The organism is Terriglobia bacterium (genome assembly GCA_032252755.1).
Taxonomy (GTDB): domain Bacteria; phylum Acidobacteriota; class Terriglobia; order Terriglobales; family Acidobacteriaceae; genus JAVUPY01.
In genome coordinates, this window is sequence record JAVUPY010000059.1 from 1 (window position 1) to 56,908 (window position 56,908).

General features: G+C 57.7%; 58 protein-coding genes (1 of these 58 cut by a window edge). 13 read left to right on the forward strand and 45 right to left on the reverse strand.

Annotation, left to right across the window (positions count from 1 at the left end; genetic code table 11):
- From ROO76_13680 to ROO76_13710, 7 genes are all read right to left on the reverse strand, one after another.
- A partial coding sequence (locus tag ROO76_13680; protein ID MDT8069211.1) for a GTP-binding protein occupies positions 1–137 on the reverse strand: 137 nt, incomplete at its 3' end.
- A gap of 59 nt (positions 138–196) precedes the next feature.
- Positions 197–2,290: an elongation factor G gene (fusA, locus tag ROO76_13685; GenBank protein ID MDT8069212.1), complete on the reverse strand. Its 2,094-nt coding sequence runs from the start codon at positions 2,288–2,290 to the stop codon at positions 197–199.
- 74 nt (positions 2,291–2,364) lie between these two features.
- Positions 2,365–2,835, reverse strand: coding sequence for a 30S ribosomal protein S7 (rpsG, locus tag ROO76_13690; GenBank protein ID MDT8069213.1), 471 nt, complete (start codon positions 2,833–2,835; stop codon positions 2,365–2,367).
- A 135-nt stretch (positions 2,836–2,970) separates the two neighbouring features.
- Positions 2,971–3,345, reverse strand: a complete 375-nt coding sequence (gene rpsL, locus ROO76_13695; GenBank protein MDT8069214.1) for a 30S ribosomal protein S12 — start codon at positions 3,343–3,345, stop codon at positions 2,971–2,973.
- A gap of 557 nt (positions 3,346–3,902) precedes the next feature.
- Positions 3,903–4,664: a molybdopterin-dependent oxidoreductase gene (locus ROO76_13700; GenBank protein MDT8069215.1), complete on the reverse strand. Its 762-nt coding sequence runs from the start codon at positions 4,662–4,664 to the stop codon at positions 3,903–3,905.
- On the reverse strand, positions 4,661–5,440 hold the full coding sequence (locus tag ROO76_13705; protein ID MDT8069216.1) for a cytochrome b/b6 domain-containing protein: 780 nt from the start codon (positions 5,438–5,440) through the stop codon (positions 4,661–4,663). The genes ROO76_13700 and ROO76_13705 overlap by 4 nt, the downstream gene beginning before the upstream one ends.
- A 565-nt stretch (positions 5,441–6,005) precedes the next feature.
- Entirely contained in the window at positions 6,006–6,350 is a 345-nt protein-coding gene (locus ROO76_13710; protein ID MDT8069217.1) for a hypothetical protein, read from the reverse strand.
- A gap of 609 nt (positions 6,351–6,959) precedes the next feature.
- On the opposite strand from ROO76_13710, the gene ROO76_13715 reads away from it, so the two are divergent.
- The gene (locus ROO76_13715; protein ID MDT8069218.1) at positions 6,960–7,766 is read left to right on the forward strand and encodes a hypothetical protein; all 807 of its coding nucleotides are present in this window, start codon (positions 6,960–6,962) and stop codon (positions 7,764–7,766) included.
- A gap of 87 nt (positions 7,767–7,853) precedes the next feature.
- A complete protein-coding gene (locus tag ROO76_13720; protein MDT8069219.1) occupies positions 7,854–9,902 on the forward strand; it encodes a hypothetical protein in 2,049 nt (682 codons plus the stop codon).
- Positions 9,903–9,984: 82 nt separating this feature from the next.
- On the opposite strand, the gene nusB is transcribed toward ROO76_13720, so the two are convergent.
- The 6 genes from nusB to ROO76_13750 all read right to left on the reverse strand — a co-directional run bounded on the left by nusB (position 9,985) and on the right by ROO76_13750 (position 14,922).
- Positions 9,985–10,401: a transcription antitermination factor NusB gene (gene nusB / locus ROO76_13725; protein MDT8069220.1), complete on the reverse strand. Its 417-nt coding sequence runs from the start codon at positions 10,399–10,401 to the stop codon at positions 9,985–9,987.
- Between the two features lie 8 nt (positions 10,402–10,409).
- A complete protein-coding gene (gene ribH / locus ROO76_13730; GenBank protein ID MDT8069221.1) occupies positions 10,410–10,877 on the reverse strand; it encodes a 6,7-dimethyl-8-ribityllumazine synthase in 468 nt (155 codons plus the stop codon).
- A gap of 615 nt (positions 10,878–11,492) precedes the next feature.
- Complete coding sequence (locus ROO76_13735; GenBank protein MDT8069222.1) at positions 11,493–12,296, reverse strand: enoyl-CoA hydratase-related protein; 804 nt, start codon at positions 12,294–12,296, stop codon at positions 11,493–11,495.
- Positions 12,297–12,322: 26 nt separating this feature from the next.
- Positions 12,323–12,748 (reverse strand): hypothetical protein, encoded by a 426-nt coding sequence (locus ROO76_13740; GenBank protein MDT8069223.1) that lies wholly within the window; start codon positions 12,746–12,748, stop codon positions 12,323–12,325.
- 55 nt (positions 12,749–12,803) lie between these two features.
- Complete coding sequence (locus tag ROO76_13745; protein MDT8069224.1) at positions 12,804–13,703, reverse strand: 3-hydroxyacyl-CoA dehydrogenase family protein; 900 nt, start codon at positions 13,701–13,703, stop codon at positions 12,804–12,806.
- Between the two features lie 16 nt (positions 13,704–13,719).
- Positions 13,720–14,922, reverse strand: coding sequence for an acetyl-CoA C-acetyltransferase (locus ROO76_13750; protein ID MDT8069225.1), 1,203 nt, complete (start codon positions 14,920–14,922; stop codon positions 13,720–13,722).
- Between the two features lie 180 nt (positions 14,923–15,102).
- Here ROO76_13750 and ROO76_13755 point away from each other — a divergent pair, with 180 nt between their 5' ends.
- Complete coding sequence (locus ROO76_13755) at positions 15,103–15,375, forward strand: hypothetical protein (protein MDT8069226.1); 273 nt, start codon at positions 15,103–15,105, stop codon at positions 15,373–15,375.
- A gap of 67 nt (positions 15,376–15,442) precedes the next feature.
- On the opposite strand, the gene ROO76_13760 is transcribed toward ROO76_13755, so the two are convergent.
- The 8 genes from ROO76_13760 to ROO76_13795 form a co-directional block, all read right to left on the reverse strand.
- Positions 15,443–16,030 carry a hypothetical protein gene (locus ROO76_13760; GenBank protein MDT8069227.1) on the reverse strand — a complete coding sequence of 196 codons (588 nt, stop codon included), beginning with the start codon at positions 16,028–16,030 and terminating at the stop codon, positions 15,443–15,445.
- Between the two features lie 255 nt (positions 16,031–16,285).
- Positions 16,286–17,152 (reverse strand): ABC transporter permease, encoded by an 867-nt coding sequence (locus ROO76_13765; protein MDT8069228.1) that lies wholly within the window; start codon positions 17,150–17,152, stop codon positions 16,286–16,288.
- Positions 17,153–17,268: 116 nt separating this feature from the next.
- Positions 17,269–18,192, reverse strand: coding sequence for an ABC transporter permease (locus ROO76_13770; protein MDT8069229.1), 924 nt, complete (start codon positions 18,190–18,192; stop codon positions 17,269–17,271).
- 421 nt (positions 18,193–18,613) lie between these two features.
- Positions 18,614–19,357, reverse strand: a complete 744-nt coding sequence (locus ROO76_13775) for a sulfite exporter TauE/SafE family protein (protein ID MDT8069230.1) — start codon at positions 19,355–19,357, stop codon at positions 18,614–18,616.
- 145 nt (positions 19,358–19,502) lie between these two features.
- Positions 19,503–19,892, reverse strand: coding sequence for a DUF202 domain-containing protein (locus tag ROO76_13780; GenBank protein ID MDT8069231.1), 390 nt, complete (start codon positions 19,890–19,892; stop codon positions 19,503–19,505).
- A 227-nt stretch (positions 19,893–20,119) separates the two neighbouring features.
- Entirely contained in the window at positions 20,120–20,971 is an 852-nt protein-coding gene (locus ROO76_13785) for an SAM-dependent chlorinase/fluorinase (protein ID MDT8069232.1), read from the reverse strand.
- 217 nt (positions 20,972–21,188) lie between these two features.
- Positions 21,189–22,115 carry a DUF4097 family beta strand repeat-containing protein gene (locus ROO76_13790; GenBank protein MDT8069233.1) on the reverse strand — a complete coding sequence of 309 codons (927 nt, stop codon included), beginning with the start codon at positions 22,113–22,115 and terminating at the stop codon, positions 21,189–21,191.
- A 246-nt stretch (positions 22,116–22,361) separates the two neighbouring features.
- Positions 22,362–23,570, reverse strand: a complete 1,209-nt coding sequence (locus tag ROO76_13795) for an efflux RND transporter periplasmic adaptor subunit (protein MDT8069234.1) — start codon at positions 23,568–23,570, stop codon at positions 22,362–22,364.
- 253 nt (positions 23,571–23,823) lie between these two features.
- Between ROO76_13795 and ROO76_13800 the strand changes: the two genes are divergently transcribed.
- Positions 23,824–25,173 (forward strand): hemolysin family protein, encoded by a 1,350-nt coding sequence (locus ROO76_13800; GenBank protein ID MDT8069235.1) that lies wholly within the window; start codon positions 23,824–23,826, stop codon positions 25,171–25,173.
- A gap of 19 nt (positions 25,174–25,192) precedes the next feature.
- Here the strand turns inward: ROO76_13800 and ROO76_13805 are convergent, their stop codons facing one another.
- From ROO76_13805 to pilB, 6 genes are all read right to left on the reverse strand, one after another.
- Positions 25,193–25,429 carry a hypothetical protein gene (locus tag ROO76_13805; protein MDT8069236.1) on the reverse strand — a complete coding sequence of 79 codons (237 nt, stop codon included), beginning with the start codon at positions 25,427–25,429 and terminating at the stop codon, positions 25,193–25,195.
- 84 nt (positions 25,430–25,513) lie between these two features.
- Positions 25,514–26,899, reverse strand: coding sequence for a sigma-54 dependent transcriptional regulator (locus ROO76_13810; protein MDT8069237.1), 1,386 nt, complete (start codon positions 26,897–26,899; stop codon positions 25,514–25,516).
- Between the two features lie 12 nt (positions 26,900–26,911).
- Positions 26,912–28,588: an ATP-binding protein gene (locus tag ROO76_13815; GenBank protein ID MDT8069238.1), complete on the reverse strand. Its 1,677-nt coding sequence runs from the start codon at positions 28,586–28,588 to the stop codon at positions 26,912–26,914.
- A gap of 100 nt (positions 28,589–28,688) precedes the next feature.
- The gene (locus tag ROO76_13820; protein ID MDT8069239.1) at positions 28,689–29,900 is read right to left on the reverse strand and encodes a type II secretion system F family protein; all 1,212 of its coding nucleotides are present in this window, start codon (positions 29,898–29,900) and stop codon (positions 28,689–28,691) included.
- A 52-nt stretch (positions 29,901–29,952) separates the two neighbouring features.
- The gene (locus tag ROO76_13825) at positions 29,953–31,059 is read right to left on the reverse strand and encodes a type IV pilus twitching motility protein PilT (protein MDT8069240.1); all 1,107 of its coding nucleotides are present in this window, start codon (positions 31,057–31,059) and stop codon (positions 29,953–29,955) included.
- 24 nt (positions 31,060–31,083) lie between these two features.
- Positions 31,084–32,793 (reverse strand): type IV-A pilus assembly ATPase PilB, encoded by a 1,710-nt coding sequence (gene pilB / locus ROO76_13830; protein ID MDT8069241.1) that lies wholly within the window; start codon positions 32,791–32,793, stop codon positions 31,084–31,086.
- Positions 32,794–33,060: 267 nt separating this feature from the next.
- On the opposite strand from pilB, the gene ROO76_13835 reads away from it, so the two are divergent.
- From ROO76_13835 to ROO76_13850, 4 genes are all read left to right on the forward strand, one after another.
- A complete protein-coding gene (locus tag ROO76_13835; protein MDT8069242.1) occupies positions 33,061–33,906 on the forward strand; it encodes a hypothetical protein in 846 nt (281 codons plus the stop codon).
- A 211-nt stretch (positions 33,907–34,117) separates the two neighbouring features.
- Positions 34,118–36,283 (forward strand): ATP-binding protein, encoded by a 2,166-nt coding sequence (locus ROO76_13840; GenBank protein ID MDT8069243.1) that lies wholly within the window; start codon positions 34,118–34,120, stop codon positions 36,281–36,283.
- 37 nt (positions 36,284–36,320) lie between these two features.
- Positions 36,321–36,503, forward strand: coding sequence for an energy transducer TonB (locus ROO76_13845; protein ID MDT8069244.1), 183 nt, complete (start codon positions 36,321–36,323; stop codon positions 36,501–36,503).
- 69 nt (positions 36,504–36,572) lie between these two features.
- Positions 36,573–37,925: a sigma-54 dependent transcriptional regulator gene (locus ROO76_13850; GenBank protein ID MDT8069245.1), complete on the forward strand. Its 1,353-nt coding sequence runs from the start codon at positions 36,573–36,575 to the stop codon at positions 37,923–37,925.
- A gap of 73 nt (positions 37,926–37,998) precedes the next feature.
- Here the strand turns inward: ROO76_13850 and era are convergent, their stop codons facing one another.
- The 4 genes from era to ROO76_13870 all read right to left on the reverse strand — a co-directional run bounded on the left by era (position 37,999) and on the right by ROO76_13870 (position 41,911).
- Positions 37,999–38,937 (reverse strand): GTPase Era, encoded by a 939-nt coding sequence (gene era / locus ROO76_13855; protein ID MDT8069246.1) that lies wholly within the window; start codon positions 38,935–38,937, stop codon positions 37,999–38,001.
- A gap of 65 nt (positions 38,938–39,002) precedes the next feature.
- Positions 39,003–40,301 carry a hemolysin family protein gene (locus ROO76_13860; GenBank protein ID MDT8069247.1) on the reverse strand — a complete coding sequence of 433 codons (1,299 nt, stop codon included), beginning with the start codon at positions 40,299–40,301 and terminating at the stop codon, positions 39,003–39,005.
- Complete coding sequence (ybeY, locus tag ROO76_13865; GenBank protein ID MDT8069248.1) at positions 40,298–40,738, reverse strand: rRNA maturation RNase YbeY; 441 nt, start codon at positions 40,736–40,738, stop codon at positions 40,298–40,300. The genes ROO76_13860 and ybeY overlap by 4 nt, the downstream gene beginning before the upstream one ends.
- A gap of 87 nt (positions 40,739–40,825) precedes the next feature.
- The gene (locus tag ROO76_13870) at positions 40,826–41,911 is read right to left on the reverse strand and encodes a PhoH family protein (GenBank protein ID MDT8069249.1); all 1,086 of its coding nucleotides are present in this window, start codon (positions 41,909–41,911) and stop codon (positions 40,826–40,828) included.
- Positions 41,912–42,326: 415 nt separating this feature from the next.
- On the opposite strand from ROO76_13870, the gene rpsT reads away from it, so the two are divergent.
- Both rpsT and ROO76_13880 read left to right on the forward strand, forming a co-directional pair.
- Positions 42,327–42,599 (forward strand): 30S ribosomal protein S20, encoded by a 273-nt coding sequence (gene rpsT, locus ROO76_13875; protein MDT8069250.1) that lies wholly within the window; start codon positions 42,327–42,329, stop codon positions 42,597–42,599.
- Positions 42,600–42,833: 234 nt separating this feature from the next.
- Positions 42,834–43,907 carry a tetratricopeptide repeat protein gene (locus ROO76_13880; GenBank protein MDT8069251.1) on the forward strand — a complete coding sequence of 358 codons (1,074 nt, stop codon included), beginning with the start codon at positions 42,834–42,836 and terminating at the stop codon, positions 43,905–43,907.
- 33 nt (positions 43,908–43,940) lie between these two features.
- Here ROO76_13880 and holA read toward each other — a convergent pair whose 3' ends face one another.
- From holA to ROO76_13940, 12 genes are all read right to left on the reverse strand, one after another.
- On the reverse strand, positions 43,941–45,065 hold the full coding sequence (holA, locus tag ROO76_13885; protein MDT8069252.1) for a DNA polymerase III subunit delta: 1,125 nt from the start codon (positions 45,063–45,065) through the stop codon (positions 43,941–43,943).
- A 33-nt stretch (positions 45,066–45,098) separates the two neighbouring features.
- Positions 45,099–45,647, reverse strand: coding sequence for an LPS assembly lipoprotein LptE (lptE, locus tag ROO76_13890; GenBank protein ID MDT8069253.1), 549 nt, complete (start codon positions 45,645–45,647; stop codon positions 45,099–45,101).
- A gap of 23 nt (positions 45,648–45,670) precedes the next feature.
- A complete protein-coding gene (locus tag ROO76_13895) occupies positions 45,671–46,729 on the reverse strand; it encodes an Asd/ArgC dimerization domain-containing protein (GenBank protein MDT8069254.1) in 1,059 nt (352 codons plus the stop codon).
- A 65-nt stretch (positions 46,730–46,794) separates the two neighbouring features.
- Complete coding sequence (gene pssA / locus ROO76_13900; protein MDT8069255.1) at positions 46,795–47,655, reverse strand: CDP-diacylglycerol--serine O-phosphatidyltransferase; 861 nt, start codon at positions 47,653–47,655, stop codon at positions 46,795–46,797.
- On the reverse strand, positions 47,655–48,317 hold the full coding sequence (locus ROO76_13905; protein MDT8069256.1) for a phosphatidylserine decarboxylase: 663 nt from the start codon (positions 48,315–48,317) through the stop codon (positions 47,655–47,657). The genes pssA and ROO76_13905 overlap by 1 nt, the downstream gene beginning before the upstream one ends.
- Before the next feature lie 201 nt (positions 48,318–48,518).
- The gene (locus ROO76_13910; GenBank protein ID MDT8069257.1) at positions 48,519–48,746 is read right to left on the reverse strand and encodes a DUF465 domain-containing protein; all 228 of its coding nucleotides are present in this window, start codon (positions 48,744–48,746) and stop codon (positions 48,519–48,521) included.
- A 59-nt stretch (positions 48,747–48,805) separates the two neighbouring features.
- Entirely contained in the window at positions 48,806–49,234 is a 429-nt protein-coding gene (gene rimI, locus ROO76_13915) for a ribosomal protein S18-alanine N-acetyltransferase (protein ID MDT8069258.1), read from the reverse strand.
- Between the two features lie 183 nt (positions 49,235–49,417).
- Positions 49,418–50,122: a tRNA (adenosine(37)-N6)-threonylcarbamoyltransferase complex dimerization subunit type 1 TsaB gene (tsaB, locus tag ROO76_13920; GenBank protein MDT8069259.1), complete on the reverse strand. Its 705-nt coding sequence runs from the start codon at positions 50,120–50,122 to the stop codon at positions 49,418–49,420.
- Between the two features lie 76 nt (positions 50,123–50,198).
- Positions 50,199–51,146, reverse strand: coding sequence for a methylmalonyl Co-A mutase-associated GTPase MeaB (gene meaB / locus ROO76_13925; GenBank protein ID MDT8069260.1), 948 nt, complete (start codon positions 51,144–51,146; stop codon positions 50,199–50,201).
- A 152-nt stretch (positions 51,147–51,298) separates the two neighbouring features.
- Positions 51,299–52,576, reverse strand: coding sequence for an RNA polymerase sigma factor (locus tag ROO76_13930; GenBank protein MDT8069261.1), 1,278 nt, complete (start codon positions 52,574–52,576; stop codon positions 51,299–51,301).
- Between the two features lie 93 nt (positions 52,577–52,669).
- Positions 52,670–53,044 (reverse strand): YciI family protein, encoded by a 375-nt coding sequence (locus ROO76_13935; protein ID MDT8069262.1) that lies wholly within the window; start codon positions 53,042–53,044, stop codon positions 52,670–52,672.
- A gap of 34 nt (positions 53,045–53,078) precedes the next feature.
- A complete protein-coding gene (locus ROO76_13940) occupies positions 53,079–53,507 on the reverse strand; it encodes a YciI family protein (GenBank protein MDT8069263.1) in 429 nt (142 codons plus the stop codon).
- A gap of 757 nt (positions 53,508–54,264) precedes the next feature.
- Here ROO76_13940 and ROO76_13945 point away from each other — a divergent pair.
- The 3 genes from ROO76_13945 to ROO76_13955 are packed head-to-tail and all read left to right on the forward strand — an operon-like array spanning position 54,265 to position 56,162.
- Entirely contained in the window at positions 54,265–55,143 is an 879-nt protein-coding gene (locus tag ROO76_13945; GenBank protein MDT8069264.1) for a 5'-3' exonuclease H3TH domain-containing protein, read from the forward strand.
- Positions 55,140–55,382, forward strand: a complete 243-nt coding sequence (locus tag ROO76_13950; GenBank protein MDT8069265.1) for a hypothetical protein — start codon at positions 55,140–55,142, stop codon at positions 55,380–55,382. The genes ROO76_13945 and ROO76_13950 overlap by 4 nt, the downstream gene beginning before the upstream one ends.
- Before the next feature lie 48 nt (positions 55,383–55,430).
- Positions 55,431–56,162: a 3-oxoacyl-ACP reductase family protein gene (locus ROO76_13955; protein MDT8069266.1), complete on the forward strand. Its 732-nt coding sequence runs from the start codon at positions 55,431–55,433 to the stop codon at positions 56,160–56,162.
- Between the two features lie 9 nt (positions 56,163–56,171).
- On the opposite strand, the gene ROO76_13960 is transcribed toward ROO76_13955, so the two are convergent.
- A complete protein-coding gene (locus ROO76_13960; GenBank protein ID MDT8069267.1) occupies positions 56,172–56,552 on the reverse strand; it encodes a S4 domain-containing protein in 381 nt (126 codons plus the stop codon).
- 336 nt (positions 56,553–56,888) lie between these two features.
- Positions 56,889–56,908, reverse strand: the end of a protein-coding gene (locus ROO76_13965) for a hypothetical protein (GenBank protein ID MDT8069268.1). 658 nt of this gene lie beyond the right edge of the window; 20 of the gene's 678 nt are visible here — the last part of the coding sequence; its start codon lies beyond the right edge, outside the window — the gene reads right to left on this strand; its stop codon occupies positions 56,889–56,891.

Sequence of the window (56,908 nt, forward strand, 5' to 3'; positions counted from 1 at the left end):
CGGAACTTGATGTTCGGGTTGTGCTTGCCCAATACCTTCGTGATCGCCGCCGTCAACGTCGTCTTGCCATGATCGATGTGACCAATCGTGCCAACGTTTACGTGCGGCTTGCTGCGGTCAAATTTCTCTTTCGCCATTGCTCGAGCTCCGTCTTGTTATTTCTTCAGCACCCCGCCCGGTTCCGGACGGCGAAAATTTACTTTTTGCCCTGCACCTTCGCCACGATCTCCTCGGCCACAGACCGCGGAGCTTCTTCGTAGTGCGCAAAGTGCATGGAGTAGGTCGCGCGGCCCTGCGTGCTGGACCGCATATTGGTTGCGTAGCCGAACATCTCCGCGAGCGGCACCATCGCCTTGATCACCTGCGATCCGGCGCGATGCTCGATGCCCTCAATGCGGCCGCGGCGGCTGTTCAGGTCGCCGATGATCGTGCCCATGAATTCTTCGGGGACAACCACTTCGACCGACATCACCGGTTCCAGCAGCACCGGGCTGGCCCTGCGGGCTGCCTCCTTGAACGCCATCGATGCGGCGATCTTGAAGGCCATTTCGTTCGAGTCGACTTCGTGATAGCTGCCGTCGTACAGCGTCGCTTTCACGTCGACCATCTCGTAGCCGGCCAGGACTCCGCCTTCCATCGCTTCACGAATGCCCTGCTCCACCGGCTTGATGTATTCCCTCGGCACCGTTCCGCCAACAATGTCGTTGATGAACTCGTAGCCCTTACCGGCTTCGTTCGGCTCGATGCGGATCTTCACGTGTCCGTACTGGCCCGAACCACCGGTCTGCCGGATGTACTTCCCTTCCGCTTCCGAGTGCTTGCGAATCGTCTCGCGATACGCCACCTGCGGCTTGCCAACGTTCGCCTGGACGTTGAACTCGCGCATCATGCGATCGATGATGATTTCGAGGTGAAGCTCGCCCATTCCGGCGATGATCGTCTGGCCGCTGTCGGGGTCCGTGCTCACGCGGAACGTCGGGTCTTCCTGCGCCAGTTTGCCGAGCGCGACGCCCATCTTCTCCTGGTCGCTCTTCGTCTTCGGCTCTACGGCGACCGAAATCACCGGTGCCGGGAACTCGATCGACTCGAGAGTGATCGGGTGATCTTCGTTGCAGATCGTGTCGCCGGTCGTGACGTTGCGCAGTCCGACGCAGGCGCAGATGTCGCCGGCGTAGATTTCGCTGATCTCTTCGCGCTTGTTGGCGTGCATCTTCAGCAGGCGGCCGATACGTTCGGTCTTCTGCCTGCCTGAGTTCAGCACGCTGTCGCCGGTCTTCAGGTGCCCCGAGTAAACGCGAATGAACGTCAACTGGCCGACGAAAGGATCGGTCATGATCTTGAACGCAAGTGCCGCGAACGGTTCCTTGTCGTCCGAGTGACGAATCACTTCCTGGTCCGGCTTATCGGGGTTGATACCTGTCACCGGCGGAACATCCAGCGGTGAAGGGAGAAAATCGACAACTGCATCGAGGAGAGGCTGAACACCTTTATTCTTGAAGGCTGTGCCGCAGATGACCGGGAACAGCTTCAGGCCGATCACGCTCTTTCGCAGCGACTTCTTCAAATCGTCGGCGGCAATCTCTTCGCCCTCGATGAACTTATGCATCAGCTCATCGTTGTCATCGTTCTCGACGATCGTTTCCACCAGCAACTGGTGATACTGCTCAGCCTTCTTCTTCAGTTCGGCTGGAATATCTTCCACCGAATATTCCGCGCCCATGGTTTCGTCGTGCCAGAAAATTGCTTTCATCTGGAACAGATCGACGACGCCCTTGAACTTGTCTTCCTGGCCTATGGGGATCTGGATCGCGACGGGCTTGGCGTTGAGGCGCTTCTTGATGGTATCGATGGCGTGCTCGAAATCGGCGCCCATCTTGTCCATCTTGTTGATAAAACAGAAACGCGGAACACCGTATTTATCGGCCTGCCGCCACACGGTTTCAGACTGCGGTTCGACGCCATGCACGGCGTCGAACACCGCGCACGCGCCGTCCAGCACGCGCAGCGACCGTTCCACCTCGGCGGTGAAGTCGACGTGACCCGGCGTATCGATGATGTTGATGCGAATGTCGCGCCAAACGCAGGTAGTCGCGGCCGACGTAATCGTAATGCCGCGCTCCTGCTCCTGCGCCATCCAGTCCATCGTCGCCGTGCCTTCGTGCACTTCGCCAATGCGATGCGTGCGGCCGGTGTAGAACAGAATGCGCTCGGTAGTCGTAGTCTTACCGGCATCGATGTGCGCCATGATGCCGATATTCCTGCAACGCTCTAATGGGACCTGTCTTGGCAACTTCTTATCCGTTTCTTCTTCTGTTGTGCCCTACCCTTCTCGCGAAGCGAGAGGGTGGGGCTGTTCCTGACGGCTTACCACCGATAGTGCGCGAAAGCCTTGTTGGCTTCGGCCATGCGGTGCACGTCTTCCTTCTTCTTGATTGCCGCGCCCTTGCTGTTAGCAGCATCGAGCAGCTCATTCGTGAGCTTGTCGATCATGCCCTTTTCGGGACGCAGACGCGCATAGGTCAGAATCCAGCGAATCGCCAGCGAAGTCCGGCGATCGGGGTTCACTTCTACGGGAACCTGGTAGTTGGCACCGCCCACGCGGCGGGTCTTCACTTCCAGCAGCGGCTTTACGTTCTCCACCGCTTTCTTGAACAGTTTCAGAGCTTCGTCGCCGCCCTTCTGCTCCAGCTTCTGCATCGACTCGTAGAAGATTCCCTGCGCGGTGCTCTTCTTGCCGTCCCACATCATCGAGTTGACGAACTTGTTGACCAGCGTCGAGCTGTAGACCGGGTCCGGCAGCGGCTCCCGCTTCGATATATGACCTTTTCTCGGCATCTCTTGTCCTCACTCTTCCCGGCCGATCTCGGCCGGTACTCCCACGCGACGCCCTAATGCGCCGGCGGGCGGTTTGAAATTCGGTGCTTCGTGCCCTACCCTTCTCGCGCTTTTGGCGAGAGGGCGGGGCGTTTTTTACGCCTTCGGTCTCTTCGCGCCGTACTTCGACCGTCCCTGCTTGCGGTTGGCAACGCCAACCGAATCCAGGGTTCCCCGAATCACGTGATAGCGCACGCCCGGCAGGTCCTTCACACGGCCGCCACGAATCAGCACGATCGAGTGTTCCTGCAGGTTGTGGCCGACGCCCGGAATGTAGGTCGTCACTTCGATCCCGTTCGTCAAACGAACACGGGCGACCTTGCGCAACGCGGAGTTCGGCTTCTTCGGCGTCTGCGTATAAACGCGCGTGCAAACCCCGCGCTTCTGCGGGCAGGCCTGCAGAGCGGGGCTGGCGGTCTTATAACGCGGCGCCGTACGGCCTTTTCGCACCAACTGGTTAAACGTAGGCACTCTTGCTGCTCCTTTGGTGCCCTACCCTTCTCGCGCGTTTTTGGCGAGAGGGTGGGGCCTTTGCCATTCGCCGGACACGCACAAACGTCCGGCGCGGGCACATCTCGGGCCCGCATCATTACTTAATCCCTTTTCAGGGGCTGGCAGGACGCACAGTCATTCCGGGCGAACGATTCCTCCCGGAACCGGGTCTCAGGCCATACTTCCCCTCATGCACATTCGCATCCGGGGAGTTTCATCTCTTGAGTGACCTTACGACGGTGGCGCCTCGACCGAAGGCGGGCACTCCGTTTCGCAGTCTTTCGCCTGCATACCCTTCCACGAGAGGAAGGTAGCGCAAGCATGTTTCAGCGAGGGAACCCTTTTAACGGATACCGAAGTATCCTCGGGCACAACTTCTACAGCTCAGCTAAACCACTACAAGCAAAGCTAAATTGACTCGCAGAACCTACTTAATATAACAACTCGGCCCGGGAGCGTCAAATAGCAATTCACTCGCCGTATCGCCACGCCTTGAATCATAACCATTTTGTGGGATCAGGACGGGCAAACCGCCTCTAAATCCCCGCAAACCACGCATATCCAGCTTCCGGCGAGGCCGATCCCAGGCCTTTGCCGAACTTTTTGATATCGTCGGTCACCGTCATCTTGGTAATAAACTTCACGCTCTTGTAACCAAGCTGGCGCGGCAGCCTCAGTCGCAGTGGCCCGCCGCTCGGCACCGGCAAATCACTGCCATTCATGCCGTACGTGATGAAAGTCTGCGGGTGCATCGCATCGGCCATATCAATGCTTTCCCACCAGTCCGGCTGAATGGAGTAGTAAACGACATACTTGGCCTCAGGCCGCGTGCCCACCAGATCCAGCAAATGGGAGAGCGGAACCCCGTTCCACTCAGCAATGTAAGACCAGCCCTCTTCGCAAGCCAACTCGGTAATCTGATTTCGCGATGGATAACTCTTCAATTGCGCAACTGAGAACGCCTGGGGACGCTCGACCAGGCCATCGACAGAGAGCCTCCAGTCAGCGAATCCTCCCGCCTGTAGTCGCTGGAATTCGTCAGGCAGTTTATCGACCGGATCGGCAAACGGACGCTTGGAAATCTTATCGCGCGAGAATTCGCGAGCCATCGAGTGCCTCGTCAGCAACCGCATAGAAGCGTAAGTCAGGGTCTCTCCGGGACCATAAAGACCGCCATGGTCGGGAGGTACCAGGCCATATTTCTCAGCCAGCCGCGCAGCGACCCCTAGTCCGGACACACCAGCGACAGTAGCGACTCCACCTGCGATGAATCTCCTTCGCGAAACATTTTTCTTCATACATCCTCCCGAGGTGTCGTTGCTCGGCCCGTGATCATGGCGCGCACACGACTCCAGAAGCCGGCGCGCCAGACCATCACAACGTGAATCACCAGGAACATCGCCAGCGACAATGACAGGAGAAAGTGAAGTGTGCGCGCGGTTTGCCGCCCGCCCAGCAGCGTAACGCTTGTTGGGAACGCGGATACAAACGATGGCGACATCGCCAACCCCGTCCAAATGATCAGTGGGAACAAAACGAAGACGACGGCGATGTAGGCGATTCGCTGGAGCACGTTGTACGACCATGCTTCCGCCTCGCTCGGCCGCTCGAATCGCAGATGATGCACCACGACCTGCCGAATGCTCCCCCAGGAAAATTCGCCTTTCTTCGGGAGCAACTCTCTACGAAAGTGTCCGGCGAAAAAGCCAAACAGCAGGTAAACGAAGCCGGTCAGCACGATTCCCCACGCGCTCTGAAAGTGCAGCGCCCGGCTCCAGCCATTCTGATCCGGCAGAACGTAGGAATACCCGGTCGGCACGTGGCCTCTCGACGACGGTATGGGAATTCGAAACAGGGGCGTCGTCAGATCGTTGCCCGTCTCGCCCCAGTAGAACCGCGGGTGCGAGATAACAATCTCCATACCCGTCACAAGCAGAGCGAGGAAGCACAGTGCGGCGACCCAGTGCGTCACCCGCACCGTCAGCGTATGGCGAGCAACACCGGCAGCATCCGCCGCCTTCTTTTCCATGACGCGATTTGCGAGTGGCACCTGCGCTTGGCCGGTTGTCGACATGGTCGCCTCTCTATGGTCAAAACCGACACCGCAAGATACTCATGACCCGCCGCCAACGGCCGATCTTTCATTTCGAACCGAACGAGCATCTCGGGAAACTGTCGAACCCCCGGGCACCCCACGGCCCAGGCAGCGCGAGCATTGTACCCCAGCACCCCTCAATTTGTTCCGACCTCAAACGCAGTTTCTCTGCAACCGCGAACCGCCCACGTCGAAACCTATCCAGCAACCGCGGATTGTCCATGAGAAGGAGATATCTTGCCATCTGTCGACGGTGAGAAACGCTCAAAGAAAGTAGCCCAGCACGTGAGTCTGCGTGAGAACTCGATGTCCGAAGATCGGGTGGAACAAGTTTGCGATTCAGGCCGCGGAGCGGCCGTTCCATGTCTAGCCACGGGCTTTTAGCCCGTGGACAAGTGGACAAACGCCTCCAGTCGCGGAGCGACGACTAAGTTCTCACACAGACACGTGAGTGCGGGGTCAGCCATCCAGCCGTTTCCTCGAGTCGCGCGACGATAGACGCGGATAGATTACGAGATGCCGATATATCGCAAACAATCGCGGCCTACACGTTCAGAAGCGATTCATCACACCACACATCGGCGTAATCATCTGCAAGCACGAAGCGAGAACCCGGCGGCAGTCCGAGGAAGTCAATCACCTGGGGGAGCCGTTGCTCAAGGTGCGACGTATGCAGTGGCGCGAAGAAATCGGGAGACGATGAGTACTCTCCACTCCAGATGAACCAACCATTCGTTGCGTCCGTTGGTGGGTGTCGCAGACCGTTGATCGGCTTGCGCCCAAGCGTCTCAATCGCGAGTCCGACCTTTGATTCCGGGCTACATGCAACAAACTCGCGCCCATAACGCGCACACACGGCTCGTTGCTTCTCTTCAGTACTTGAGCTCATTGCTGCAAGCAGTATCGCAAATGAACTGTTGTTCTGCGATAGTTGGCGCGATCAGGCCACCCATCCCATAAATTAACTAAACTGATCCTCAGGCGACATCCATAAGCGACTTATCCCACCATCCCCAAATCACCTAATACTTTCCGCCACTTCCATTAATTCTTCCGCTCAATTCCCGTTTTGGGAAAACCTTGTCAAGAGACATTTTTTGTCATTTTCTCCGTAACTCCATCATTCCACTCGAAATATAGTTTTCAGAAAAATGTCACACTACCCCCCACCCAACCTGCTATCCTATAAGTAGAGTAGAAGAAACCAAGGCGTCCGCCATCGCGGGCGCCTTTTCCGTTTCAGGGAGAGATCTGGGTGCCCCATTCTTCGCGCACGCCTTTCGCGCGAAGGGTGGGGCCGTTCTGTAGTTGCGGATTGCGGATGGCGGATTGCGAAAGTAGTTGCTAGCTAATGGTCAATTGCTTTCCTCGCACCTCGTACCTCGCACCTACTCCCTTGATTACAAAGCACTTCCTTTTACTCGCCTGAAAACATTGAAGTTAATCTAATTTCTAGCCTAACCCGCTGATTCCAAAGAATCGGCAGGGGGGAGGGGTCATGCCATCAGTACCACTTTGCCAACACCTCAAGACCAACGGAAAATCCTGCGGCTCGCCCGCACTCAAGCATCGTCGCTTCTGCTACTTCCACGACGAGTCCCGCAAGCGCCGCCGAGCCTCCGCCAAGCGCGCCAAGGCGTTCGTCACCCGCTACAACGCCCTCAACATGCCCATCCTCGAGGACGCCAACGCCGTCCAGGTCGGACTCATGGAAACCATAGACGCGCTCATCGACGCCCGCATCACCGAGCGCCAGGCCGGACTCATCCTCTACGCTCTTCAAACCGCCAGCGCCAACCTCAAACACACGACGTTTGAAACCGACGCCCCCAAACCCGCCGAACCCTGGGCCGCCGAACTCCTCACCCTCCTCCGCGGCCTCCCCAAGGACGAAGACAAATCCGATGCCGCACCAGACACCTCGTCATCTCGACCGGAGCACGCGCTAGCGTGCGTAAACACCTTGTCATCTCGACCGGAGCACGCGCCAGCGTGCGTAGTGGAGAGACCTGCATCTCCCTCCGCGTCCTCTGCGTTAATCACTCCTTCCGATGGCACGATGGCCCGATCACCCGATGGCACGATCCCCCGCATTCACGCCGCAGCCCTCCAAAAAGTCGAACTCGTCATTCCGAGCGGAGCCGCGACTGGTCTTTCCGCGTCGCAGTCAATGCGGTCGCGGCGCAGTCGAGGGACCTGCATTTCTCCCGCACACATTTGCACGTCATTCTCCTTCGCGCCCTCTGCGTCAATCAGTTCTTTCAATGGCACGATGGCCCGATCACCCGATGGCACGATCCCTTAACTTGCTTAAAACTCCACCCAACCTCTACACTGATCCATTCCTTTCCTAGTTCAACCGCGCGGGGGGCACTCCGCGCGGGGAGGATACATGCGGCGGTTCTCATTCCTGATAGTTTTTGTTTTACCCCTGTTTGCCCTCATCTTTCCCTCCTGCGGCGGCGGCACGCCCAAAGGCAATGTCGTCGCTTCGGTGACCGTGCCCCTCAATACAATCTCCATGAACAGGGGCGATGTCGTTACTCTCTCTCCCTCGGCAGCCGATAAGAATGGCACCAGCGTCCTCGCCGATTTCACATATTCCTCCGCCAACACCGCCCTGGTCAGCGTCTCGCCGAATGGCGCCATGTGCGCTGGCACATGGGACAGCAAATACATCGTTTGCACCAAGGGCCAGAGCACTGGCAGCACCACCGTTACGATCAGTGCAAGCGGGGTCTCGACAACCGTCACAGTCTATGTGCATGCCACCGTGGACCGGGTTGAGGTTGATCCCATTGGCGCGGATTGCGTGTCTTCCGCAGGCACCCTGCAATTGACGGCAAAAGCCTATACCGACGATCCCACTGCCTGCACCGGCGGCCAGACCCCTTGTGAAGTCCCGTCTGACTCGCTCGGAAACTTCGTCTGGAGCGCGGATAACACGTCTGTCGTCACCTTCGACAACAACACCAATATCGGTCTTGCCACCGCCGCCACACCGGGCCTCACGAAGGTTCACGCCAGCATCGCTTCCAACACCAGCCCCGGCGTTAACTTCACCACCTGCCCCATCGTTTCCTTGAGCATCGCGACTACGAGCGGCGGGACCGCCCCGTTCAGCCTCGCCAAGGGCGGCACGCAGTCCCTGGTCGCCACCGCTATCGATTCCAAGAGCACCACTCTCACGAACATCCCCGTAACTTGGGTGTCGTCGCAGAGCTTCGCGCTTTCCATCGCCCCCGTGGCCTCTACGCCGCAGACCGCCACTGTCACCGCGAACAATCCGGGTACCGCGAGTTTCCTGGCTACTTGCACTCCGCCAAGCTGTAATGTCGGATTGAACCCGATCTACAGCAACTTGATGGTTGGGAGCCTGTCGGGTACATCGAATGACACCCTTTACGTCGCGAGCCGCGACTCGTTGCAACTGGTTCCCATCGATCTCGCCAATAACAATTCAGTCGGAACCGCAATCACCCTGGGCCAGAAGCCGAATTCGTTCGTTATGTCGCGCGACGGCAACTTCGGTGCGCTGGGATCCGATTCCAGCAGCGCCATGTCGCTTACCACTTCGTCGAACACCGTCACTAACCTGAATGTCGCCGGCACCATGTTGGGCTATTCGCCTGACAGTTCCCTCCTTGCGTTTCAGGCGCCTGACCTCGCCGGAGTCGAACTCCTCGGCTCCTCCAACCTTGTGCTTGCCGCGGAATTGCCGTACGACACCAGCAATACCAACGTGCGCGTCGGCTTCACCCCCGACTCTCACACCGTGTTCATGACCCAGGGCACCAGCCAGTTCGCATACTGGGATCAATCCACGCAGCCACAGACACTGACGCTCAGTGGACCTGCGAACGACGTCAACTTCATGGCGACGGGACACGCCGGCTACCTCGCTGGCGGCGCGCCGGGACAGATCACTGCTCGCGCAACCTGCGACCCCACCGCCCAGGTTGACAGTAAACCTGCGTCGAACCCGCAGTTCGTTCGCGCCATACCGGACGGCTCGGGAATGCTGGTGCTGGATCCGCCCAACATCATCGTGCTCTCGCCGGTCTCAGGCGATAACGCCTGCCCCAGCAACGTCCAGTCCAGCGAAAACTCCTACACCACTGGAGTCTCAAACCCAACCCAGTTCTTCGTCACGCCGGATAGCTCGAAAGCCTTCATCACCGACGGCAGCAAGACCGTGTACATCTTCAACCTGAGTTCGCACACGACCACACCGGTCACACTCAGTGGAGTCAACGCCACCTTCGAGGCCGCCATCACCCTCGACAGCCAGTTCGCCTACATCGGCGCTGATGACGGCAAAGTGCACAAGATCGATCTGACATCCGGCACCGACGTCGGCCAGATCGATCCGGGCCTCAAGCAGACCGACAACACCACCCGCGCTCTGCCACACTTCGTGGAATTAAAACACAAGAAATAAATCAGGCGGGTGAATAGCGAAAAAGGTAAGCCTCGACTGAAGTCGAGGCTTTTGCCTTTGTGATCCTTCGTGTTCTTCGTGGTTAAACCCGCTGTTCCAGTTCTTTCGCAACGCTGTCTAGCACTCCGTTGATGAACTGGACCGACTCCGGAGACGAGTAGCGCCGAGCAATTTCCAGCGCTTCGTTGATTACGACCGGACGCGGAGTTTTGGGGAAGCCAACAAATTCCGCCACACCCGCACGAAGAATGTTGCGGTCCACCGTGGCCATCCGATCCATCCGCCAGTGCTGCGCGTGCTTTTCAATCAGCGAATCGATCTCTTCGCGTCGCTCCATCGCTGTCCGGAACAAATCCTGCGCGAAACCTTTGACCGCATCGTCGAGGTCTTCCCGCTCTTCCCAGAATGTCTTCTCAACCTGCTCCGAAGATTGCCGCGCCATGTCGGATTGGAACAGCATCTGCAACGCCAGTTCCCGGGATTTCCGCCGCGTGCCCATTTTCACCTTCACTGTGCCGGCGCGCTCTTGGCCTGCTTGCGCGACTTCCTTCCCGTTTTCTTCTTCAACACCGCCATCTCGACCGCCGCCAGCGCCGCTTCCCAACCCTTGTTGCCGGCCTTCAGACCCGCACGATCGATTGCCTGCTCGAGCGTATCGCAGGTAAGCACGCCGAAACCGATCGGCACGCCTGTCTCCTGCGTCGCCTGCCCAATACCACGAGTGACCTCGTTGGCAATGACTTCGTAGTGCAGCGTATCCCCCCGCAGCAGACAGCCGAGTGTTACGACTGCATTGTACTTGCCGGTTTCGGCCAGCGTCCTTGCCGCACCGGGAATCTCGAATGCTCCCGGAACGCGAACGATCTCAATATGCTCGCGCTTCACTCCTGCCTGCTTCAGCGCGATCAGAGCCCCGGAAAGCAGCCGCTCGGTGATGAACGAGTTGAATCGCGAAACCACCAGCGCAAACTTCATTCCCGCGCCACTCACTTCGGCCTCGACGTTCTTGTGTCGCCAGTCCTCGTTGTACGAAAACACCGCAAGGTGCCCAAGAGCCAGCGGCAACTCGAGCGTGAACATCCGCGCACCCCAGTCGTGGTCCGCGATCTCCTCCGCAACCTTGAAGCTGTGCTCTTTCGCGTACTGGTACACGGTATCCGCATTATCGACTTCAATCACCAGGTCGGCATTCGGAAATCCTTCCCCCATGCCGATCTCAACGCCCGACTCCGGCGCCTCAAACTTGATGCCCTTGCTCCGCCGCCCATCCCAGGATTCACCAATCGCAAACCCGAGCGCCCGAAAATACCCATCGAGCACCTTGTAGTCCTCTTCGCGTTTGCAGAAAAACAATCTATGAAATGTCTTGATCATTACGAGTCACCGCCGGATGTGCCGCGCATCTGCCATTCGTGCCCCACATCTGCCGCAGTCAGCAGATGTGGGCTTGGGATGTGGGTTCAGGCAACTCAATCGTAACAGGTGGGGAAAGATCGAGCCATCAAATCGAGCCCTGCAGATCGTGCCATCGTGCGATCGAAAATCCGATCTTCAATGGCACGATGGCACGATCGCCCGATGGCACATTTCTTACTTTCCTTTGAACTGTGCGGCTCTCTTCTCAAGGAACGCCTTCGTTCCCTCGTTCTTGTCTTCCGTTGAGCAGCACAGCCCAAACAGCGACGCCTCCAGGAAGAGGCCTTCCTGCAGCGTCATCTCCATGCCTTTATTCACGGCCTCGATCACGTACTTGCAGGCGAGCGGACCGTTCGCCATGATCTTCGCCGCCAGTGCCTCCGCGCGCGGAATCAACTCGCCCAGCGGCACTACTTCATTCACCAATCCGATGCGGTAAGCCTCTTGTGCCGTGACCATGTCGCCACTCAACAGGATCTGCTGCGCGATGCCCTTACCGACAAGCCTCGGCAATCTCTGCGTTCCACCGTATCCGGGAATGATCCCCAGTTTCACTTCGGGCTGTCCGAACTTCGCGTTCTCGCTAGCCAGGCGCATTGTGCACGCCATCGCCAGTTCGCACCCGCCGCCCAGCGCGAAGCCGTTCACGCACGCAATCACCGGCTTCCCACAGTTCTCGATCAGGTCGTACACAGCCTGCCCTGCTCGCGCATACTCCGCGCCATCGACCGGACTCAGTGTCGCAAGTTCGTTGATATCGGCTCCGGCGACGAATGCTTTTTCGCCTTCACCGGTCAGAATCGCCAGTCGTATCTCGTCACTGTCCCGAACCTCGGTAAATGCCGACCGCAACTCCGCAATCGTCGCCCGGTTCAGCGCATTCAAAACCTTCGGCCGCGACACCGTCACATAAGCAATTCCGTTCTTCTTTTCCAGCTTAAGATTTTCAAACGTAGGAAGATTTGCCGTAGTAGCCATATTTCTCCATTAGCAATCAGGAAGGATCACACCGTTTTCTTAAACAAAACCGAGTCGTCCTGCTGAATCGTTTTCCACGACTCCGGACGGCTCAGTAGATGCAGTAATACGGTCACGAAGAAAAGCAGAGGGCCCACCCACGATCCCCAGCCAACGTCAGTCTGCTTGTATACGAGGGCCCAGTACGAAATTCCGAGGCAGAGAACATTTACCACCAGGCCGGCCCACCAACCCCAACGCTCGCGCCGCCACACTCCGATCAGCGGCGCAAGGAAGAAAAACGAAACGGCAATCGCTATGGTCCCGTGTCTCGCGACAGTCGAGGCCTCACCGAAATCCGCCGACCGTGGAGACCGCGACATCGCAAAGAGGTACATTCCCGACACAAAAAACATCAGAAAGATCAGGAACTGCATGAACTCGAGCGCTTTGAAAAGGTAGCGATTCGCCATTCACGGTCCTCCCGGCTTACAACCGGTCACAGCAACGCCTCGGGGATCACGCGTATTATGCGCTTTTTCCCTGCAAAGCGGCATCCTGCGGTACCGGCTTCTCAGGATTCGACCAGTCATAGAAGCCCTTGCCGCTCTTCTTGCCGTACCATCCTGCCATGACCATCCGCTTCAGCAGCGGCGGTGACGCAAATCGGCGCTCCTTGAACTCGTCGAACATTACGTGCGTGATGTAATACGTCGTGTCCAGTCCCACGAAGTCCAGCAACGTGAACGGCCCCATCGGATACCCGCAGCCCTTCATCATCGCCAGATCGATATCCGCAATCGACCCCACTCCCTCTTCGTAGGCCCGCACGGCATCCAGCATATAAGGCACCAGCAGCCGATTCACAATGAACCCGGTCTTATCACTCGTCCGCACCGGCGTCTTGCCTACCTTCGTGCCGAATTCATACGCCGCTTCGAACACCGCATTATCGGTCGCAATCGTACGCGCGACTTCCACGAGCGCCATCAGCGGCACCGGATTAAAGAAGTGCAGCCCGACGAACCGGTCCGGACGCTTCGTCGCCGTCATCACCTCGGTCACCGAAATCGATGATGTGTTCGTGGCGAAGATCGCATCCTTCTTTACGATGCCGTCCAGTTTCGCGAACATCTTCTTCTTCTCGTCGATGTTCTCGATGATGGCCTCGATGACAATGTCGCAGTCCGCCAGGTCCTCAATCTTCAGAGTTCCCTTCAACCGGCCGCGGATCGTCGCCGCAGGTTCTTTTAGCTTGCCCTTCTCTTCGAACTTCGCCAGCGACTTCTCGATCGAGCCGAACCCTTTATCCAGAAACCGCTGCTCGGCCTCGAGCACCGTGACGTGGAATCCCGCCGTCGCCGAAACCTGCGCAATACCCGACCCCATCAATCCACAACCCACCACGCCAACTTTCTTGATGTCCACGCTTCCTCCGTCGCAGTTATGATTTCGAATTCTCCACAATCAACGCAATTCCCTGCCCGCCGCCAATACAAGCGGTAGCCAGCCCAAACTTCCCATTCCGCCGCTTCAACTCATACAGCAGCGTCAGAACGATTCTCGTCCCCGTCGCTCCCAGCGGATGGCCCAGCGCAATCGCTCCACCGTTCACGTTTACTTTTTCGCGATCGAGCCCCAACTCTTTTTCCACTGCCAGGTACTGCGCTGCAAACGCTTCGTTGACTTCGATCAGGTCCATGTCCTCGAGTTTCAGTCCAGCTTTTTTCAGCGCTGTGCGTGAAGCAGGCACCGGACCCGACCCCATGATTCGCGGGTCGACCCCAGCGATGCCCCAGGCGATGATTCGCCCCAAAGGCTTTGCACCGTGCTTTTGAGCGTCTTCCACGGGCATCAGCACCACCGCCGCGCCGCCATCCACGATCCCGCTAGCGTTTCCCGCTGTAACCGTGCCGCTCTTACCAAAGGCCGGGCGCAGCTTTTTCAATTGCTCGATCGTCGTCTCCGGGCGCAAATGGTCATCCTTCTCGAACATCTCTCCCGTCGGTTCGCCGCGCTTGTTGCGCATGGGAACCGGCGTTATCTCCTCCGCCAACCTGCACGCCTTTTGCGCCTCGCCCGCAAGTTTCTGCGACCGCAGCGCGAACTCATCCATGTGCTCCCGCGTGATCCCCTGCTGGTCGGCGTACAACTCCGCCGTCTGCGCCATGTACAACCCGCACTGGCTGTCATGCAGTGCCACCATCAGCGAGTCTTCCAACTTGCCCTCGCCCAACCCGACGCCCCAGCGCATGCCGTGAATCGTGTGCGGCGCCTGAGACATCGATTCCATCCCGCCCGCCAGCACCGTTCGCGCTTCGCCCAACTGAATCATCTGCGCGCCCGTGACGATCGACTGGATTCCCGAGCCGCAGATGCGGTTCACCGTCAACGCCGGCGTCTCCACCGGCAACCCCGCCTTGAGAGCCACGTGACGCGCCCCATACAGCGCGTCGCCCGAGGTCTGCTGCGCGTTCCCGAAAACGGCGTGATCAATCTCCGCCGCGTCCACGCCCGCGCGCTTCATCGCTTCCACGCTAGCAATCGCTCCGAGTTCCTGCGCGGTGTAGTCGCGCAGGGCCCCACAATAGCGCCCCATTGGAGTGCGGGCGCCGGCAACAATGGCGATATCCGAAGGCTGCAACATAAAGACTCTACAAATCGATTCCGAACTGACGCAGGGTTGTGCCCTGCCCTTCTCGCGAAGCAAGAGGGTGGGGCAATCATCCCTAAACAAAACTAATGAGTGTATCAGTGCGGAAACTGTGGGTAAACTTGAGCAACTAGCAAACACAACCGCGAATCGGAATAGGAGAGTAGTAAGCGCATGAGCCGGCTCTTCGAATCATTCGAGTACTTAAACCGAGGGTGGGATGCCAGAGCATTGGAAAACATCTCGCTCCGAAAGGCATTCCTGTTTGTTGTAGTTTTTCTGTTTGTGCTGGGCATGGCATTCGGAATGACATTGTTTGCTGTCCTTCGCCTGCATCACTTCGATGTGCTACATACGCTTGCTAACCTCGTCTACCTCTTCATCGCTTATCGCTACGTACGACTTATCTATCGGCGTCTGGGGCAGGAGTCCGCGGCAACCGGCTAACTCGCATGTAATAACAGCCCCGGTCATCGCCGAGGCTGTCATCCGTCTCCCTGACTTTTGATCCCAATTAGTGCCTTACCTGCCGGTCGTGTTTCTGCCGGTAGATGTGGCGCGAAATCTTGTTCTGCTGGTGGTTCACTCGTGCCCGCTCGCCCGGCGTTAGAGTTCCACCGTTCGCGTACCGGTCGCGTGCGACTTCGCGGTTGATGTGCTTCTGCTGGTTCTCCATCCGAGCCGCTTCCGCCGGGGTCAACGAACCGCTCTTGATCCCTTGCCCGATGCGCTCCTGCTGTAGCCGCTGGCGCTGTCCAACTTCACTCTTCGGATTTACGTTCTGAAGCTGCGCGGCGTGCTTCTGGTTATAAATCTGTTTTGACAGGTGGCTCTGCTGTTTGCGAACGCGCGCCCGCTCTGCCGCCGTGAAGGTCCCGTCGGACTTCATGCGGTTCTCTTCGCGATTGATCCGGGTTTCTTTCTTCTCCAAATGTGTGGCTTCACCCGCCGTAAGCGAACCGTTCTCGATACCGTTCCCGATGCGCTGCTGCTGGTTATCTTTCCGCTGATTGATCACGGGCGAGGGGGCCTGCGCCATCGCGCCGATGGAAATCGCACTCAAAGCCACCGTGAAGATGGCACTCTTCCATACAAATTTCATATCGTCTCCGTCGTCTCCAGGTCCGTTGAACTGCCGGCCTGCCGCCGTTTCCCGGCGTGTCACCGCAAGCAAACACGAGTATCCAAGGAAAGTTGCTGGATGAGGAGGTTACTTTCGGGGAGGTTATTTTGGGCATTGGACGCAGACTGCAACTAACCCAGCATCACGCGTTCTTTAACCCCGGAAGCACGAAGAATTCTGATCAAGAACCTTCGTGTCTTAATGACTTCCTGGTTTTCTTCTTTTTTCCCAGCTTTACAGTCCTGTTTCTATTCGCGATCTGGGATCCAAATAATCCCTCAGCGCATCGCCAATGAAGTTGAACGACAGCACCGCGAGCATCACCGCGATAGCCGGAAAGATGACCAGGTGCGGCGCGCTGAAAAGGTACGAGCGGCCGTCGTTCAGCATCGACCCCCAACTCGCCGTCGGGGGCGGCACACCCAGCCCCAGGAAGCTCATGGTTGCCTCCGCGAGCACAGCTCCGGCCATGCCGATCGCGCCTTGCACGATTACCGGTTGCATGATGTTCGGCAGGATGTGTCGCGTAACGATGCGCCAATCGCTCGCCCCAAGTGCCCGCGCGGCCTCGACATACTCTTTTTCTCGGGCCGCCAACACCTGCGCGCGTACCAGTCGCGCATAGCCCACCCACCCACCAATAATCAGCGCGAGAATCAGGTTGATCAGACCCGGACCGAGGAATGCCACAAACGCGATCGCCAGCAGGATTCCCGGAAACGACAGGAATGCGTTCATCACGATGACATTAACGACCTTGTCGGTATAGCCGCCGTAATACCCTGCCAGCGATCCGATGATCGTTCCCAGCAGCAGCGACCCTGTTACTACGCTGACGCCGACCAGCATTGAAATACGCGCGCCGTATATCACCCGCGAAAGGATGTCCCGCCCCAACTCGTCTGTCCCGAACCAGTGATGTGCCGAGGGAGGCTGCAATCGCATCGGCAGATCGATATGCGCCGGATCCTGCGGCGCAATCCACGGCGCGAAAATCGCAAACACCACGAAGACGCACACCAGCACGAGCCCCGCCGTCGCCAGCGGATTGCGCCGCAGCACCTGCACCGTCGGCGCCTGCGCCACGCTCGTAGCCGTCATTGCCGGACTAGCCATTTTCAGGTTCTAGGTACGAGGTTCGAGGTACGAGAAAAAGCGATTGGAATCGAAAAAGCTCCGCCTTCGTACCTCGAACCTGGCACTTTGTACCTCGCACCTCACTGCCTTATCCTCGGATTCAGCACCGAGTACATCAAATCCGTCATAAAATTCACGGCCACATACGTCAGCCCGATAAACAGAATGCAGCCTTCTACCAGGAAGTAATCGCGACTGGAAATTGCCGAGATCGTCATCCGTCCAATACCCGGCCAACTGAAAATCGTTTCCGTGACGATTGCTCCCGCCAGTAGCGCACCGAACTGGAGGCCTAGCACGGTAACAATCGGAATCATGGCGTTGCGCAGCGCGTGCCTGTAGACGACCACGTTCTCCGAAAGTCCTTTAGCGCGCGCAGTGCGAATGTAATCCTGGCCGAGTTCTTCCAGCATTGAGGTGCGTACCATGCGCGTCAGGATAGCCGCCAGCGCCCCGCCCATCGTGATCGCGGGGAGAACGAGATGTTCCAGTGAACCGCTGCCCGAAACCGGCAGCCACCCCAACTTGATCGCGAAAAACAAGATAAGGATCGGCCCCAGAGCGAAGTTCGGGAACGAAAGGCCGAGCAGGCTGACAAAACTCAGTGTTCGATCTTCCCATGTATTCCGTCGCAGCGCGGAGCGTACTCCCGCCGGAATCGAAATCACAATCGCCACGAGCAGCGCCGCCAATGTCAGTTGGATGGTCGCCGGATAAGCCTGCAGGATGATCTTCGTTACGCTCTGGTTGAACCGTATCGACGTCCCGAGGTTCCCATGCAGAACGCCCACCCAGTAATGCACGTACTGCTGCCCCAGCGGAACATCCAGCCCGTACGCGTGCCGCGCCGCCTGTAAATCCGCCGCCGACACATTTTCCCCGAGCATCTGCAGGATGGGATCGCCGGGCACGAGATGAATGAGAAAGAACACCACACTCACGACCAGCCAGATGACCGGGATCATGTACAGCAGTCGGGATGCAATGCGGCGGAGGAGAAGCATTCAGCAGTCAGCGCTCGGCGTTGAAGGCCATTTCAGTTTGCCTGGAAAGGCACGGTCTCACCCATGGCGTCGAAAAAAGATCGATGCAGTGGCTTAGACCGTTGTTTCTCCCGACCTATCCGGCGATTTATAAGATGGACCTTCAGCATTCACGCTGTTGTCAGTTCTACATCAGTTCCGGGGAAAATCGGAGAGCTTGTTTTGATAACAGTTTGAAAGTACCGCCCACAAAGGATTCAAATTCAAAAATATCAGAGAGCTAATGCTTTCAGCATCTTAGCAATCGGGCGGTGAACATCTGGCGCGCGTCGTTGCGATTCGGGCCAGACGGGCTTTCCGAAAATGGACTGTTCTGGCACTCGTGCTTCGATAACACGGCGTAAACGCTCGAATCTTGTGCTATGGACGGCGTGCTGCGACCTCAGTGGTGGATCAGGAAGAATAGGCCGAGGAAGGTAAGCACCATGCCATACCACCGTTCCAACCGGGCGGCGCGGGTTCTGACTGCGAGGGCGGCACCGGCGTATGCAAACGGAATGCTCCCGAGGGCGACCAGTCCTGCAACGCTCCAGGAGATGTGTCCAAGGTACCAGTGGACGGCAGTACCGGGGATGGACAGGGCGGCGGAGACAAGTAGCGAACAGGCAAAAGCGGTTTTCAGAGGAAGTTTGAGGACGCGGTTGTAAAGCGGCGCAAGGAGCAATCCGCCGGAGTTGGCGAGCAGTCCGGAGATAAACCCGACGAAGATGGCGATGGTTGCAGTGGTGAACCGACGATGAGAAATGCCGTTATTCACGTCGGTTTTCAGGCGGAAGAAAAAAGAAATTCCGAAAACGAGGATGAGAATTGCGGTGAGAATGAGCAGAGGTTCTTCGCCGGTTTTCTGAGACAGAAATGCGCCGACGATTGTAGCGGGTACCCCGACGAGCACGCCCCAGGTGACGATTTCCCAATCGACAAATTGTCTGCGCATGTACGCGATGGCAGCGATCAGCGTGGAGGGAAGAGTCGCCGGAAGAGGCGAAGCGACAGCGGTGTAACCGGGCAGCCCGATCCACTTCAAGAGTGGAGTGGCGACGGCACTTCCGCCTTTACCGAAGAGTCCGCCAAGAAAACCGATGAGAACACCAACGGCGAAGGTGGCGCCGTGCTGTGGAATGAGCATTCGGGCTGGTCGATCCTTAAGCTTGCAGCAGAAGTAGAGTAACAGAAGGAAACGGGATATTTGATGCGCGAAGGTGGTTAGACGGTGCGGTCGCTAATTAAGTATCTCGTCTGAAGTAATCTGGATTCACATCCCTAGCTGGCGACTAACGCGGTTCTGCAAAGATCAGGTAAAAGACCAGTGCGACTCCGAACATGGTGGTGGCGACGGAGACGAGCAGGATCAGTTTGCCGGAGCTTGCGAAGGTGCCGTGCGTGAGTCTGTGCTCGATTCGTTTATAGCGTGCGAGCGCGGCGATCATCAGTATGACGCCGAGGAGAATGGCGCCGCAGCCGAACCAAAGTGACATTCCGGTTGTCTTGATGTCGCTGCCTTGGACGGCGCCGAACTGGCGGAGCGCAAGGCCGAAGCGTGCCAGGGCGAATCCGAAGACAATGACGCCAATGGCTGTGCGAACCCAGGCGAGAAACGTACGCTCGTTTGCGAGATGGTCACGAGCACTTTGTGTGGATTCTGCCGGTGGCGATGCGGACAAGGTACCTCTCTCTCCAGCAAAACGTTCGCGAATATACGAAACCGAGAATGAACGGAACGTTGCATGGAGGGGCCACGAAAGAGAGTCACACGATTGAGCTCTTGGGTTCGCGCGTAAACGTACGCCAGGGATTCGTTGGTGAATTTTCCCGGGCGGAAAAGGTCCTTCGACGCACATGTAATCGCTGCGCGATCACCTGCTGCGTTCAGGAGGACAGTCTTGAGTTGTTATTCGCCGTTAGCGGCCGGGACTGCAGCGCCGTTGGGTTCCCACTGCGGCTGTTCGAAGACGACGCCGACGTCGCTGCCCTTTGTGGCTTGCAGGAGTTGGGCGGCATAGGCACGGTTGGCGACGATTTCGAGGTAGCCCATGCTGCCCCAGACGGCGAAAATTTCTCCGGCGGCGCCTTCGGCGAAGGTGTTGCGCACGCGTTTCACCTCGCCGCGGCCGATCATGATTTTGAAGTCTGGTGGAAGCTCCTGCGTCAGTTGCGGCAGGTCTTCCTGGCGGATGTTGGTGACGAGGTTGCCGAACTTATCGACCTTGAGGATGACGCCTTTCAGGGTGCGGTCGTTGATTCGTTTGACCTTGGGCGACGCGAAGCGGACATAATCGGTGATTTCGTCGCCGAACTTGGCGGCTTCGACACCTTTGCTGAGCCAGCCGGCGGTGGCGGCGAAGACGTCGCGGCCATGGAAGGTGCGGCTGGTGGGCTGCAAGAAATAGTGCTCGGCGGTGATGTGGCGCACGGAGATGCGTTCTTCGCGCTCGTAGACGAGGGAGAGCACGCCGTTGTCAGGCGCGATGAACATGTGTTTTTCAGTGGTGACGAGAATGGGGCGGCGGGCGGTGCCGACGCCGGGATCGACGATGACCATGTGAATGGAGTTCGCCGGGAAGTAACGATACGCGTGCGCGATGGTCAACGCACCGTCAAGAACGTCAAACGACTGCACCGAGTTGCAGATGTCGTGGATCTGCGCGTGGGGGTTGATGGTGAGGATAACTCCACGCATCGTTCCCACGAAATGATCGCTGGTGCCGAAGTCGGTGGTGAAGGTGACAAGGCGTTGGGACAAAACTTTCTCCGGAGTTAGGGGATGAGGGGAAGGTATCGCGGGGAGAAAGGGGAGTCAAGTTACGAACGAACCGAAGAACTTGAAGAGCGGGAGAACCGGACTAATCGAGCCATCAGGTCATCGTGCCATCGAAAAACAAATGGCACTTCGCACCGTCGCAGGACAGGAAAGCCCCACCCTTCGCGCAAAACGCGCGCGAAGAATGGGGCACCCACTGTTATCGCAGCTCGATATTGCCGGAGCTGGTATGGAGTTCGACGAGCGGGCCGCCGCCGTTTACTTTGCCGCGCATGCGGTGTTTATCCGTAGTGCCGCCGTTCATGGTGATTTGGCGGTTGATGCGGAGGTCGCCCGAGCCAGTCTGGGCGGCGAGGTCGAAGCGCGCCGTCTGGGGCAGCTGAATTCGGACGTCCCCGGAGCCGGTTTCCATGTTCCAGTCAGATGTGACGTCGCCGTCAGCAGTAACGTTGCCGCTGCCAGTGTGAATGCGCAGGCCGCCCTTCACGTTGCGGGCGGTCACGTCGCCCGAGCCGGTGCCGAGACGGACGGTGCCGGGACCGGTCATCGCCAGCGTGATGTTGCCGCTTCCGGTCTGGCCACTCACGTTGCCGTCGATGCCTTCGAGGATGACGTCGCCGCTACCGGTGTTGGCGCGGACGTCGCCGTCATTCTGCGAGACCTTCACGTTGCCGGAGCCGGTGCTGACGGTGAGCATCGACTTGAGGCTCTCGATCATTACGTCGCCGGAGCCGGAACTAGCTTTGAGCGTGGTCTCGTGCGGCACCCAGACTTCAAAGTCGATGGAGATGTTGCGGCGAAGGTCAGGGTCGTCGATGCGGCCGATATGGACGATGTTGCCGGTCTGCTGGATGGGCGGATTGGCCTCGATGCGCTTTACGCGGTCCATCACGTCGCTGACGCCGAACAACCAGCTGTGGTTGGCGTGAATGTGTCCGACGACGCGGATAGAAGCATTGTCGCCCTGGTGGACGGAGATGTTGCCGGAGCCGGTGGAGACATCGACCTGAGGAATGCCGGTGACTTTGAGCGTACGCTCGAAACGGCCCTCTTCGCTGGCGAAGGCCAGAGTGGTGAGGAGGAAAAATGCGGCGAGCGCAGGGAGAAGGAGATGCTTGTTTCGCATGTCGAAAAACCTCAGGGGCTAAAGCCCCAACTTTCCGATGTTTTAATTGCAGGCCAAAAAGCCTGCGCCACCCAGATCTGCATCTGGAACCGGTACGGCTGAAGCCGTGCCTCTTCAACGCGAATCAGTGAGCGGCGCGACTGAAGTCGACCCTGATACAACCACAGCCGACTTAAGCGCGGCCTGATACGAACCCACATCTGCCAACCGCGGCAGATGTGGGGCACGGGGACCTTGCGACATTAACTACTGGAGAACCACCTGCTGGCCTTCTTTCAGGCCGGCGAGGATTTCGGTTTTCGCGCCGTTCGAGATTCCGACCTGGACCGCGACTTTATCTTTGCCGTCCTTGCCCTTCGGGTCGGGGACTTCGACGGAGGCTTTCTTGTCGCGGTCGTAGATGATCGCGCCTTCGGGGACCATCAGCACGTTCTTGTGCTCTTCGAGGATGATCTCGGCGTTGGCGGTCATTGCGGCCTTCAGTTCGCCGCCGGGATTGTTGATCGAGACGCGAACTTCGAACGTGGTTACGTTATCTTTCTCGACGCCCATGGGCGAGATCTTCGTGACCTTGCCGTAGAAGGTTTTGTCCTTGAAGGACTCGACCTTGATGCGCGCGGGCTGTCCGAGATAGACCTTGCCGATGTCGCTCTCGTCGACCTTGCCTTTTACGTAGACCTCGTTGGTGTCGCCGAGGGTCATGACGAGGGTGGCGGAGGAGCCGAGGACCAGAATGGAGCTGACAGCGTCACCGACCTCGACGTCACGTGAGAGGACGATTCCGTCGATGGGGGCGACGATGGTCGTGTAGCTCAACTGCTCGCGAAGCTGGGCGAGGTTGGCGCGCTGGCGCTGCACGTCGGCGGAGGCCTGCGCGACCTTGGCCTTATTCACGGCTAGCAAGGCTCGAGCAACGTTTTGTTTGTTGACGGCGAGGTCGTATGCCTTCTGAGCGTTGTCGAGATCGGCCTGGCTGACAACGCCGTCCTTTGCCATCTGCACCGCACGTTCATAGGCGCGCTTCAGCATCGGGATATCGGGGCCTTCGGCGTCAACCTGGGAACGCTTGAGTTCGGCTTGCGCGGCGGTCAGGTTGGCCTCCGAGGACTGCAGTTGGGCTTCGCTGGCGCGAACGTTCGCTTCGATCTCTTCACGGTCGAGTTCGGCGAGGATCTGGCCGGCTTTTACCTTGTCGCCGGCGTCGACGTAGAGCTTCTTGACGATGCCGCTGGCCTTGGACTTGATTTCGACCTTGGTGATGGGCTCGACTTTGCCGGTAGCGACGACGCTCTTGGCGAGGTCGCCCTTTTCAACCTTGGCGAGCTTGCTGGGCTCGATCTTGGTGCCGCCGCTCTTGGCGGCAACGAGAACTCCAGCCAGGACAACAACCAATACGAGTGCGCCGCCAATGATCCACCACTTACGCGTCTTCTTCTTTCCGTTTCCGTTCGCCACGGCTGTTCTCCTCAACTGAACCGGGCCTGCTGGGCCCTATCACTCTTTACGCAAGTACCTGTCGGCTGGTTCCGTTATTCGGTGGAAAATCTTGTGCGAGCATTTACGCACATTGCCTTAGACCGGGGGCGAGGGAAAAGGAAAGCAGGGCGCGTAGATGTAGGGCACGGGGGAAAAGACGGAAGGAATATGTGGGAATCGGGATTGCGGGATACGGAGTTGCGACATCCTGTAGAATTTTCGCAGCATGGTTATGTATGTGCTGCTCCGGCTGATTGCCGTCATTCTGCTGGTGGCGCTGAATGCGTTCTTTGTGGCGGCGGAATTTGCGCTGGTCAGCGTTCGTTCGACGCGGATTGAGCAGTTGATTGCGGCCAAGCGGATCGGCGCAAGAACGGTCCAGAGACTCCACAACAATCTGGATTCCGTTCTCAATGGGGTACAGTTCGGAATCACCATAGCCAGCCTGGCTCTTGGCTGGGTGGGTGAAGCTGCTCTGGCTCACGTGCTGGAACCGGGGCTGCAGGGTATTCCTTACGCTGGCCTTTATGCGCATGGAATCGCGATTTTCGTCGCCTTTGGATCGATAACCTACCTTCACGTCATCCTGGGAGAGGTTGTTCCCAAGTCCATAGCCCTCCAAAAAGCTGAAAGGGTTGCGCTGACGGTAGCGGGGCCGATGGACGTGTTCATGACTATCGCGAGCCCGGCGTTGGCGATCATGAACCGGTCATCGCATCTTGTGTTGCGGCTGTTTGGCACACGCGAGGTGCGAGAGGGCGGGGTACACTCGGCGGAAGAACTGAAACTGATTGTTACCGCAAGCGGCCGCACAGGCGCGATTCCAAAGCTGCAGGAAGACATGATGCTGCACGCGCTGGACATGGAAACCATAACGGTGCGGGAAATCATGGTGCCTCGGCCGGACATTTTTTCTCTGCCCGGCGACATGACCCTGGATGAGGCCTATCAGCGCGTCGTCGACGAACAGCATTCGCGGGTGCCGGTGTACGACCCGGAGCGAGGGCCGGAGCACATCATCGGCGTACTGTATGCGAAAGACCTGATGCGGTGGATGCAGCGGCAGGTCATTCAGCACGAGACGGGAATAACACCGACGACGAGCCTGCGGGTGCGGCACATCATGCGCGAGGTCCTGGTGGTCCCGGAGACGAAAACGTTGCCGGATGTGCTGGGTGAGTTCAAGCGGAGGAAGCGGCACCTGGCTGTGGTGGTCGATGAGTTCGGGTCGACGGCTGGTGTAGTGACCGTTGAAGATGTACTCGAACAACTGGTGGGCGAGATCGAGGACGAGTTCGATACGGCACCGGAGGTGTTGCGGCCGGGAGCGACGGCAATGGTTCTCGACGGAGCAACGAATATTCGGGACCTCGAAAGCCAACACCAGTTGCGACTGCCGCGCGACGAAGGGTTCGAGACTCTGGCGGGATTCGTGCTGTCACGTCTGCAAAGGATTCCGAATCCGGGAGACAAATTGGAATACGAGGGACGGCGATACACGGTGCTTGATATGCAGGGGCATCGGATTGGGAACGTGAAGATCGAGCAAGTAGAGAAGGAGCCCGTGGCGCTTAGCCAATAGCGACATCGCGGGTACCTTCTTACCAGGGATTCTTCGGCTTCACCCTCGCGTACTGTTCCATATCAGCAGTCCAGTGAAGGAACCGCAGCAGCGGAATCTTCTCGCGCCACAGGAAGGAAACGAACTCCAGGAATCCAACCTTATGCATTTTCACTCCCGTGTAGGTCTCCAGGCGCCAGCGCAGGTATGGACTCCGCCATGGCGCGAGGTGATGCCCGCGAGTAGCGTTCCACAGGAACCGGAAGGTGTAGCGCATGAGGAAAGTATAAGGTACGAGGTGCGAGGTACGAGGCGAATACTGCTCAGGCTGATCCTCGCACCTCGAACAGGTACCTAAAGCCTACAGATCGTACTTCTTCATCAAATGCCGGAAGCTGCGATAGCTGAGTCGCAGCACTTCCGCCGCCTTGGTCTGGACCCCGTTGGAACGCCGCAGAGCCGATTGCAGCAGAGAACGTTCGATATCAGCAATGTAGCGCTCCAGATCGATCCCGTCCGGCGGCAACGCAATACCCGGCGCGCCGCCATTACCCGCCGCTGCCGCTGCGGCCCTTGCCTTTGGGCGATCCCCGGGAAGTTCGACGTGGAGTACCTCGGTCTGCTCCATTGCAACCGCTCGTTCGATCGTGTTTTCCAGAACGCGGACATTGCCGGGCCAGTCATAACCCTTCAGGACCTGCATGGATTCGGGAGCGATTTCGCGGACTCGCTTGCCCATTTGTCCCGCATATTTTTTCAGGAAATGATTCGCCAGGAGCGTGATGTCATCTTCGCGCTCGCGCAGCGGAGGTACACGCAGCGGAATCACGCTGAGCCGATAGAAAAGGTCTTCCCGGAACGCGCCTTCGGCGACCAGATGATCAAGATCCTTGTTGCTGGCCGCAACCACGCGAACGTCAACCGGAGTCTCCTGCAAACCACCAACTGCGCGGACCGTTCGTTCCTGCAGTACTCGCAGTAGCTTGACCTGCATCGAGAGCGACATCTCGCTGATTTCGTCGAGGAAGATTGTGCCCTCATTCGCCATCTCGAACAGGCCGCGCTTGTTCTGATTCGCGCCCGTAAAAGCACCTTTTACGTAGCCGAACAGTTCACTCTCGAGCAGCGTTTCGGGGAAAGCGCCGCAATTGATGCTGACGAACGAATTGCCCGCTCGCGGCGAGCAGGCATGAACGGCGCGCGCAACAAGCTCTTTACCCGTTCCGCTCTCGCCGAGGATCAGGATCGTGCTGGTCGTGGATGAAACGGTTCGGATAGTGTCCTTTAGCTTCTCGATCGCGGGGCTTTCGCCGATGATGTTGTCGAGCGAATTGCGGGCCGAAGCGTCTCGCACAAGCGCCGCATTCTGCAGTCGCATCGACTGCCGTTCCAGAGCGAGTTGCACGGCGGCGCGAACGTCGCCCGGAAGGCCCGCGCCGGACTTCCGGACGTAATGGAACGCTCCGGCGTTCAGAGCCTGGATCGAAGTATCCGCGTCGTCAACGGCGGTGATCATGATGACGAGCGTGTCCGGCGAAACGCGTCGGGTATGATGCAGCACATCCATGCCGTTCACGTCGGGCATCCTAATGTCGGTGACGACGACGTCATAGAGCGCGTTATCGATTTTGCTGATGGCCTGTTGGCCGGAATTGACCGTTTCGACGTGATGCCCGTCGCCACGCAGCATGATCTCCAGCATGGTGCAGATCGAGCGCTCGTCGTCACAGACCAGAATGTTCCCCATAGACCCTTTTCCTTAGTTGCCCGCGCGTACGAGTCCGTCGGCCTTCGCGCGTGCTTCGATGGCGTTTTCAGCGCGGGAGAACCGCAACAGGATTTCGGTTCCCTTCCCTTGTCCGGACTTCACTTCGATATCCGCATCGTGCGCCTGCACGATCTGATACACAATCGCCAAACCTAAACCTGTTCCGCCCTCGAACTCCGACTGAAACGGCTCAAAGATCTTTTCCAGGTGACGGTGCGAAATGCCGATCCCGGTGTCTCTGAAACTGACGCGCCACCCGTCGCCATCTTCGCTTACGGTGACGGTCAGCACGCCGCCGCTCGGCATTGCGCGCAGCCCGTTATCAGCAATGTTCCAGAAGACTTGTTTCAGCTTGTCGATGTCGCCGTAAGCCCACGCGTGCTCGACGTTGAATACGCGCCTGATTTCGATTTCTTTGTTGTGGGTTTCCGGGCGCCAGGGCATCGGCACTGGTGGACGATTCTCCAGCAACGTCAAAGTGTCTTGCAGAAGTGCGACCAGATCGACAACCCGCATCTGGAATTTCTTCTCGCGCGAGTAATCGAGGAAATCGGTGATGATCGCGTTCAGGCGGTCGGACTCGCGAGTCACGATTTCGACAAGTTTGCGCTGATCATCACTGAGAGTAGCAATACCCGAAAGCACCTTAACGGAGCCAGCGATTGATGACAGTGGGTTGCGGATCTCATGCGCAATGCCGGCCGCGAGTCGCCCGACGGCGGCGAGACGGTCGCGCATGCGGATTTCCTGCTCGAGACGCCGGATCTCGGTCAGGTCATCGAAAGTGTAGACCTGCCCAACGAGACCGCGGCCAGCAAGCCGCAGACCGGCAACCGTGACGGCGAAAGTTTTCTCTTCACCACCGGTCGCAATGGCGCGGACCTCGCGTCGCCAGAAGCCGCTCGTCTCGCTGGGAAGTGGATCGATGAAGAGTTCCTGAACCTGCCGTCCCTGCACTGTCTCCGGATTCAAACCCAGCAACCCGCAACCGGCGGGATTGATCAGCTTGACGTGTCCTTCGAGGTCGGTTGTGATCACGCCGCCGCTGATGGAATTGACGATATTGGCCTGCAATACCTGGAGGTCTTCGAGGGCGTCCTGCTTGTTGCGGAGTTCAACCCCAACCTGTCGCAGTCGGTTGGAGAGCCGGCCAGCGAGATAGGCGACGACAACGTACGCAAACAGGTTGATAAAGATGACCGCTTGTAGCGACTTTAGATCAGGCTTACTGGCGGAGAACGAAGGGATGAGTTCGAAGAACGAAAGTTCGAGAATTGCGCCGAAGAATATAAACGACAAGGCGGCCGTCAGATACGCCCATGACTGCGAGAGCAGGATACTGGCGAGAATGATGACGAGGGGAAACAGAAAATTAAAAGAGGTATCGATGCCGCCGGTGACATAAACAACCGCTGTGGCGAAAGCGAGGTCCGTGAGAACCTGAGCGCGTGCCTGGGTGGCAACATTGCGCCCAGATCGCAGCCAAACCATGTAGATGGCTGAGGCTACATACCAGGCGATAATGACGGCGATGAAAAGGGACTTGCTGACGCTGGTAGCGGTAAGCGTCGTGATCGCCAGTTCAATGGCGAGAAGAAACGTAATGATAATGACGCGGACTTTTACCAGCCATTCCAGCCAAGTCCGCTCATTGAATGTCGTTGCCATCGCTACCACGTTTCAGAACCGAGCCTGGGAAAACTCAGCCTGTCAAGACCCACATCTGCGAAAGGCGCAGATGTGGGTCACCAAAGATTGCTGCAGCGCTCTAGCCGCCGGCCAGTTTCGAGATCATCGAGAACAGCGGCATGTACAACGAAATTACGATGCCGCCGACAGCGACGCCGAGGAAACCGATCATGATCGGTTCCAACAGGGTCAGCATGTCTTTCGTCGCTGCATCGACTTCGTCTTCGTAGAAGTCGGCGATCTTTTGCAGCATTGCATCCATCGCGCCGGTAGCTTCGCCGACACCGATCATCTGCGTCACCATGTTTGGGAACACGCCACTCTCTTTCAGCGGGTCGACGATAGTGCGGCCTTCTTCGATGGCCTTTCGCACCTTCATCAGGGCCTCTTCGACAACCGCGTTGCCAGATGTTCGAGCGGTAATCGAGAGTCCTTCGAGGATCGGAACACCCGAAGTAATCAGGGTACCGAGAGTACGCGTAAAGCGTGCGACGGCGATCTTTCTGAGAAGAATGCCGAATACCGGCATCTTCAGCATGATGCGGTCGATGGTGAGTTTGCCCTGCGGGCTTTTGCGAATCTGCTTGATGGCAAAGAAGAACCCGACAACGCTGCCCAGCATGAGCCACCAGAACCGTCCGATGAAGTTCGACAGGCCGATCACGATTTGGGTGGGTGTCGGGAGCGCGACGCCCAATCCGACGAAGAGGTTGGCGAAGATCGGTACCACGAACTTGAGCAACGCGCCCACGATCAACACAGCCAATGAAATGACAGAGACGGGGTAGATGAGCGCCGACTTGATGGCCGATCTCAGTTTCACGGCTTTTTCAACGTAGGAGGAGATGCGCTGCAGAATAGTGTCAAGAATACCGCCGGTTTCACCGGCTTCGATCATGTTGGTCGTAAGGTCATCGAAGACCTTGGGGTATTCCCGCATGGCGTTGGCGAGGGTTGCGCCACCTTCCACCTTCCCTCGCACACCGTTGAGGCACTTCTGAAAAGCCTGGTGCTCCTGGTTGGCGGCCAGAATTTCGAGGCACTGCACGAGAGGCAGTCCGGCATCGATCATGACCGAGAACTGGCGGAAGAAGATGGCCAGGTCTTTCGTCGGCACCTTGCCGGAGCCGAATGTCGGAAGCGCGAATTCCTTGCCTTTTTCCTTGATCGTGCTCGGGGTCACGCGTTCGCGCCGAAGGTTCGCTGCCAGAACCTGCTTATTCTGAGCGACGCGTTCGCCTGAAACCTTCTCTCCGGCAGAGTTCGTACCCGTGAATGTAAATACCGGCATTCTGAACCTCCCTCAAATGGGGCCTTACGGCGGACGCAGGCCGCCGTTCCGTCTACCTGCGGGTCGCCACCGCGGGACCGCGATTCAAGCCTTGTCCGCGGTTGATCATGTCCTGCAATTCGTCCGGCATGGATGAGCGCTGCATAGCTGTTTCCAGTGTGATCTGTTTCTGGAAATACAACGTTGCGAGCGACTGGTTGAATGTCTGCATCCCGTACTTGTCCTGGCCCGACTGCATCGCTGAATAGATCTGGTGAATCTTGTCTTCACGAATCAGGTTTCGGACTGCGGGATTCGGCACCAATATCTCCATACACATTGCCCGACCCTGACCACCGATCTTGGGCAGCAGGGCTTGACACATGATGCCTTCCAGCACCAGCGACAACTGGGCGCGAATCTGCGGCTGCTGGTGCGACGGAAAGACATCGATGATGCGATTGATGGTGGAGGCGGCGGAGTTCGTGTGCAAGGTACCGAAAGTGAGGTGACCCGTCTCGGCAATTCGGAGGGCGGATTCAATCGTCTCCAAATCGCGCATTTCGCCGATGAGGACCACGTCGGGGTCCTCGCGAAGTGCGGCGCGAAGGGCGTTGGAGAAGCCCTTGGTATCGGAGTGCACCTCGCGCTGGTTCACCAGGCAACTCTTGTGCTGGTGGACGAACTCGATGGGGTCCTCGATAGTGATGATGTGGTCATGCCGCTCGGAGTTGATCTTGTCGATCATTGCGGCGAGTGTCGTCGATTTACCGGAGCCCGTGGGGCCAGTGACCAGGATCAGGCCGCGCGGCTTGTCACAAAGCTTGGAAACGATCGGCGGCAGGTTCAACTGGTTGAACGACTTGATTTCAAAAGGAATCACGCGGAACACGGCGGCGCAGGCGCCGCGCTGATTGAAGACGTTGGCACGAAAACGCGCCAGGCCCTTCAACCCGAACGAGAAGTCCAGTTCAAGATCTTCCTCGAAGCGGTGCTTCTGAGCATCGGTCATCACCGAGTACGCCAACTGCTTGGTTTCCGCCGGGTTCAGTGGCGGCAGGTCCAATGGCTGGAGATGTCCATGCACGCGTACCTGCGGCGGAGAATTCGTGGTGATGTGGAGATCGCTTCCATTCATCTCCAGCATTCGTTTCAACAAGTCACTCAGCGTTACTGGCATGATTTCCTCGTACAGAAGTTCCGTTTAGTGAATCGTTTCTCTGGCTACTTCTTCGAGCGTGGTCACTCCAGCCGCAGCCTTGATGAGACCGGAGCGGCGCAGCGTAATCATCCCGTGCTCGATCGCCTTCTTCTTCAATTCCGTTGCCGACGCGCCCACAAGAATGAGTTCGCGGATGTCGTCGTCGACTTCCATAACTTCATACAAGCCCGCACGGCCCTTATATCCGGTGTTATTGCAATTGCTGCAACCGTGGCCCTTGAATACGTTGACCTGCTTGGATTCCTCGGGCGTAAAGCCGGCCTCGATCAGTGCCTGCGTGGGCAGGTCGACCTTGTCCTTGCATTCGGCGCAGATTCGGCGAACCAGGCGCTGCGCGACAATGAGGTGAACCGATGTCGCCACCAGGAACGGCTCGATGCCCATGTTCATCAGCCGGCTTATCGTCTCCGGCGCGCCGTTGGTATGCAGCGTGGAAAGCACCAGGTGTCCGGTGAGCGCGGCCTTAATCGCGATTTCAGCGGTTTCAAAGTCGCGGATCTCGCCGACGAGAATGATGTTCGGGTCCTGTCGGAGGAACGATCGCAGCGCAGCCGCGAAGTTCAGGCCGATCTGCTCCTTCATTTGCACCTGGTTGACGCCGCCCAACTGGAATTCCACCGGGTCTTCGGCGGTCATGATGTTCGTGTCAGGTTTATTGAGTAGCGAGATCGCCGAGTAGAGCGTGTTCGTTTTGCCGGACCCCGTCGGACCCGTGACCAGCACCATGCCGTAAGGCTTCAGAATCGCGCGCTGGAATTTCTCGAGGGACTCGGGCTCAAAACCGAGTTTGGTCATGTCGAGGCGTAGATTCTCTTTGTCAAGCAAGCGGAGAACGACTTTTTCGCCCCACAGTGTCGGCAGGGTGCTGACGCGGTAGTCGAGTTGCTTGCGCTTGCCCCCGATGTGGACCTTCAGCATAATTCGGCCATCCTGCGGAAGGCGCTTTTCGCTGATGTCCAGCTTGGCCATGATCTTGACGCGCGAGGTGATGGCGTCCTTCAGCTTCATGGGCGGGGTGATGATCGTCGACAACATGCCATCGATGCGGAACCGGACGCGATACTCCTTCTCGTAGGGCTCCATGTGAATGTCGCTGGCGCCCTTTTTCACGGCCTCGGTCAGGATCTGGTTTACTAGTTTGACAATGGGGGCCTCGTCGGCGGCTCTCTCGAGGTCGGCGAGATCCATGTCGCCTTCCTCTTCCTGCAGTTCGACGTCCGCTTCGCCCTCGAGCGAGGCCATTACCTCTTCCAGCTTTTCCTCTTCAACGCTGTTGTAGGCTTTTTCGATGCCATCCATGATGGCGGTCTCGGAGGCCACCACGGGCTCGATGTTGAAACCCGTCATGAACTTGATATCGTCCATGGCGAAGACGTTGGTGGGATCGACCATGGCGATGGTGAGGGAAGCGCCGACGCGACTTAAAGGCAGGATCTGGTAGCGTTTTGCGGTTTCGAACGGGACAAGTTTGACGACGGCCTGATCGATTTCAAAATAGGAAAGGTTGATTGCAGGAACGCCATATTGCCGGGATAGAAAGTTGGTGACATCTTCTTCGGTCAGAAAACCGAGTTTCACAAGGGCCGATCCCAGACGGGACCCGTTGTCCCGTTGAGCCTTCAAGGCCTGTTCCAACTGCTGCTGGGAGATGACCTTCTCTTTAACCAGAAGATCACCTAGCCGTTGCGACATTTCCTGCTCCCTTGATGTTGAATCCGAATCCCCGCTGCGCGCCGAAAAGCTGCCAGAAGGTACAATTCTCCGGCTGCGCAAATCACCATGCGACAATGACTTACAGCAAATTCAGACACACGGGTGCGGGTGAGGCCCAGCGTATGTTCTGTGACATAAATTGTCAATCGAGAATAGTTTCCGAGTTAGTAACTAAAGAACTACAGACTCAGGTAAGGTGGACGGCGTAGAAAAAGTAGGTAATAGGCGGCCTGGCACGGTCGAAACTTGGATCAGAACCGACAAATCCGCTCCTATCTCGAGACTCTCAGGAAAGCCTGGGGGCCGCAACACTGGTGGCCAGCAGAGTCGCCGTTCGAGGTCATTGCCGGGGCGATCCTGACCCAGAACACGGCCTGGACCAATGTCGAGAGGGCACTCGGGAACCTGCGTGCCTCGCGGCTGCTGACCATCGAGGGAATTCGGAATATACCGTTGGCGGACCTGGAAAGACTGGTCCAACCCGCGGGATTCTTTCGGCAGAAGGCGGCGCGCCTGAAGGGCTTTGTAGTGTTCCTCGATGAACGGTATGGGGGAGCGCTGGAGCGGATGTTTGCGCAACCCACACACGAGTTTAGAGCCGAGTTGCTCGGCCTCAACGGCATTGGGCCGGAGACGGCGGACTCGATCCTGCTGTACGCAGGCCAGCACGAGGTCTTTGTCGTCGATGCGTATACGCGGCGGGTCTTCGAGCGGCATGGACTCGTTGAGGCGGATGCGAAATACGATGAGATTCGCGAGATGATCGAGCACGAGTTGCGAAGACATGTTCGCCCATCGGCTGCGGTCGGCAATGCTCGGTGCTCCCCCCCGGTGGAACCTGGGCCCGGTCCCGCGGAAGAAACACCAATACCGACCGTCCACCTGCCATCGAAGATGTCCGAAGCACCCCGGACTGAACTGGCACAGGACTACAACGAATTCCATGCGCTAATCGTGCAAGTGGGGAAGCACTACTGCCAGAGCCGCACGGCGAAGTGCGAGGAGTGCCCGTTGAGGGTGTACCTGAATGGCAAAACGAATAACAGGAGTCAAGAAGCGAATCGAAAACTCAAGACGTCCAGACGCAAGTAGAAGGTTCAGCCAGGTGTATTCTTGCGCCGTACCGTGAACCTGCGCCTGCAGATTTGTCATTTTCTCCTTTGCAGTTCTGCCGTTCGCTTATAATTTCCGCATCTCCCCCAAGATTTGGCGCGTCCACTCAGGTGTAAACGGCTTGCCTTCGGAGTCGCCAACCCGTAATGACCGACGCCCGCGGCGGGCTACCCTGGTTTTACTAGGGCTCGTGATCTTCATTCTCTTTGGGACGATCTTCTCGCAGGCAGCCTTCAATCTCACTTTTTTGAGGCCAGACACCAGTGAGCAAACGCTGGTGTTTGCGGCGCTGTCCGCGATCATTTTCCTGTTGCTGGTTGGGTTGAGCTTCGTCCTGGCGCGGAACCTGATCAAGCTTTACCTGGACCGCCAAAACGTGAAGCAGGGATCCAAGTTCCGCACCAAGATGGTGCTGGGTGCGCTGTTCCTGTCATTCGGGCCGGTCATTGCGATGTTCCTGTTCTCTTACGGGCTGATGAACCGGTCCATCGATAAGTGGTTCTCGCGTCCTGCGGAAGAGGTTCGCGCACACACCGAGAGTGTAACGAAGCTGCTGAGCGATTACGCCGGAAGCAACGCCCAGGCAGAAGCTGAGGCTATTGCGGCTTCGCCCGAAGCCGCACGCGCTTACAAGACCGGAAACTTCGGATCGATGCTGGAGGAGTTCCGCCGCCGTGAACTCACGTTGCAAGGCGGATTCGCGATCGCGCTGATTGACGATCGTGCGGAGGCAACTTACCAGGCTCCGGATTCATGGTATCTGCTGAAGGGCAAGCTACCGCTGGACGCGCTCGAGAATAAGAGCCCTCTGAATATTTCGATCGACGGCAAGGATTACATGCTGGCGGGAAGCCGCATCGGTGGAAATGGACGCGTGCTTGTGGCAATGCCCCTCCCCGCGAAGTACTCATCGACGCTGCGCGAACTCGAGCAGAGCGAGCACAAGTACGCAGCACTGCGCAGTGAACAGAAGCTGATTCGGCAAACCTACCTCCTGGTGTTGCTGCTGCTGACGGTCATCGTGCTGTTTGCGGCAACGTGGTTTGCGCTCTACCTTTCGAAGATGGTCATCCGGCCGGTATCGGCGCTGGAAGAGGCGACTCAGAAGATCAGTTCAGGGAAACTCGATTACCGGGTTGAGGTCGCGGCCGGCGATGAACTGGCGGAACTAGTTGCTAGTTTCAACCGGATGGCAGCGGAACTGGAGTCGAACCGAACACAAATCGAGGCGAGTTCTCATGAACTCGAAGACCGGCGCCGCTACATGGAAACCATTCTTGAGAGTATTCCCACGGGCGTGGTCTCGCTCGATCCCGGCGGCAACATCACGCACGTGAATACGGCCTTCCGCCGTATGTTTCACCTGGAGAACGGCGATCCGATACGGAAAGACCTTCTACGTGAGCGTCTTGGTATGGAAGCGGCGCTGGACCTGCGGAGGCTGCTGCGTAAGGCCGACCGCATGGGAACGACACAGACACAGCTCGAAATCCCCAACGGCGCAACCAGCATGAAAGTCGGCATCACGGTTGCGTCGATGAACCTTCGCGTGACGGGGCACGAATCGCGGCTCGGTTACGTCGTGGTGTTTGAAGACCTGTCGGAGCTGTTGCAGGCACAACGGCAGGCAGCGTGGCGGGAGGTCGCGCGACGCATCGCACACGAAATCAAGAATCCACTCACGCCTATTCAACTCTCCGCCGAACGCATTCGCCGCCACCTGGATCGCGGCACGCCGGACGATCAATCGCTAGCGGTGATTCATGGGTGCGCGGAGACAATCGCGGGCGCCGTAGAAACGGTTCGCAAGCTGGTGGATGAGTTCTCTACCCTGGCGCGCTTCCCGCAATCGAAGCCGCAACCATCCGACCTTAACGCAATCGTGGAATCGGCGCTGGGAATGTTCGACGGCCGCCTAAACAATTTGCGTGTGCAGAAGGTGTTGTCCGGCGATCTGCCGCCTGTGATGGCTGACCCGGAGGCGATCAAGCGTGTGGTCGCTAACCTGGTCGACAACGCCGCGGAAGCGATGCAGGACTCCATGCTTCGCGAACTGACGATTTCGACCTCGTTGCTCGGCGGCCGCGAAGCCGTCGAGTTGGTCATTGCCGATACCGGACAGGGGCTCACGCCAGAGATCAAAGAACGCCTGTTCCTTCCCTACTTCTCCACAAAGAGCCGCGGCACCGGCCTCGGACTCTCTATCGTTGCGCGAATAATCGAGGATCACCATGGCAGCATCCGGGCGGAAGAGAACAAACCGGTGGGGGCTCGATTCATCGTCGAATTGCCAATCGCAGCGGAAGCAGAACGAACCGTCCTTCCGAATGATGTGATTCGGGAAGCCGGAGACTGATCCCTCAAATCCCAACGAATTCAGGGGACAGCTGTCTATGCGGTTACTGGTTGACGAGAAGGGTCTCGTGAGTGATGTCCTGCTCGTTCGCTCGCTGGAACCGAACCTGAATTACAACGGCGCTGTAGCGGTCCGCAGTTGGCGTTTTCAACCGGCAACTTTTCAGGGGAAACTCATTCCTGCCGCTTTACACGTCGAAGTCAATTTTCGCCTGTACTGATCCGCAGCGAAGCCAGCCCGCAGCATGGGTGTCCAAAAAGCCACACTTCCTGTTAAATTAGACACATCCATGTATCACATTCTGGTGGTTGATGACGAGATCGGCATTCGCCAGTCACTGAGCGGCGTACTTGAAGACGACGGTTACAAGGCCTCCGCCGCCGAGAGCGCTGAAGAATGCCTGGAACTTCTGCGTAAAACCCACTACGACGTGGTGTTACTCGACATCTGGCTGCCCGGGATCGACGGGCTCGAGGCGCTGGAGAAGATCAAGGACTTCGACGATCCGCCCGAGGTGGTCATGATCTCCGGCCACGGGTCAATCGAGTCTGCCGTGCGTGCTACCAAACTGGGCGCCTACGATTTTCTCGAAAAGCCCCTGTCGATCGACAAGACATTAATCGTCGTAAAGAACGCCGCCGAGGCTCGCCGCCTGCGTTCCGAGAACAATGAACTAAAGCGCCAGATGCTCTCGAAGAGCGTAATCGTCGGCGACAGCGTCCCCATGAAAGCCCTGCGCCAGCAGATCGGCCTGATGGCGCCAACCAACGCGCGTGTGCTCATCTATGGCGAGTCAGGCACCGGCAAAGAACTCGTGGCGCGGGCCATCCACGCGCAGAGCTTGCGCAAGGATGAAATGTTCGTCGAGGTAAACTGTGCCGCCATCCCCGAGGACCTGATCGAGAGTGAACTGTTTGGCCACCGTCGGGGCGCTTTTCCCGGGGCCAACAGCGACAAGGATGGAAAATTCCAGAAAGGTGACGGCGGCTCACTGTTCCTCGACGAAGTGGGCGACATGAGTTTGAAGACGCAGTCGAAGGTGCTGCGTACCCTGGACGAGGGGCGATTCATTCCGGTTGGGCTGGAAGAACCGATCACGGTTGATGCCCGAGTAATTGCAGCGACGAACAAAGACCTGGAAGACGAGATTTCAAAGGGCAATTTCCGCGAAGATCTTTTTTATCGTCTGAACGTAGTTCCCTTCTTTGTGCCGGCGTTACGGGAGCGCAAGGAAGACATCCCTCAACTGGTGCGCTATTTCCTGAAGGACATTTCAGCGGCGTACAGCAGGCGAGGCAAAGAGATCACCGACGACGCCGTGGACACGCTGATGCGCTACTCGTGGCCAGGCAATGTGCGCGAGCTTCGCAACGTCATCGAGCGCGTGGTCATCATGAACCCAACCGTGCACAAGATCGACCGCAAGCACCTGCCGCCGCTGGTCTATCGCGACGGCTCGCGACGGGCGCTGGGCGAGTTCTCGACGCTGCACCAGGCGAGAGCGGCGTATGAACGCGATTACATTCTGAAAAAACTCGACGAGAACCACGGCAACGTCAGTCGGACGGCAGAGGTACTGGGACTCGAACGAAGCCACATGTATCGGAAGATGAAAGCCTTGGGGATTGCGGTGAAGGAGTGACGCTGAGTAGAAACTCTGGAGCCGATGATTCTGTACTTGGTATTGGTACTCGGTGCTCGGTACTCGGCCCGCGTTACTTGGTAGTATTTCTCGTTAGTCCTTCCAACTGCCTCCGCCAATCCATTGTCTCTTCGACTGCCCTCGCCGATCCGCGCCAGCCTTCGCGCACTTTGACAAACAGTTCGAGAAAGACTTTCTTGGCCAGGAATCTTTCGATCTCCAGGCGGGCGCGGGTACCTATGTGCTTGAGCATGGCGCCCTGTTTGCCGATGATGATGCCCTTCTGACCCTCGCGCTCGACGCAGATGGCGGCGGCAATCTTCACCAGCTTCGGCGTGTCTTCAAATTGTTCGACGATGACTCCGGTTGCGTAGGGAACTTCCTCCTTCGTATTGATCAGTATTTGCTCGCGAATAAGTTCAGCGACAACGAAGCGCTCGGGTTGATCGGTGACCTGTTCTTCCGAAAAATACTTCGGCCCTTCTGGGAGCGCGTTCACGACTGAGGTCAGCAGGGCGTCGAGGCCCTGCTTCTTTTCCGCAGAAATTGGAATCACCTCATCGAAACTGTGCAATTTCGAATACTGCTCGATCATCGGCAGCAGCTTGCCTTTCTCGATCAGGTCGATTTTGTTCAGGACGAGGAATGTTTTCGTGTTCGTGCGCTTCACCAGTTCGAGAACGAATTCGTCGCCGGTGCCGAATCTCTGCGAGACATCGATCATCAGGAGCAGAAGATCGCAGCCGACCAGCGCGTCCTCCACTTCCTTCATCATGCGCTTGTTCAGGGCGTCGGTTGGCTTGTGAACGCCGGGAGTATCGACGAAAACGATCTGACCCGGCTGACGTCTTCCCTGTTTTTTCACGTTGACGATGCCGGTGATGCGGTTACGCGTCGTTTGCGGCTTATGCGTGACGATGGCAAGTTTTTCGCCAACGACGGCATTGAGCAGCGTCGACTTGCCCGCGTTAGGGCGACCGATGATGGAGACGAAGCCGGATCGAAAGGACATAAGAGGCGTTTTCCCACATTTCTTAAAGACGGTAGATATGGGGCGCGGAGACTCCAAGAAAGATATTATCGCGTCTCGTGCTGGCCTGGGGGATTTGGCGGCTGATGCACAGCTTCCGGGTCTGTAACCGAGATGCGGATGCGCTCGACGCGTCTCTGCGTCGACTGGAGGACTTCGAAACGCAGGCCCTCGATTTCGACTACTTCGCCCGGCGAGGGGATGTGTCCGGCGAACTCGGTAACAAGACCGCCAACCGTCGTCGCCTCCCAATCACCGCGGCGCACGCCAAAGAGTTTATCCAGCCGATCCACATCCACCCTGCCATTTACGATGTAAGACTGATCCTTTTCGCGCACTACGTCGCGCGCTTCGTCCTCGTCGCGCAGTTCGCCAACAATTTCTTCGACCAGGTCCTCAATCGTGACCAGGCCCGCCACTCCGCCGTATTCGTCTATAACGACGGCCATGCGGACGTTCTCGCGCTGCATCTCGCGGAGCAATTCGCCGCCGCGCTTGGTTTCCGGAACGAAGTGCACCTCGCGAGACATCAGTTCACCGACGCGGCGGGTGTGGGCCTCGGTATCGGGCACCTGCAATACATCATGGGAAAAAATGATACCGACGATGTTGTCGATGGAGTTTTCGTATACGGGAATCCGGCTGTAGCCGTGGTCGCGCAAAAGGTCGGTGAATTCCGCAATGGTAGTTTCGGCCGGCACGGCGATGATATTCGGACGCGGTGTCATCACCTCTCGCACCATCTTGTCGCCGAACTCAATGACGGAGTGGATAAGGTCTCGATCGCTCTCTTCGATGATGCCCTCGTCCTGACCAGCCTCGATAAGAGCATCGACGGCTTCGGACGGATGCTCGGGCTGCTCATCGGCATGCTCGCGGGTGAGCGAGACTACCGATTGCAGAAAGCCGAGAACCAGGGTCAGCGGCATGCAAAGGTAGATCAGCACCATGAGCAACGGGACAAATTTCCCGAGCCACTGGCCACGCGTACGTGCGAAAAGAACGTAGGGGATGAATCGCTGGAAGATCAGGATGACAACGATCATCAGCACGGCGGTTTCGCCGAGTTCAGGCAGTTGCCAGCGGCCGTAGGTGCGTTCGATGCCGTAGGCAACGAGCAATGTCTGGGCGGTGATCGTAATCTGTTCGAGCACCGCCATCGACAGCGATGCGCGCTGGCGGCTGACTTTCAGGCGGGGTTCAGTATGCTGCTCGAAGTACTCGATGTTCTCCTGGAACTCGCGCGAGAGGAACTTGCCGGCCTCGGTGTAGATGCGAGAGGTGTACGCCACCAGCATTAGAACGAAGAGCAGAACGATGAAAATGCCAATGATCGCGCCTGTCATTTCCGTTCGCCTCTCCTCGGGCTGTACGTCCCAGTTCCATTCACGCGTTCGATCAACCCCAGGGGCAATTGCAACTGCCGTCGCAGGCGTGCTTCTTTACGCGCCATCTCGCCGTTGTCAGTCTCGTGATCGAAGCCGGCGAGGTGAAGTATCCCGTGAAGAACGAGAATTTTCAATTCGGTGAGCGTTCCGTGGCCGAGTTCCCGGCCGTTAGCGCGGGCAATATCGGCGGAGATCGCAATGTCTCCGGCGATGCCGCCGGCCTCGGACGGGAAGGAAATTACGTCGGTTGGCTTGTTCTTGTTGCGGAACTCGCGGTTGAGCTTCCGTATCTCGCGATTTCCCGTCACCAGCACCGTGAGTTCGCCGCGCAGCTTTGCAGCCCTTTGTGCTTGCGCAGCAAAGCGCGTGAGGGCGGTGGCGCTAACGTCTTTCACAGGTTTTCTCAGGATGACCAATTTCGTATTCATAAGCAAAAGGAGGGCAACCGATACGGCCACCCTCCCTCGCCTTGAGTTCCTATTCTATTCCCGCGCCCGGTTCTCCTGCGAGACTTGGGGCGGAGTCACGTCGGGAGCGAGTGCCGGTTCGGGCTTGACATTGCCGTTGCTATTCACAATTGGCCGCGACTCGGGTTCGCCGAGGCTGAGCGACATCTGCTGTTCACGCGTGATCTTGAACTCGTCGTAGGCGCGAATGATGCGCTGTACCAGGTGATGGCGCACGACGTCGCCTTCGTCGAAGGTCTGGAATGAGATGCCCTCGACGTTCGCCAGCACCTTCATCGCTTCGAGCAGACCACTCTTGGAGGCGTTCGGCAGGTCAATCTGCGTAATATCGCCGGTAATTACTGCCTTGGAGTTGAAGCCGAGGCGCGTGACGAACATCTTCATCTGCTCGCTCGTCGTATTCTGCGCTTCGTCGAGAATGACGAAGGCGTCATTCAAAGTGCGTCCGCGCATGAACGCGATCGGCGCGATTTCGATGATGTTCTTTTCGAGATAGCGATCGACCTTCTCCGGTTCGAGCATGTCGTACAAAGCGTCGTACAACGGGCGGAGATAGGGATCGACCTTCTCCTGCAACGTGCCGGGCAGGAAACCAAGCCGCTCGCCGGCTTCAACCGCTGGACGCGCCAGGATGATGCGATTCACGCGCTTGTTCAGCAGCGCGGAGATGGCCATCGCGACCGCAAGGTACGTCTTGCCTGTACCGGCGGGTCCAATCCCAAAAACCATGTCGTTCTTCTCGATGGCTTCGAGATAACGACGCTGGTTGATGCTCTTCGGCTGCACCGGGCGCTTTCCGAACGAGCGCTGCTTGCCGGCCTCCACCAGGCCGCGCAGAGTCGTCGTCGCGTCAGATATTACGACGCGTAGCAACGAGCCCAGATCGCCATTGGTGAACTGGTGTCCGTTGCGCTGCAGGTGTTCGAAGTCGGCGAAGACCTGTTCGGCGCGCGCCACGTCGGCCGCTGAGCCGCAGATTTCCACGGAATCTGCCCTCAGGTCGATGGTGACCTGAAAGCCGGTTTCCATCAGATGCAGGTTTTCGTCACGGGTACCAAACAGGGTCTCGATATTTGGGCTGATCTCGATATTCTTCTTCATTCAGAGTTGGGCGTCACCCCTTTGCGCCCCCTGGGCGCGTGGACTTTCCCCGGAGTTCCTCTGGTCCGGAGACGAAATTAAGTTGGCAGCACGATTGGTACGGCGGGTCGGAGTCGAACGGATTGTGAGAGTTCGTCGCGTCGAACGCTCCCATCGAGGCTGAGAGTAGCCCGATTTTCGGAACGGAGTCAACTGAAAGCGAAACCAAATCCTGAACTGGCCCCCAACTGAGTACCCCGCCCCGATTACGGCCCGGGGAATTCCCGGGTACTCCAGTTGTTTAGATGGCAAAACCGGCAACAAGGAAGCGAAAAAGCAGAGAAGCCGTTCCATTGCCAGAACTCTCATCTTTCCAGTAGAATAGATGTTTCGGCACTACTCCAGAGATCTTCTCTAGAAGGACAGAACCTCAGTTATGGCTAATCATTTCTCGGCGCTGAAGCGCGCCCGGCAGACGGAAAAGAAAACCACGGTGAACCGTGCCAGCAGCTCCCGCCTGCGCACTCAGCTGCGCAAGCTCCGTACCGCACTGACCTCGAGCGACCAGTCGCAGACACAGACTGTCTACCGCGAAACCGTTTCTCTCATCGACCAGAGCGTCAAGAAGGGCGTCATTCACAAGAACACCGGGTCGCGCTATAAATCCCGTCTTGCCGCGCGCGTGAAGGCGGCTGCAACCGCGAAGTAAAATCGAGTTCCCGATTTCTCCAACGACAGGTCTCGCGGCCTGTCGTTTTGCTTTCGGAGTCAATTCGGAGTAGGATTTGCGAATTTTCCGAGTCGTTCGCCCGGTCGCCGCACCACCGAGAAACGAGCGCTCGAATTCGACCAGCAATTGTCACGTCTTGTAATTTTAGGCATCTTGGATCCGCTGTTCGGAATCGTCTTAGCTACAATCACCGTTCTTGAAAGGGGACTCGCCATGCATCGACCCCGGCTCATTACCTTGCTGGTTGTTGCTATGCTTACTACCGCTGCACTCGGACAGACAAGACGTCCGCCCTCTGGTAATCCCGGTGGCTCCAATCCCGGGAACGCTCCCAACAATCCGACCAGACCCACGATGGACATCCCCGGCATGTCTACGACGCCACGCGTGGTTCGGTTGGAGGTGCAGCTCACAAGCGATGGTGCGCGGCCCCTCCCGGTGCAGGCCCTTGTGCAGGTCAGCGAAATGAGTGGTGGGATAGTCCAGGAGAACTACACCGACATGGATGGAAGGGTGACCATGTCCATTCCGCCTGGCAATAGCTACGAGATCCGGGTGAGCGGCCCGGGGATTGAAACCACGCAGCAGGAATTCGAACTCTTTCAAGGGGAAAGCTTCCATCACCAGCCGGTCACGGTGAAACTGACCGCTGACGCGAAAGCCAATTTGCCGGGCGGGATGGTTTCTGCCTCTATGCTGAATGTGCCCGTGAAGGCCCGTCGCGAGTACGACAAAGGTATGCAGTTGATGCAGAAGCAGAAGTGGGCCGATGCAAAGAAACACATGGAGAAAGCGACCCAGGAGTATCCGAATTTTGATTGGGCATTCAACAACATTGGTGTGATCGACATGCGCCTCAACGACGTGCCCGGTGCACGCCAGGCATTTACGCGTGCAGTCGCCCTCAACCATAAGAACGCGGACGCCGAGCGGAATCTCGCCCGTCTCAAACTCCAGGACAACGACTATGAGGGCGCCAAGACTTTGCTGAAGGAATCCCTGGCTGTAAAACCCGATGATCCGAACGCGTTAGGGCTCCTGTCCTTCGCCGAACTGAAAACGAACGAACCCGATCAGGCACTCGCAGATGCGGAAAAGGTGCACCGCGACGGGCATGACACCTTTCCACTGGCGCATTTGGTCGCTGGGACTGTTCTGGAGTCTAAGGGCAATCTGCCCGGGGCGCGGAAAGAGTACGAAAGTTATCTGAAGGAAGCACCAGATACTCCGCAAGCGAAGGCGGCGAAGGATGGACTGGCGCGAATCGAGGCGCAGGCGAAGAAGTGAGAATTCCTGGGGCAGAATGCAGGGAATTAGATGCTACACTGGCAATTCTTCCTGTCGCCAACCCACCTCGGCCGCTTTCGGTTCGCGGCAAAGGTCCAACACCAGGTTTTCCAGCACCATCCGTTTGCTCGGCGGATTCGAGCGCAATCCCAAGTCGGCCTTCGCTATGAGGCGTATGGCACGCGTCAGCTCGCGGCGAGATTTATAGCGGCGTGCCTGACGGATCACGTCTTCGGCGGCAAAGGGTGGCACCCGGAATCCCTGCCACAGAACCTGCCACAGCGCGCGCGAGTCACGAACGTTGCGTTCACTGATAACGAGCATCTGGCGGAAGGTTTTGGCCAGCATGTAGAGGTGCCCGATCGCGGCGTCTTCGCCGTCGCTGGTGGAGAGCACGGCGTCAAGTACTTCGAGAGCGCGCGTTCGGTTCTTGGCGCTGATCGCGTCGGTTAATTCGTAGAGCGTACGCTGCTTTGCCGCGAGCACCATGGTTTCGACATCGCCCAAGGTGATGCGCTTCTTTTCGCCAACATACAGGATCAGCTTCTCCAATTCATTGGAGATCATCATCATGTCGCCGCCGAGCGAATCCACCATTTCGTGGGCCGCATCGGGATCAACCTTCACACCATCGGCGGAAGCGGATTCCGTAATCCAGCGTGTCGCCTCGCCCTCGTCCACGCGAGCGAACTCGATGACCTGGCAGTGCTCCCCAAGAGTCTCGCGGATGCGCTCGTAGCGATCCTTGTCCTGCAATTCCATGCGACGGAGGTCCGCGGGAATGCTGATATGGTCGGCGATAAAGACGATGAGCGCATCGGGATTGGGGCGCTCGAAGTATGCCTCAATGGCGGCGAACTCCGCGTCGTGCTTGCCACGGCCGTACAGGGCTTTAACGCCGCGAATGAAGAAAACCTGGAAGGGCGCCATCAGCGATGGGGTTCGTGCGCGATCGAGGATCTCCGTGATCTCCGTCTGGTCGAGATCGAACTCGTAGAAGCTGAACTCGCGCATTCCGGCGGGGATAAGGTGAGCGAGGACGGCGTCCCGGCAGCGCTTGCGAAAAAAAGCTTCATCTCCCAGGAACACGTACCCGGCCGCCAATTTCCGCTTTTCCACCGCGTCGACGAACTTGTCGGTTGACGCAAATGCCCGCACTTCGTGTCCTTTTGTGTCCTTCGTAGTCAGGTTCTAGTACATCTCCAGCACATTCGAAACCAGCGTGCGCGCGAAATCCTTGGCAAGGCGCTGTTCCGCAGGGCCCTGCTCCTCGAAGAACGACGACAATTCGCGCGAGACCTGGTACTGCTCGCGATACGTGTAATTCGAGTTTTCGTAGAGAATTCGACCGTCTTTCGCGGTCAGAACCACCCTCATGTTCACTGTAACCAGACCCGATGATGCCCGTCCGGTATTCGAGTCGTAGGTCAGCGGCGCCAGTTGCGTTCCGGTGACCCATCCCCGTAAAACCGCGTCCGCACCGTTTGGATCGCTGACAATGCGGTAATGTGTGCGCGTGTTGAATTCGCGAACCACGGCTTCGGTAAGGATGGTCTCGATCCTGTATGTCTGCGTTTGATTCACGAATGCCGGAATCGCGAGCGTTTTGACGTAGGTTGGGATTTTTACCGCTTTACCCGCCGTGTGGTACCCGCAACTGGAAGTAACGATCGCGATCGAAATCAGTATTGTACTCGCAACCACGAACCCGTATTTTGTGCTTCCAATTCGTCGGTTCACCCGATCACCCGATCTACAGTTGCCTATTGCACTTGCCCGCGGGGACGAGTCGCGACCATCTCTTCCGCGCAGTTGACCGCCATAGTCGCAAGCACGCGAAGGTTATCGGCCGCGGCCCACAGCCAGAAACCGGTATCGCGCTGCACGTCGGGACGCACGGAAACGAGAATGTCCTCCGCACCGGCAACATTCACGTTGCTGGGCTCCTCGTCTTGCGAATGCGTGATCTGGACGTGCTCGCCGCTCAGCGCCGCCTGCAACTCGTTCTGATCGAACCGCGACGCGAGGTCAATGTATATGGAAAACGTATGCGCATGAAAGACCGGTGCGTGCAACAGCATCAAGGATGGCAACGGCAGTTTCCCGTTTGTGATGCGCGAGTAGTGGTTCAGTATGCGCAGCTCGGTCGCACGCATGGACGGCTTGATGTTCTCGCCGTAACCGCTGCCGAGATTGAACGCCACCTGTGTTCCAAACACGTTCATCGGCATCTGCTGAAAGGAGAGCAGGTTTACGGTCTGATCGTGCAGCTCGTCCATACCGCGCTTGCCATACTCTGACGCGGGCTCGCAGACAGTCGCAATGATGCTGCGAATCTCGCGCACCTTCTGCACGCGCGCGAATAATACCGCCAGCACGGCGGCGGCCGGATGTGCGACGACCACCGGCGCAGTCTCTAATTCGACCTTTTGCCGAACTCCAAGTTCACGTTCTACCAGAGGCGCACGCAGGATCGCACCATTCTCCCCGTCTAACGCATAACTGAGATCGATGATTTCACTGCCGGCATCGCGCGCCAGCCGCCACGTCTTCGCCGTGTAAGCCTCATCTGAGCAACAAAAGGTAAAGTCTATGTCTTCGAGGTGCTCCGGTGTCACCTGCTGGATGAAGGTCGGCTCGTCTCCGACCGCCTCGACTTGTCCCAGCGATTCCTCGTCGTCGAGGAGTTTTACGTCATCGGATGGGAAACTGCGCTCCGAAAGTACGTCCTTCACTTCTTTGCCCTTGAGCGACGCGGCGCCCACCACTGCGACGTGGAAAAGGCCGCTCCAAGACTCTCCGGATTTTCCGGTGCGTGTCATTCGATCAAATTGCCTCGTTCTCAGCCTAACAGATGATTCCCTGGCCAGCACCGTGAACTACGATTCTACGCGTGCGGCGATTCCGCGGGCGCGTTGGGCTGTCCGCCGCGGCGAACTTCAAAGGCAAGGCGCGCAATGATGCCGGAAAACAGGTAAAGCAACGCCAGGGCAATCAGAACATAGCGCGACCACACCCATATGAGCGCAATCAACAGCCCAATGACAATAATCAGCCGGAAAGGATGGCGGCTGCGGAAATCGATGCTCTTCGCGCTCCAGAACCGCCATGTGCTTACCTCCAGAAACCCAAGCATGAAGACAAACGTCATCCATACAGGAGCCAGCCACCAGACCGTAATTGGCGACCCCAGAGCGAAATGAACCGTTGCGGCAATGCATCCTGCGCCGGCCGGAATTGGCATCCCGACAAAATATTTCCGGCCCGGACGCCCTGGGTTCTTTGGCTGAGGGTTCAGGGTGATGTTGAACCGCGCCAGTCGCGATGCGCCGGCAGCGAGGAAAAGGAAGCAAATGAGCGCCCCAAACTGCAGCAGGTTATGACGAAGGTCGGGGTTGAGATCAAACGGCAGCTGATGGAATCCCCAGAAGTAGGCGAGAGCCGCCGGCGCTACACCAAAAGTGACTACATCGGCGAGCGAATCCAATTCTTTGCCGAAATCACTGGAAGTATTCGTCAGCCGCGCAATAGTGCCATCCAAGCCGTCAAAGAGAACCGCAAAACCAATCGCGATTGCGGCGAAATTAAAGTGCTGTGGTTCGGCGACGTTTCCCTGTACCGCCTGCAAGATTGCATAAAAACCTGCGCCCAGGTTCCCCATGGTAAAGGCCGAGGGCAGCAGGTACATCCCTTTGCGGTGTCGGCGCGGCTTCTGGTCGGTGGCACGACGATTGAGGGCCCCGTTCATCAATATCTCTCCGGTGTCGTTGCGTGGGGCGCTGGAACACTGCCGCCCGCCACAGGTAGCACTGCCAGCACACTCGAACCACCCTTAACGTGATCTCCAATCTTTACCGAAACCTGTGCCTCGGCGGAAAACAGAACATCGCAGCGTGAGCCGAACTTGATCATGCCAACCCGCTGCCCGCGAGCCACGCGGTCCCCAACCTTGTAGTTGAAGACGATGCGGCGGGCGATCAGGCCGGCAATCTGCTTGAAGACGACTACCTCGCCGTTGTCCCCGATCACCGTGCAGATGCTCTGCTCGTTTAACTCCGCCGAATCCGGCCCCATCGCATTTCGATATTGGCCGTGCTTATAGGCAAAATCCGTAATCACTCCGCCGATGGGCGAGCGATTCACGTGGACATTAAATACGTTCAGGAAAATGCTGATGCGGGTTCGGGACTGACCATTCAGTTGAATCGTCGAAACGTCAGTTACTTTGCCGTCTGCGCAGGAGACGATCGCCCCCGGGCCGACCGGAATCATCCGCTCAGGATCGCGGAAGAACCAGAGGCAGAAAATCCCCAGGAGCACTGGGATAAATGCCAGAGGCCAAGCCACCCAGCCCACAACGACAGCAGCAGCCAGACAGCCGAGCGCGTAGAAGTAGCCGTCTCGAACCATGGATTGCTCAGATTATATCGAACGCTAGAGCCAGACACCTGAATTCCTGACGGTGCGGCGTACTGACCCGGAAATCAAACGCCCCGGCGGCAATTCCGGGGCGATTGTACTCGAAATCGGTTATTTTCAGTTACATCCGCAAGGGTTCCGCAGGCACAGACCTGCTCCTTGCAGGGGCGCAAATGCCTCTTCCAAGCCCGATTAGGCTACGGCCGTCGTTCGACGAGCTTGCTGTTCCAGGTGCTCCATCTGGTCTTTCAATCTAAGTTTCAGCTTTTTAAGTCGGATCTCTTCGAGCTTTTCGTCTTCGGAGAGGTACTTCTTGGAGGTGAGGGAATCAAGACGCTGGGCGTACTGTGCATGTTCCTGGACCAACTGGCGAAATTCATCGCTCGTGGCCAGGAGATGGTCGCGTACTGGAGTAACCATCCAGTTGACCTCCTAGGTCGCAATTGTGAAAAAGAAATTACACCCCCGGCAGAGGTGGGTCAACCCCTTTCGCGAGCAGCCGTAACAAGATTCTTCTTGTAGAGAATTGCATCCTCGGATGGGTTGTGATAGTACCCCGGACGCAAGCCGACCTGCTGGAATCCCCAGTTCTCATAAAGACACCGCGCAGCATGGTTTGAGACGCGAACTTCGAGGTAGACACTCTCCGCCGCAGCTTTGCGTAATTCGCCGAGCAACGTCGCCAGTAGGTGAGCAGCATATCGTTTTCGGCGCGACGGAATGGAAACCGCAATATTCTCCAACTCCCATTCGCGGGCTATCTCCGCCGCAACCGCAAAACCCATCACTTCTCCGCTCTCCTCAAGAACCAGCACAACTCGTATGGGAGGTGACTCGGTCAGGGCCCGTTCATACTGGCTGACAGTCCAGTGACCGGCCGAGTCGGACTCATGGGAAATCGCGATCAAGCGCGGAATGTCACGGACCGTAGCTCGGCGGATCCTCACAGAAACAAGTTAGAAGGTGGACGACATAACTTCAACTTAGAACCCAAAAATCTTCGCGGGTCAACCCGCATTAAAAACACGAGCAGAGGGGAGCGGGATGAAACTCAAGTTCGTTGGCTTTTTGGAATCCGCGCGAATCCGCGGTCAGCTTTTGTTCTCAATGCCCAGCTTCGGCGCCGAGAATAACTCAGCGTCGGAGCGACGGATGTAGTTCGCATCCAGGGTCTCGATCGAGACTATCTCACCCGCAAAGTACTTGCACAAACCGAACTGCGCGTACAGATCGGCCTTGGGCCTGGAAATGTGTTCTGCAGGTAGACCTGCCCGCTGGATGCTTTCTTCAACCGTGAAATCCGGCGTGTAAGTGACTGGAACCGGGTGTCGTGCATTCAGCCACTTGAGGAAATCGGGGACGGGAGTGAGCGCCTCATTGAGGTTCTTGATTGAGTTCGGATTCGCGCCTTCGTATTCGCCAACGTAGACCTCGTTCCGCTGTGCATCGAGCGCTGCAAAAACAATGCCCTGCCTCTTAGCCGTAAATGCAATTGCTTCCAGAACGCTGATCGCAACCACCGGAACTTGCATGACATCGGAAAGTGCCTTGACGGTACTGATGCCGACACGCAGCCCGGTGAACGATCCCGGCCCCGAAGCGACTACCAGCAATCCGATTTCGGACTTCCGTTTGCCGGTTTTCGCGAGAGCGTGTGACAGAGTGGGGATCAACTGCGCGGAGTACGTTCCGCCGGCGATTGGCGCAAGGTGGAGCACCTCGAACGAGCACTTGTCGCCTTCCGCCAGCGCGAGGCTTCCTTCCCGTCCCGAAGTGTCGATGGCGCAGATGAGCATAGGGTGCAAGATCCAAGGCACAAGGTCCAAGAAAAGGCGCTGTTTCTTGCACCTTATAGCTTGTGCCTTGCACCTCCTATTTCCCGTTGAACTTCCCAATGATCTCGTCGATCAGCGTATACGGATCGCGCTTGTGTTCGGCGACATCGGCCGCATAGCGCTGCGCGTCATCATCTGACAGCTGCTGCCGTAACACCCGTTCCAGCAATTCGTCGCGGAGCATGGCAATCAACCGGTTGCGCCAGTTCTCCATCCGGCGCTTTCGGCCCAGTTCAGTGCTGTCGAGAAACTTCTCGTATATATCGATCGCCTTCGCCAGTTCCGGCACGCCGGTTCCATCGCTTGCAATTGTCTTTACCACGGGAGGGGTCCAGTTGTCGCTACGTGGGTGCGCCAGCGACTGCATGGCACGGATCTCGCGCTCTACCCGGTCGGCTCCATCACGGTCGGCCTTGTTGATCACGAAAATGTCTGCAATCTCCATGATGCCGGCTTTGATCGACTGCACATCGTCACCCATGCCGGGCACGAGAATGACCATGGTGACATCGGCAAGCCGCACGATATCGATCTCGTCCTGGCCGACGCCCACGGTTTCGATCATCACGAGGTCGCGGCCGCTGGCATCAAGAACAGTTGCAATGTCGGCAGTCGTATGCGACAGGCCACCCAGAGCACCGCGTGTTGCCATGCTGCGAATGAAGATTCCCGGATCGGCATGATGCGACGACATGCGAATGCGGTCACCGAGAATAGCACCACCAGAGAAAGGACTGGTCGGATCGACGGCGACGATGCCAACCGTTTTACCCTGCTTGCGGTACTCTCGTGCCAGCGCGTCTACCAGCGTGCTTTTACCTGCCCCCGGCGAGCCCGTAACGCCCAGAACACGCGCACGGCCACTATGCTCGAACAAACCCTTCAGCAGATCGTGCGAACACTCATCGCGATTCTCTACGGCGGTTATGGCGCGCGCCAGGGCACGCGGATTTCCAGCACGTATCTGCTCAATCCAGGATTGCATAGCGGAGTTCACGATTGTCCTGAAAACTCTTCAGTGTAGCAGCCGAGGCGAGGACGGCAAATCTTTAGATGTCCCGCGCCCCGTGAGGCTCATCCTCGGATTTCCAAACAAAGGAACCCAGGATCCACCGGTTCCGCAGCGAGCTCAGCGCCTCAGCGTTGATCTCTATTCAGGTGCGAGTACTTCTGCGCGCGCTCCAGCAGCATCGTTCTTTCACGTTCGTTGCGCGCGAGGGACGCAGCGCGTTCGATTTCACCGCGGCCTTCCTCTATCCGTCCCAGCTTCACCAGGAAGTCGCCGCGAACGGCCGGCAGAAGATGATATTTCTGCAACGCCGGCTCGGACGCCAATTTATCGACGACGTCCAGACCCGCTTGCGGGCCGAATGCCATTCCTACAGCGACTGCGCGGTTCAACTCAATTACCGGAGAGGGCACAATTTGTGCAAGGTCTTCATAGAGACTCGCGATTTGCTTCCAATCAGTCTCGTCGGCGCTGCGAGCTCGTGCATGGCAAGCCGCAATCGCCGCCTGCAGCGCATAAGGACCACGCTGGCCGCCAAGGTCTTCAGCTCGCTGCAGCGCAGACAATCCGCGACGTATCAGAAGCTGATCCCATTGCGCGCGGTTCTGGTCTCCAAGCAAAATCGGCTCGCCGTTTGGCCCGGTGCGTGCCCGCGCCCTTGAAGCCTGGATTTCCATGAGAGCAACCAAACCATGCACTTCGGACTCCCGCGGCTCCAACTGGGCCAGCAGCCGCCCAATGCGCATCGCCTCTTCGCATAATGCAGGTCGCATCCAGTCGTCACCCGCGGTCGCCGCATAGCCCTCGTTGAAGATCAAGTAAATCACTTCAAGAACCGAATCCAACCGCTCGACGAGATCCCTTCCGCGGGGAACTTCAAATGGAATTTTCTTCTCGGAAATTGTCCGCTTCGCTCGAACAATGCGTTGCGCAATCGTGGTTTCGGGCGCGAGGAAGGCGCGGGCAATTTCGTCGGTGGTCAGGCCGCCTAGCATGCGCAAGGTCAGCGCGACTCGAGCCTCCGGGGAGAGCGCGGGATGGCAGGCGGTGAAGAAAAGCCGCAGGATATCGTCGCCGATGTCGTCATCCATCGCAGCCTCAATTTCGAGCGCAGCCCTCTCTTGCCGCTCTTCCAACTCACGGCCGATCTCTACATGCTTTTGCTCTGTGCGGGTTTGGCGGCGAAAAAGATCGATCGCGCGATTCTTTCCGGCTTGCATCAGCCATGCGCCAGGATTATCCGGGATTCCCGTCTTTGGCCATTGTTGCAGCGCCGCCACCAGGGCATCCTGTGCCAGATCCTCAGCAACCGCCACGTCGCGAACCATGCGCGCCAGTCCGGCGATCAGTTTTGGAGCTTCCATCTTCCAGACGGCATCAATCGCGCGATGGACATCAGTAGTCATCTGCTACTGATCACACCAAATTTGCGGGGCGATGGCAAATCATGCCCCACCCTCAGCCCTGGTAATCGGCTATTAGGGTGGGGTAGTCCGCCCTCAGGATGCCAACGCTTCTTTCGCCTGCTCCATGCACTCACCGGCTTCATGGAGTTGTCGAATCTCGCATTCGCCGTCTCCGGCAAGGCTCAGGAAGTGTTTCGTCAACTCGATCGCCTCCTCGCGTGAGTTAGCTTTCAGAATGGCGAAGCCACCTACCAGTTCCCTCGCCTCGGTGAACGGTCCGTCGGTCGCAGTAATCTTTCCATTCGTGCGACGAACGCGTGCGCCCAGTGCGCTCGGCAGACACCCCTCGGTGGCGATCAGCCAGCCCTCACGGAATCCCTGCTCTGCCAGTTTGCCCATGGTTGCCATCTCCTCCGCCGTGGGCGGAGTATTGCTTTCCACATGTTTGTAGATACTCAGGAACCGCATGACTACTCTCCTATCGAATCTAAGATGTTCTTCGTTATCGGGACTCGTAGTTCTTTCTTACTTCTTGCCGTATCCGGTGTTTCCGTTCGACTTCTTCCGGTGGCAGGTTTTTTGCGAATTCTTCGGTTTCGAAGACCCGGCGAATTTCCACTTCTGCTCCGCCATCGAATGGAGCTTTCTTCAGCCACTCCACCGCTTCTTCCATGGAGCGTACCTGCCACAGCCAGAAGCCGGCGACCAGTTCCTTGGCCTCCGCGAACGGCCCGTCGAGGACTGTCCGCTTCGGACCCTCAAACCGTACCCGCTTGCCTTTCGACGATGCCTGCAGCCCCTCCATCGCCAACAACACCCCGGCCTTCAATAGTTGCTCGTTGAATTTGCCCATCTCGGTCAGAATCTTCGCGTCAGGCAAAATCCCTGCCTCCGATTCCTTGCTCGCCTTCACCATCACCATGACTCGCATCTTCTCTCTCCTTGGTTCGCAGATTTGATCTCTATTTTCAGCCTGACCTCGCTCGGCTTTCATTAGGACGTCGAACGACGGGGGCGCGAATCGACAGCCAAAAAGAAAAATAGACGCCTGACAGAGGACTCTGCGTAACCGCTTGAATCGCATTCGGATAGCAGAAGAAAGCTGGAAATCAGTTCAAAGAAGCAGCGCCGTCTTCCGGAGCAGTCGCCAGCGGCTGCTGGATTTAGACGCCCTCATCGATTTCAACAATGCCACTAGCAACACGAGTGGGACCAGATTCAGGCCAAACCCCCAGGGAGAGCTCTTGCTAAAACTGACAGTGAAGCGACTTCCAAGGAACATCTCGTAACCAAAATACATTCCACCACTGTTCGATTGAGGAGCACCCATGCCGATCATGAGCGTAAGTCCGGCAGTAAAGCGATAGAGCAGTAGGGGGGAAGAGATCCAGGGAATTTGTACTGCCAATGCACCGATCAGAGGGCCAGTGCAAGCTGGATCATCCACGAATATCAAACCACTGACCGTCACGTATGCGTAAAGCAAGAGAAAAACGATGCTTCCGCGACATGCAGCACGCTTGGACCAGACTCAAAGAAAGGCAATATAAGAACAAACCCCAGGAATCCGCCACCGACGGTGAGAGTCACCAAAGTCAAACGGAGCCAAGCCTTCACTCTGAAGCATCCTCCGTGCCGGAGAGCATTCAATTCGGATAAGATCGTCGCGGCACTGGACTGTAACATACATGAAGGTTTTTCTCATCGACGGGACCTACGAACTCTTTCGGCATTACTTCGCCCTCCCCTCAAGTACTGACGTTAGGGGCCAAGAGATTGCCGCCACCCGCGGCGTGCTCACCTCGGTGCTGTCGCTCATCGAGAGCGGTGCCACCCATATTGGCGTCGCGACGGATCATGTGGTCGAGTCCTTCCGCAACGAACTCTATGACGGATACAAGACCAGCGAGGGCGTCCCGGAAGAACTGCTCTCACAATTTCCGATTGTCGAGGAGATGCTGACCGCCATGGGGGTAAGGGTCTGGCCGGAAACTTACTTCGAAGCCGACGACGCTCTGGCCGCTGCCGCCGTTAAAGCAGCACAGGATCCACGCGTGGAACAGGTTCTCATCTGCACACCCGACAAAGATCTCGCCCAGTGTGTCTCCGGAACGCGCATCGTCCAACTTGATCGTCGCCGCAATATCCTGCGTGATGAAGCGGGTGTCCTCGAAAAGTTCGGGGTGAAACCCGCATCTATCCCCGACTATTTGGCAGTTGTCGGTGACACCGCCGACGGCTACCCCGGCCTGCGCGGCTGGGGCGAAAAGGCCGCGGGAGCAGTTTTTTCACACTACCCTCACCTGGAAGATGTCCCTAAAGACTGGCAGAAGTGGAATCCGGTGATCCGCAAAGCCCGACCGCTTTCGGAAACACTGCTCAGCAACTGGGACGACGCACTGCTCTTTCGTACATTGGCGACATTGCGATTCGACGTGCCCGTATTCGATTCCATTGACGAGGTTCGGTGGAAGGGGCCGGGCAGAGACTTCGAGGCATGCTGTCGCAAGCTAAATGCAAATGCTCTGCTGGAGAAAGCGGTGAGGCTTGCGAGGGCAGCATTATGAAAGTAGTCGCAGCTTTGATCGCAGCCATGGCCACTTTCCTGGCGACGCTTGTGCTGATACCCGGCGCCCTCATCATTCCCGCGTCAGCCCACGCCGAACCTGGAACGACGGTTGGGTGGGATCCCATCTCATTCTTTCACCACATGGGATGGATGGTGCTGATGGCTGCTGCGGCCATTTCGATACTTATATTCTTTCTTGTCTATCGACACCTTTCGCAGGACGTGCGTGAGACCTAGCTTCAATCGGCGGATTCGATTTCGCTTTCGTCCTCGTACAATCAAACGATGGAAGATCTCAACAACCGTGTAGCCCTCGTCACCGGAGCCAGCCGTGGTATCGGCGCAGGAATAGCTATTGCCCTGACCCGCGCCGGCGTTCACGTCGCCGTGAACTATCGCGAGCGCGCCGATGCCGCGAAAGCCGTCTGCGCCGAAATCAAGAGTTTGGGGCGGAAGGCACTTGCCATCCAGGCGGACGTATCTCGCACAGAAGACGTGAACCGCATGGTTGCCGCAGTTGAGGCAAATCTCGGCCCCATCGACATCCTCGTGAACAACGCCGGAATCGCCATTCCGCGCAAATTGGAAGAGATCACCGAGGCGGAATGGGATCTCATCCTCACCGTCAACCTGAAATCTGTATTCCTCGTGACACAAGCTGTAATCGGTGGCATGCGCAGCCGAAAGTGGGGCCGGATTATCAATCTCTCATCGGTCGCCGCGCAGACCGGCGGTGCCGTGGGGCCCCATTACGCGGCGTCGAAGGCCGGAATTATCGGCCTGACCCACTCCTGCGCGAAGGCGTACGTGCGCGACGGGATCACCGTGAATGCCATTGCACCGGCCCTGATCGAAACCGACATGGTGACCAGCAACCTGAACGCAAAACCCGACCTGATTCCCATGGGGCACTTCGGCACGGTCGATGACGTCGCCTCGATTGCAGTGATGCTCGCGAGCAACGGCTACATCACTGGACAAATGATCTCCGTGAATGGCGGATGGTATATGTCGTAAGGTGGCGGTTCAGTCTCTGCCCCGAAACTGGATGATTTTCCGGCGTTCTTTCTTCGTCGGCCGGCGTTCCGGCGATGGCGCGAATTCCGCATTCGCCCTACGCAACTCGGCTGCTTTCAACCGAGCTTCGTGTCCCGCTTCGGTTTCCTTGTAGAGCCGCTGTGCAATTGCCGCGGGACCGCGGATTTCGCTGAGTTGCAGAACATCCAGTTCAAACTCTCCGCTCTCGGTTGTCACGCGCAACCGGTCGCCCACACGGACCTCGCGCGCGGGCTTGGCCTCGTGCCCATTCGAGAATACGCGGCCGAGTTCGCACGCCCGCTTCGCCAGCGCCCTCGTTTTGAAAAATCGCGCAGCCCATAGCCAGATGTCCATGCGCAGACCGGTCATCTGGTCATCTTACCGGATCAATGCGCAGGTCTCACTTACTCCCGAACGTCCCGTTGAACGCGTTCGAACTCCGATATTAACGCGCGGCTTACTTCCGGCGAGGATCGCTCTCCACGAGCAACACGGCTTACGTACGAACGGTCGACCTTCAGCCGGGACGCCACCCGGCTGTAGAGGCCGCAGAAAGAATCGATCCATCGTTGAATACGTGTGAGTTTTTGCTGTTCTGATCGCTTCATTACTTTGTCCCGCTTTGTCCGATGCGGACAACGAGACGCCACGTTGCTGGTGAATCGAGTGCTCCGGTCGGATTGCGCTGCGTCCTCAACCCTGCAGCTACGGAACTTTGAAATCGA

What these genes read in the sequence shown, in the direction of transcription:
- ROO76_13710 (MDT8069217.1), bottom strand. Translation starts at nt 6,350, where the DNA reads ATGAGCTCAAGTACTGAAGAGAAGCAACGAGCCGTGTGTGCGCGTTAT.
- tsaB (MDT8069259.1), bottom strand. Translation starts at nt 50,122, where the DNA reads ATGCTCATCTGCGCCATCGACACTTCGGGACGGGAAGGAAGCCTCGCG.
- pssA (MDT8069255.1), bottom strand. Translation starts at nt 47,655, where the DNA reads ATGAACGGGGCCCTCAATCGTCGTGCCACCGACCAGAAGCCGCGCCGA.
- ROO76_13775 (MDT8069230.1), bottom strand. Translation starts at nt 19,357, where the DNA reads ATGCTCATTCCACAGCACGGCGCCACCTTCGCCGTTGGTGTTCTCATC.
- ROO76_13910 (MDT8069257.1), bottom strand. Translation starts at nt 48,746, where the DNA reads ATGGTTACTCCAGTACGCGACCATCTCCTGGCCACGAGCGATGAATTT.
- ribH (MDT8069221.1), bottom strand. Translation starts at nt 10,877, where the DNA reads ATGAAGTTTGCGCTGGTGGTTTCGCGATTCAACTCGTTCATCACCGAG.
- ROO76_13755 (MDT8069226.1), top strand. Translation starts at nt 15,103, where the DNA reads ATGAGCCGGCTCTTCGAATCATTCGAGTACTTAAACCGAGGGTGGGAT.
- ROO76_13895 (MDT8069254.1), bottom strand. Translation starts at nt 46,729, where the DNA reads ATGACACGCACCGGAAAATCCGGAGAGTCTTGGAGCGGCCTTTTCCAC.
- ROO76_13960 (MDT8069267.1), bottom strand. Translation starts at nt 56,552, where the DNA reads ATGACCGGTCTGCGCATGGACATCTGGCTATGGGCTGCGCGATTTTTC.
- ROO76_13800 (MDT8069235.1), top strand. Translation starts at nt 23,824, where the DNA reads ATGTATGTGCTGCTCCGGCTGATTGCCGTCATTCTGCTGGTGGCGCTG.
- ROO76_13935 (MDT8069262.1), bottom strand. Translation starts at nt 53,044, where the DNA reads ATGCGGTTCCTGAGTATCTACAAACATGTGGAAAGCAATACTCCGCCC.
- ROO76_13770 (MDT8069229.1), bottom strand. Translation starts at nt 18,192, where the DNA reads ATGCTTCTCCTCCGCCGCATTGCATCCCGACTGCTGTACATGATCCCG.
- ROO76_13820 (MDT8069239.1), bottom strand. Translation starts at nt 29,900, where the DNA reads ATGCCGGTATTTACATTCACGGGTACGAACTCTGCCGGAGAGAAGGTT.
- ROO76_13735 (MDT8069222.1), bottom strand. Translation starts at nt 12,296, where the DNA reads ATGGCTACTACGGCAAATCTTCCTACGTTTGAAAATCTTAAGCTGGAA.
- ROO76_13905 (MDT8069256.1), bottom strand. Translation starts at nt 48,317, where the DNA reads ATGGTTCGAGACGGCTACTTCTACGCGCTCGGCTGTCTGGCTGCTGCT.
- ROO76_13940 (MDT8069263.1), bottom strand. Translation starts at nt 53,507, where the DNA reads ATGCGAGTCATGGTGATGGTGAAGGCGAGCAAGGAATCGGAGGCAGGG.
- era (MDT8069246.1), bottom strand. Translation starts at nt 38,937, where the DNA reads ATGTCCTTTCGATCCGGCTTCGTCTCCATCATCGGTCGCCCTAACGCG.
- ROO76_13805 (MDT8069236.1), bottom strand. Translation starts at nt 25,429, where the DNA reads ATGCGCTACACCTTCCGGTTCCTGTGGAACGCTACTCGCGGGCATCAC.
- ROO76_13765 (MDT8069228.1), bottom strand. Translation starts at nt 17,152, where the DNA reads ATGACGGCTACGAGCGTGGCGCAGGCGCCGACGGTGCAGGTGCTGCGG.
- ROO76_13845 (MDT8069244.1), top strand. Translation starts at nt 36,321, where the DNA reads ATGCGGTTACTGGTTGACGAGAAGGGTCTCGTGAGTGATGTCCTGCTC.
- ROO76_13715 (MDT8069218.1), top strand. Translation starts at nt 6,960, where the DNA reads ATGCCATCAGTACCACTTTGCCAACACCTCAAGACCAACGGAAAATCC.
- ROO76_13790 (MDT8069233.1), bottom strand. Translation starts at nt 22,115, where the DNA reads ATGCGAAACAAGCATCTCCTTCTCCCTGCGCTCGCCGCATTTTTCCTC.
- ROO76_13880 (MDT8069251.1), top strand. Translation starts at nt 42,834, where the DNA reads ATGCATCGACCCCGGCTCATTACCTTGCTGGTTGTTGCTATGCTTACT.
- ROO76_13705 (MDT8069216.1), bottom strand. Translation starts at nt 5,440, where the DNA reads ATGTCGACAACCGGCCAAGCGCAGGTGCCACTCGCAAATCGCGTCATG.
- rpsG (MDT8069213.1), bottom strand. Translation starts at nt 2,835, where the DNA reads ATGCCGAGAAAAGGTCATATATCGAAGCGGGAGCCGCTGCCGGACCCG.
- ROO76_13870 (MDT8069249.1), bottom strand. Translation starts at nt 41,911, where the DNA reads ATGAAGAAGAATATCGAGATCAGCCCAAATATCGAGACCCTGTTTGGT.
- pilB (MDT8069241.1), bottom strand. Translation starts at nt 32,793, where the DNA reads ATGTCGCAACGGCTAGGTGATCTTCTGGTTAAAGAGAAGGTCATCTCC.
- nusB (MDT8069220.1), bottom strand. Translation starts at nt 10,401, where the DNA reads ATGGGCACGCGGCGGAAATCCCGGGAACTGGCGTTGCAGATGCTGTTC.
- ROO76_13860 (MDT8069247.1), bottom strand. Translation starts at nt 40,301, where the DNA reads ATGACAGGCGCGATCATTGGCATTTTCATCGTTCTGCTCTTCGTTCTA.
- ROO76_13810 (MDT8069237.1), bottom strand. Translation starts at nt 26,899, where the DNA reads ATGGGGAACATTCTGGTCTGTGACGACGAGCGCTCGATCTGCACCATG.
- meaB (MDT8069260.1), bottom strand. Translation starts at nt 51,146, where the DNA reads ATGCAATCCTGGATTGAGCAGATACGTGCTGGAAATCCGCGTGCCCTG.
- ROO76_13740 (MDT8069223.1), bottom strand. Translation starts at nt 12,748, where the DNA reads ATGGCGAATCGCTACCTTTTCAAAGCGCTCGAGTTCATGCAGTTCCTG.
- rpsT (MDT8069250.1), top strand. Translation starts at nt 42,327, where the DNA reads ATGGCTAATCATTTCTCGGCGCTGAAGCGCGCCCGGCAGACGGAAAAG.
- ROO76_13825 (MDT8069240.1), bottom strand. Translation starts at nt 31,059, where the DNA reads ATGCCAGTAACGCTGAGTGACTTGTTGAAACGAATGCTGGAGATGAAT.
- ROO76_13700 (MDT8069215.1), bottom strand. Translation starts at nt 4,664, where the DNA reads ATGAAGAAAAATGTTTCGCGAAGGAGATTCATCGCAGGTGGAGTCGCT.
- ROO76_13815 (MDT8069238.1), bottom strand. Translation starts at nt 28,588, where the DNA reads ATGGCAACGACATTCAATGAGCGGACTTGGCTGGAATGGCTGGTAAAA.
- ROO76_13955 (MDT8069266.1), top strand. Translation starts at nt 55,431, where the DNA reads ATGGAAGATCTCAACAACCGTGTAGCCCTCGTCACCGGAGCCAGCCGT.
- ROO76_13760 (MDT8069227.1), bottom strand. Translation starts at nt 16,030, where the DNA reads ATGAAATTTGTATGGAAGAGTGCCATCTTCACGGTGGCTTTGAGTGCG.
- ROO76_13720 (MDT8069219.1), top strand. Translation starts at nt 7,854, where the DNA reads ATGCGGCGGTTCTCATTCCTGATAGTTTTTGTTTTACCCCTGTTTGCC.
- ROO76_13950 (MDT8069265.1), top strand. Translation starts at nt 55,140, where the DNA reads ATGAAAGTAGTCGCAGCTTTGATCGCAGCCATGGCCACTTTCCTGGCG.
- ROO76_13750 (MDT8069225.1), bottom strand. Translation starts at nt 14,922, where the DNA reads ATGTTGCAGCCTTCGGATATCGCCATTGTTGCCGGCGCCCGCACTCCA.
- ROO76_13930 (MDT8069261.1), bottom strand. Translation starts at nt 52,576, where the DNA reads ATGACTACTGATGTCCATCGCGCGATTGATGCCGTCTGGAAGATGGAA.
- ROO76_13945 (MDT8069264.1), top strand. Translation starts at nt 54,265, where the DNA reads ATGAAGGTTTTTCTCATCGACGGGACCTACGAACTCTTTCGGCATTAC.
- ROO76_13850 (MDT8069245.1), top strand. Translation starts at nt 36,573, where the DNA reads ATGTATCACATTCTGGTGGTTGATGACGAGATCGGCATTCGCCAGTCA.